This is a genomic window from Ensifer sp. 22460, from assembly GCF_052044935.1.
Classification (GTDB): Bacteria; Pseudomonadota; Alphaproteobacteria; order Rhizobiales; family Rhizobiaceae; genus Ensifer.
Genome location: NZ_JBQENZ010000009.1, coordinates 1 through 55,309 on the forward strand (window position 1 = coordinate 1; position 55,309 = coordinate 55,309).

The window sequence follows — 55,309 nt, forward strand, 5'->3', positions numbered from 1 at the left end:
AGCGGTTCCGTTCTGACCTGTTCGGCAGCCAATGTCATAAGACAAGCAATTCCAGCCAAAGTGTGAAACGGTTTTCCGTCCGGAATTGCGCAATTTCAAACAGTTGGAGCAATTCGCTGTTTTAATGAAACAGTGAAATGCTCTAGCCGTGCATGTTTTCTTTGGCCGTAGCCGGTCAAAGGACAAAACCATGCAGCACTTCAAAGTGCCTTTGCGTGTCTGACAGGACGCGCGGCGCTGTAGGCCTCAGGGGCATAGTCGTACGGGCTTGGACCTCAATCCGAGGCACTGCCCTGTGTTCGAACATCGAGGTCTGGCGCAGCAGCGAAGGCCGGAGCCTTCAGCAGCATATGCGCCTTGGTGCCGTGCTTACTCGGAAACGATCTTGACCTTGTCGCCCGGCTTCACTGTCGAGGTGACCTGCATCGCATTGATCACCCGGAACAGGTCCAGCTTGCGATCCGTCCCCATCATGCGGGCGGAAAGCGTTGCGATCGTCTCGCCGGGCCTTACCGTTACGACGCGGATGCGCAGAGGCTTCAGCGATTGGGCCTCGCCCTGCGTCATGCGGCGGAACGAGCTGCGCAGCTGGTTCGCTGTCGGCTCGAGCGCGTTCGAACCCTTGGGAACGGCGGTCAGGAAGCGGTAGATGCGGGTGTCGATGCGGATGACCGTGACATCGAAATCCCAGCGATCGGCCGAGGCACGCGCGGTCGCGGCTTCCAGACCGTTGATGTTGATCGGCCTGATCGTGTCGGGCTGCAGGCCGGTGACCCAGCCGCTGGCGATATAGTCGGTCAGGCTGCGACCGCCCGTATCCGCCACGCCGTCGAAGCGCACAGCGATGTCACCGGGTCCGGTCGCAAGGACCGCTTCTGCCTTGTTGTCGATCTGGAAGCCGGTCGGCACGTCGAAACGGATTCCGAGCTGGCCGTGCAGGAAGGTCTGGCCGCGGACATAGCCTTCCTGGGGGCTGTCGCCGTAGAGCAGGCCGTCGATACCGGCGAGGTAATAGTCCCGGCCGCGATCGCCGCTGGTGCCTTCCGGCCCGAAGGCGCGGGCATGCCTGCGCGCAAGGTCCACACGCTGCGGTGCATTCGGGTGGCTCGACAGGAAGTCGAGGCTCTGGTCGGATTCCGGATCGACGGCGGTGAAGCGGCTATAGGCTGCCATCGAGTCCAGGAAGCGTGCGGCGGCGTAAGGATCGTAGCCGGCTTCGCCGAGCATGCGCACACCGATGACGTCGGCCTGGAGCTCCTGGTTGCGCGAGAAGGCCGCAAGCCGCAGTTTGCCGCGGGCGAGCGCCTGCTTGCCGGCGAGATCGGACGACAGCACCTCGGAGACCACGCGGCTGGCGATGACTTCCGCTTCCTCGCGTTGCTGACGTTCGATGCCGTGGTTGGCGGTGACGTGCGCCATCTCGTGCGAGAGCACGGCGGCGACTTCGGAGGCATCATTGGCAAGGGCCAGCAGGCCGCGGGTGACATAGAGATAGCCGCCCGGCAGCGCAAAGGCGTTGATCGCCGGCGAATTGAGGATGGTGATGCGGTAGGACTGTTGCGGGTTCTCCGAGACGGCGGTCAGCGCTCCGGCGATGCGGGCGACCAGCCGTTCGGTCTTCGCGTCCTTGTATTCGCCGCCGTAGCTTGCGACGATGCGCGGATGTTCGCGTGCGCCCATCTTCGCGCGCGGATCGTTCTTCTGGACCTCGTCGACAATCTGCGGATTGGACGAGGGCGAAACTGTCGGCTCGTAGGATTGCTCGATCACCGACTGGCATGCGGAGAGAAGCGCGGTCGCGATCAGTGCAACCACGGCGCGTGCACGCAGCCGTCCGCGTTTCGGCGGGAACCGGTCGTGTGTGACTGTATGCCTCTCCATGCCTCAGCCCGTTTCCCGTCTGTCGCGCCACCCGCATGCAGCGGGGCAATGGAACGACAGCGTTGAAAGTCCTACTTTTTCAGTCCGGCAGCGTTGCTCCGCCGCGACCGTTCAGCCCTGGTCTTGCTGTATCTGATTTCAGCGCCACCTGCCTAGTTTGTCTCGGTAGAAATAGTTGCCCCGTGGTATCACGGCAACGGATGCGCGAATATTCGCGCTCCCGGCCGGATATTTCGCGCGTCGCACGGCGCCGCGGTCAAATTGTGGCGATCGGCTGAGGGCGAGGAGAAACCGGCCCCACCGTCACGCGTTGCCAAGAAAGCGGTCGATTGCCGCATTGTCGCGCCGCTCCAGGAAGCGGTCGAGCGTATCGTGTGCAATGATACGCCCCTGGTCGAGAAAAAGCACGCTATCGGCCAACGCCTTCACGTCTTCGGGATGGTGCGTGATCATCAGAATGGTGTTGCCTTCTTCCGCGTGCAGTTCGCCAAGAAGCGTGCGCATGCCGGTGCGCATCCCGGGGTCGAGGGCAGCAAATGGTTCATCCAGCAACAGGAGGGGGCGGTGCCGCACAAGTGCGCGGGCAAGCGCGACCCGCTGGCGTTCGCCGCCGGAAAGCGTAGGCGGCAGCCTTCGTCCGAAGCCTTCAAGCCCAACGCGGCGAAGCGCGTCCTCGATCCTCTTCCGATCTTCGTCCGTCAGGCGAAGTGCCGGGTCGATACCGAGGCCGACATTGGTCGCGACATCGAGATGGGCGAAGAGATTGTTGTCCTGGAAGATCATCGAGACCGGACGCTCCGAAGGTGCCTGGTTGGCAGCGTTCTGGCCGAGGACACGGATCTCGCCGTGGTCGGCATCTTCAAAGCCTGCGATGAGGTGAAAGAGCGTCGACTTGCCGGAACCGGAGGCGCCGGCAACGGCGACGATGCCGCCGGCAGCGATAGTGCAATCGAAGTGCAGCGTGGTCGTTTCGAAACGAATCTCGACATTGCGCAGTTCTATGGCAGCGTTGGGCTCGGTCATGCTTTGCGTCCTTCCCGCCGGCGGACGTCTTCCGCTGTGCCGAGGATGGTGAAGATCAGGCAGAGAAGCCCGAGGAAGAGGGCGAGGCCGGCCGCATCGGCGGTGCGGTAGCTGCCCATGCGGCTATAGAGCAGCCAGGGAAGCGTCACCATGTCCTGCGAGCCGAACAGGGCGACGGCGCCGAGATCGCCGAGCGATAGCGCCATGGCGAAGGAGAGCGCCATCAGCAGTGGCCTTCGGAGCGCCGGAAGGTCGATCCATCGCAGGCGATGAAAACCGCGGATGCCGAGGCTCGCTGTCAGCCGCTCGGAACGCGCCGCGTGCGTCGCCATGGCCGGCGCCAGGATGCGGTGGACGAAAGGAAGCGCCATCAGGGCGTTGATTGCCACGACGATGGCAGGCGCAAAGCGCGCGACATCGCCGAAGGGGCGAAGGAGCAGAAACCAGCCGGCGCCGAGCACGACAGGCGGCACCAGCAGGATCAGCGAGGTACTGGCGCCGATCGCACCGGCAAGGCCGTGTGCCGGCGCGCCCGCATGGCGTGGCGCGGTGACCGTCGCCGCGGCGCGGATCATCACGGCCGCCATGGCGACGGAGGCGAGTGCCGAGGCGAGCGCGATCGCCGCACTCGTCATCAGTGCCCGGTGCACGCTCGGATCGCGCGCGAGCTTCAGAAGATCGGCCTGCAGGCCGGAGACGACCACCGCAATCAACGGGACGATGAGGAAGAGCAATGCCAGGATGATCCAGGCGCCATCGTTGAACAGCGCCGCTGTCGTTGTGCCATCGAAGCGTCGAACGGTTCGGCCGCCGGTCATGCCCTCTTCCGGATCCGTTGCCAGACGTCTGAGGATGAGAAGCAGGACGCCGGTCATGGCGATCTGCAGGCCGGACAGCGCGATGGCGCGTGGCGGATCGAAATCGAAGCGCAGCGCCTGATAGATCGCGACCTCGATGGTGCTGGCAGCGGGCCCGCCGCCAAGCGTCAGCACGAGCGTGAAGCTGGTGGCGCAGAGCATGAAGACGAGGCCGGCCGCGCCCGGCAACAGGCCGCGCAGGACGGGCCATTCGATGAAGCGGAAGAGCGCTCGGGAGGGCATGCCGAGATTGGCAGCGCTGCGCCAGTATTCGGCGGGAATGCGCTCGAGGCCGGCCAGGAACAGGCGCGCCGCAAGCGGCATGTTGAAGAAGACATGGGCAAGCAGGATGCCGAACAGGCCATAGATGCTGATCGGTTGCTCGAGGCCGAGCCAGCGCAGGCCGGAATTGAGGAAGCCCTGGCGTCCCCAGATCTCGATCAGCCCGAGTGCGCCGACGAGAACGGGCAGGCCGAGCGGCAGCGCCATCAGCCGCAACAGCCAGATCCGGCCGAAGAAACGCGGCCGCCGCGCCAGCGCCCGCGCCACCGGTATCGCGAAGAGCACGGACAGCAGAGTGGAAAGGCTTGCCTGCAGCAGCGTGAAGCGGGTGACGCGCCAGATATAGGCGTCGAACAGAGTGCCTTCGTCCGTGCCGCCGGTTTGGGCGAGCAAGGCGGCGATCGCCAGGCCGACGAAGAGCAGGAAGGCGCCGAGGCAAATCGCCCCGGCGACAACAGTCATGCGGTTTTCGCGAAGTGCGAACAATCCGGCCTCAGTTCTTGCTCATGGCAGCAAGCCACTCGTCGATCCAGGCCTTGCGGTTCTTCGCGACCTCTTCCGATGGCAGCAGGAAGGTCTTCTCCGGGTTGACCAGCTTGTTGAAGGCGTCCGGCAGCGGCTCCTTGGTTGCTGCGACCGGCATCATCCAGTTGGTTGTCGGAATGATCGACTGGAATTCCGGACCGGTCATGAACGCGAGGAACTGCTTTGCCAGTTCCGGCTCCTTGGCACTCTTGGTCATGCCGGCGACTTCGATCTGGATGTAGTGACCTTCCGAGAAGGTGGCCGCCTGGTAGCGCTCGGTGTTCTCAGCGACCATGTGGTAGGCGGGCGAGGTGGTGTAGGAGAGCACCATCGGCGCTTCGCCCTTGGTGAAGAGGCCATAGGCTTCCGACCAGCCGGGGGTGACGGTCAGAACACGGTCCTTGAGCTTCGCCCAGGCAGCACCCGCCTCGTCGCCATAGACCGCCTTGACCCAAAGCAGCAATCCGAGGCCCGGCGTCGAGGTGCGCGGGTCCTCGATGACGATCTTCTGCGACGCGTCGCCTTCGACCAGTTCCTTGAGGCTCTTCGGCGGTGTCTTCAGGGTCTCGGTGTCGTAGACGACGGCGAAATGGCCGTAGTCATAGGGCAGGAAGGTGTCGTCGGAGAAGTTGCCGGGCACCTTCAGGTCTTTCGCTTCGATGCCATGCGGTGCGAAGAAGCCCGTTGCCTTTGCTTCCGCCACAAGGTTGGTGTCGAGACCGAGCACGATGTCGGCCTTCGAGGCAGCACCCTCGAGCTTTAGGCGCGTCAAGAGTTCGACGCCATCGGCAACACCGACATAGTTGACCTTGCATTCGCAGGTCTTTTCGAAGGCTTCCGCCACCTTGGCGCCCGGCCCCCATTCGGTGATGAAGCTTTCATAGGTGTAGACGGTCAGCGTCTTGTCGGCAGCGGCGGCATAACCGGTGAAAACAAGGCTTGCGCTTGCGGCCAGCGCTAGCCGGCTAAGTATTTTGAGCTGTGATGAATTGAACATGCGAAGCACCTCTCCCAAAGTTCGTTGTTGCACGGGAAAAGGGCGTATCGGTGCGATCGCGTCTAATCCCTCCGCCGGTATGAGCCGGATCAGGTTCCGCGGGTTGGCGTTTTGACGCCTCTCAGCCTCCGGCCGCCATGCGGTCGGGAGGCACCCCGTTAGAGCGGCAAGAGATTTACCGCTGCGGCGGCTCCATGGCAAGCGGTGTTTGGAATGGGCGACGCATGGGGCGAGCCCATTTTCTGTCGGGCGTTTTCGCCAACCGGCAACTGCGCTATGACACCATCACGCTTGGCCGCAAGGAGGAAATCCCATGCCAGATATGCTAGTTCGACTTTATGCCCTTCCGGCAGAGCCCCAGTCGCGGCTTGGTTCAGGCATCAGCATCCGTCGCGCCATGGCGCCGGAACGCCGTCTGGTGGTCTCCTGGATCGAAAAGACGTTTGGCGCCGGCTGGGCAGGCGAAGCGGAAGCTGCCTTCTCCTCGACCCCGACACGCATGCACGTCGCGGTGCACGACGAAAAGATCGTCGGCTTTGCCTGCCACGACGTGACAGCGCTCGGCTTCTTCGGCCCAACCGGCGTCGATGAAGGTATGCGTGGGCAGGGCATCGGCGAGGCGCTGCTGCTTGCAAGCCTGACGGCGATGCGCGAGGCGGGCTACGGCTATGCGGTCATCGGTGGCGTCGGTCCGGCGAAGTTCTACGAGCGCGTGGCCGGCGCGATCGAAATTCCCGATTCAACACCCGGGATCTATGCCGGCATGCTATTCCCGGAACCGGTGCCGGAAGGACACTGACGGCTTCGGCAAATTGCTGCGATCGCAGCGGTTTGCGGTTTTCTTCGTTTTCCTTCCGCGATCCTTTGCGCTATGGGCATTGCCATGGCTCGATCGACCTTCACCATATTGCTTGGCGGCGCCCTCTCGGTGACCAGCCGGCTGACAGAGCAGCTCAGCGGCAGCCGCTTCGTTGCCGCTGACGGCGGCATGCGCCATGCCCGCTTGCTCGGCGTCGTGCCGGATGTCTGGGTCGGCGATTTCGATTCGACCGAAGACGCCCTGCTGTCCGAGTTCGCCTCCGTTCCACGCGAGCCCTACCCGGCGGCAAAGGCTGCGACGGATGGCGAGATCGCGGTCGAGGCTGCGTTGTCCCGCGGCGCTGATCGGCTGATCTTTGCCGGCGCGCTTGGCGGCAGCCGCAGCGACCATGCCTTCCTGCACCTGCTGCAGGCCGCAGCGCTTGCCGAGCGCGGGCTTTCGGTGCTGATGACCTCGGGCGAGGAAGAAGCCTACCCGCTGCTGGCAGGCACGCTCGATCTCGACCTGCCGAAAGGTTGTCTCTTTTCCGTGCTGGGATTGACCGAGCTGACCGGCCTTTCGATCGTCAATGCGCGCTATCCGCTTGACGATTTCACCCTGCCGTTCGGATCGTCCCGAACCGTATCCAACGTCGCGGAGGGTCCCCTTCGCTTCAGCCTCAAGAGCGGACGCGCCATCGTGCTTGCCCGCCCCTATGATCTTTCCGGAGCCTGAGCCTTGGCGCCCCCAATTCTGAAACTCGACGATATCTTCTTGACCTTCGGCGGCGCGCCGCTGCTTGCCGGTGCCAATCTGCAAGTGGAACCGGGCGATCGCATCTGCCTTGTCGGGCGCAATGGCTCGGGCAAGTCGACCTTGATGAAGATCGCCGCGGGCCTTTCAGAGGCACAGTCGGGCGAGGTGTTCCGCCATCCCTCAGCGACCATCCGCTATCTCCACCAGGCGCCGGATTTCGACGGCTACGACACGGTGCAGGCCTATGCCGAAGCCGGCCTCGGACCGAGCGACGATCCCTATCGCGTCGCCTACCTGCTGCAGCATCTGGGCCTGACCGGCGAAGAAGACCCGACGCGCCTTTCGGGCGGTGAGGCGCGCCGTGCCGCACTGGCGCGCGTCATGGCGCCGGAACCTGACATCTTGCTGCTTGACGAACCGACCAACCATCTCGACCTGCCGACGATCGAATGGCTGGAAGAGGAGCTTACCCGCAGCCGTTCGGCGCTGGTGTTGATCTCGCACGACCGGCGCTTCCTGGAGAAGGTCTCGACGGCGACCGTTTGGCTCGACCGTGGCCAGTCGCGCCGGCTCGATCGCGGCTTTGGCCATTTCGAAGCCTGGCGCGACGAGGTGCTGGAGGCCGAGGAACTGGAGCAGCACAAGCTCGGCAAGGCGATCGAGCGCGAGGAGCACTGGCTGCGCTACGGCGTGACGGCGCGGCGCAAGCGCAACATGCGGCGCCTCGGCGAGTTGCAGACCATGCGCGCGGTCTATCGCGGCCACAAGGGGCCTCAAGGCACCGTGCAGGCAACGGCAACTGACGCCAAGGAGTCCGGCAAGCTGGTGATCGAGGCCGAAAAGGTCAGCAAGGCCTATGGTGACCGCACCATCGTCGCGCCCTTCTCGATCCGCGTCCATCGCGGTGACCGCATCGGTCTCGTCGGTCCGAACGGTGCCGGCAAGACGACGCTCCTCAAGATGTTGACCGGTCAGATCGAGCCGGACGCTGGCACGGTCAAGCTCGGCACCAACCTCGAAATGGCGACGCTCGACCAGAAGCGCGAAGACCTCAACCTGGACGATACGCTGGCCCATTACCTGACCGACGGGCGCGGCGACAACCTGCTTGTCAACGGTGAGCAGCGCCACGTTACCGGCTACATGAAGGATTTCCTGTTCCAGCCGGAACAGGCGCGCACGCCGATCCGCGAGCTCTCGGGTGGCGAGCGCGCTCGGCTGATGCTGGCGCGCATCCTTTCGCGGGCGACCAATCTTCTGATCCTCGACGAGCCGACCAACGACCTCGACATCGAGACGCTGGACCTCTTGCAGGAGATCGTCGCCGGCTTTGCCGGAACGGTCATCCTCGTCAGCCACGACCGCGACTTTCTCGATCGTACGGTCACCTCGACGATAGCGCCGGCAAACCCGGAGGAGCCGGATGGCCGCTGGATCGAGTATGCCGGCGGCTATTCCGACATGATGGCGCAGCGCAAGGGCGCGATTGAAGAGAAGCGCAAGGCAGAGAAGGCGGAAAAGGCCAAAGCCGACGCCGCTGCACCCGCCGCCGATGCGCCGAAGGCCGCCAAGGGCAAGCTTTCCTACAAGCAGAAATTCGCGCTCGAAAACCTGCCGAAGGAGATCGCCAAGGCAGAGGCCGATGCCGCCAAGCGCGAAGAAAAGATGGCTGATCCCAAGCTTTTCACAAAAGATCCAAACGCCTTTGCGAAGCTCGCGCAGGAACTGGAGAAGCTTCGTGCGGATCTCGCCCGCATGGAGGAGGAATGGCTGGAGCTCGAAATGCTGCGCGAGGAGCTCGAAGGCTAGCCGCAACCAGGGGCGTGTTGAACGGCGTCAGGGGATATGATAAGAAAAGCTTATTATATCATTTGTGAACGATCCTGATGCCCTTCAAACTTGAATCCGAAACCATCGGAATGCTGCTCACGGATGTCTCGCGCCTTTTGCGCGGGGCTTTCGACCGCAAGGTCAATGCCATGGATCTGGGCATCACGCCCGGCGAAGCGCGCACATTGATCCAGGTGGTGCTGAAAGAGGGTATCAAACAGGCCGAAATCGCCACCCGCATGGGCATCGAGCCGATGACGCTTTCGGCCTATCTCGACCGGCTGGAGGCGATGGGCCTTGTTGCCCGCGTGCCGGATCCGGCGGATCGCCGCGCCAAGAACGTCGTCATCACCGAGAAGGCCGGTCCGCTGCTCACCGAGCTGATGACGGGGCTCAGGGAGATGATGAACGCCTATACTGCCGGGCTCGACGAGGCGACGCGCGAGGTTCTCTGCGCCAATCTGCGCATCCTGCGCGACAACTTGCGTGAGCTTGATCCGTGTCTCGCCGGCAAGGAAACTGGCGAGAAGTCCGAGGACAAGTCCGGAGCCTCGCAATGACGCGTCGCATGAGCGAGCGGCGCACCAGCATCATCGGGGCGTTCCTGGTGGCGCTCGGGCCTGTTTCCATGGCTCTGTATACGCCGGCCATGCCGGAGTTGGTGCGGGCGTTTTCGTCGAGCGAAGCGGCGATCAAGATGACGCTGTCGCTCTATTTCGCCGGCTTCGCCTTTGCCCAGCTCGTTTCCGGCACGCTGTCCGACGTCATCGGGCGCCGCCGCGCGACGCTGATCTTCATGGCGATTTATCTCGTCGGCAGCCTGATGGCTGCCTTTGCGCCGTCGGTCGCGGTGCTGCTTGCCGGACGCCTGGTACAGGGCATCGGTGCTTCCGTCGGCATGACGGTGGCGCGCGCGATTGTGCGCGACCAGTTCACCGGCACCGAAGCGGCGCGCATCATGAACATGATCGGCATGATGCTGGCGCTCGGGCCCGCGGTGTCGCCGACCCTCGGCGGCCTGGCGCTCGGCCTTTTCGGCTGGCAGTCGATCTTTTTCCTGATGGTCGGCTTTGCCGCCATGGCCTGCCTCACCGTGCAGTTCTTCATGGCCGAGACCGTGACACCCGACCCGGCCAAGGGCCACCTGAAGCCGATCCTTGCGGCCTATCGGCGATTGGTGAGCGACAGCCGCTTCGTCACCTCGACGCTCGTCATCGGCGGAGCGGTCGGCGCGCTCTACGCCTGGGCGACGATGTTGCCTTTCGTGCTCATCAACGAAGTCGGCCTGACGCCCACCGAGTTCGGCGTCGGCATGCTGATGCAGTCAGGCCTGTTCTTCTCGGGAACGGTGGTTGTGCGACTCTTGATGCGTCGTTTCACACCGCAGGCGCTGGTACCGGCCGGCCTCGTCTTCATCGGTCTCGCCAGCCTGATCCTTGCTTACAGCATGCATGCACTTGCGCCGAGTTTCCTCTCGGTCATGCTGCCGATTGGCATCTATGCCTTCGGCATCGCCTTCGTCATGCCCTACATGATGACGGCGGCGATGGCGCCCTTTCCCGATATCGCCGGCACGGCATCCGCGATGATGGGCTTCGTCCAGATGGGCTCAGGCCTGCTCGGTGGCGCGATCGCCGCTGCGGTGGGGGTCCCGGTGCTGGCACTCGGCACGATCATTCCGAGCTTCGGCCTCGTCTCTATCCTCAGCTATGTCTGGTATCGCCGGACGGTTCGGCTGAAGCCGCTGGCGGCGGCCGTTGACCGCGAGGATCCGCTGCTGGAGGCGGCGGAGTAGCGGAAACAAAAAAGCCTCCGCGAACGGATCGCGGAGGCTTTGTCTTTCAGCGCTTACCGACTTAGCGGTTGCGCGCAGCCAGCGTGCGCAGGCGCAGCGCGTTGAGCTTGATGAAGCCGGCGGCATCCTTTTGGTCGTAGGCGCCCTGGTCGTCCTCGAAGGTGACGAGTTTGTCGGAATAGAGCGACTTGTCGCTTTCGCGGCCGATGGTCATAACGTTGCCCTTGTAGAGCTTCAGCGTCACTTCGCCCTCGACATGCTCCTGGCTCTTGTCGATCGCTGCCTGCAGCATTTCGCGCTCCGGCGAGAACCAGAAGCCGTAGTAGATCAGCTCGGCGTAACGCGGCATCAGCTCGTCCTTGAGGTGTGCGGCACCCCGGTCGAGCGTGATCGATTCGATCGCGCGGTGCGCGGCGAGCAGGATCGTGCCGCCGGGGGTCTCATAGACGCCGCGCGACTTCATGCCGACGAAGCGGTTCTCGACGAGATCGAGACGGCCGATGCCGTTGTCGCGGCCGTACTCGTTAAGCTTGGCAAGCAGAGAGGCGGGCGACAGGCGCACGCCGTTGATCGAGACGGCGTCACCACGCTCGAAGCCGATCTTGATGACGGTCGCCTGGTCCGGAGCGGCTTCCGGCGAGATCGTGCGCATATGCACGTATTCCGGGGCTTCCTGGGCCGGATCTTCGAGAACCTTGCCCTCGGAGGAGGAGTGCAGCAGGTTGGCGTCGACGGAGAACGGCGCCTCGCCCTTCTTGTCCTTGGCAACCGGGATCTGGTGCTTCTCGGCGAATTCGAGCAGGTCGGTGCGGCTTTTGAACGACCAGTCGCGCCAGGGAGCGATGATCTTGATATCCGGGTTCAGAGCATAGGCCGAAAGCTCGAAGCGAACCTGGTCATTGCCCTTGCCGGTGGCGCCATGGGCGATGGCGTCGGCACCGGTCTTCTTGGCGATGTCGATTAGGTGCTTGGAAATCAGCGGGCGTGCGATCGAGGTGCCGAGCAGGTAGACGCCTTCATAGACGGCATTTGCGCGGAACATCGGGAAGACGAAATCCTTGACGAATTCCTCGCGGACGTCCTCGATGTAGATCTCCTTGATGCCGAGCATTTCGGCCTTCTTGCGCGCCGGCTCGAGCTCTTCGCCTTGGCCGAGGTCAGCGGTGAAGGTGACGACTTCCGCGCCGAGTTCGGTCTGCAGCCACTTCAGGATAATCGAGGTGTCGAGACCGCCCGAATAGGCGAGAACGACCTTTTTCACGTCTTTATGCGATGCCATGGTTTCCGTCCGTCTGGTCTTGGGGAGGGCGGCGATGCCGCGTGCAAATCTGCGGCACTTTAGCCAGAACCTGCGGCGATACAAGCGCTAGAACGCGCCATGGCGCGAATCCGCTGGCAAAAGCGAAGGCGTGGCGTTAGAGGGGGCGATCTTGCCCCGAGGTGACTGACGATGGACTTCATTCCTGGCCTGCCGACCCTCGCCACCTTCGCCGCCGCAACGCTGCTTCTGGCGGCGACGCCCGGCCCGGACATGACGCTTTCGATCAGCCGGGCTCTGGCTCAGGGCAAGAAGGCGGCACTCTTCGTGGTGCTCGGCACCAGCTTCGGCATCGTCGTGCATACGCTTCTCGTCGCCTTCGGCATTTCGGCGCTGATCACCGCTTCGCCCACCGCCTTCACCATCCTCAAGACCGGTGGTGCCGCCTATCTTCTGTGGCTTGCGGTGCAGGCGATCCGCTTTGGTTCGAGCATTTCCGTTCAGAAGGTCGAGGTCACGGAGGGCACCGCGCTTGCCAACATTTCGGCCGGCTTCTGGGTGAACCTGCTCAATCCCAAGGTCATCATCTTCTTCATGGCCTTCCTGCCGCTTCTTCATGACCTTCCTGCCGCAGTTCGTCAGCGCCGACGATCCTTCGGTCACCGGCAAGCTTTTGTTCCTCGGCCTGCTGTTCATCCTGATCGGCATGCCGGTCAATATGCTGGTGGTGTTCACCGCCGATTGGCTGGCCTCCTGGCTGCAGCGCAACAGGGGCGTGATGCGAGCGCTCGATTACAGCTTCGCCGGGGTCTTTTCGGTGTTTGCGGTCAAGATCTTCATGACGACGGCGCGGTAAGCGGACAGTTTCGCCCCTCATCTGCCTGCCGGCATCTTCTCCCCGCTTGCGGGGAGAAGAACACGTGCCGCACTGTTCGGCGGAAACGGTGATTGTTGGGGGTGCTTTCAGGCGAAGTGTGAAGCGGTCATAGGTTGCAACCCACGCCATCTGCCGAAAAAGGACTGAGAGACTGCCACTTGTCTCTTCTCCCCGTGGCAACGGGGAGAAGATGCCGGCAGGCAGATGAGGGGCCGGCTGTGACCGCGAGACAGGCAGACCGGATCAGCCGATCAGCAGGGCGTCGTCGTCGAGCGTCTGGCCGCGGATGCGGCGGAACATGGCGATCAGGTCCTCGACCTGCAATTCCTTGCGGCTGTCGCCGGCGACGTCGAGTACGATCTCGCCGCCGTGCAGCATGATGGTGCGGTGGCCGTAATCGAGCGCCTGGCGCATCGAATGGGTGACCATCATCGTCGTCAGCTTGCGCTCCGAGACGATCTTCTGGGTGAGGTTCATCACGAACTCGGCCATGCCCGGGTCGAGCGCTGCGGTGTGCTCATCGAGCAGCAGCACTTCGGAACCCGCGAGCGTCGCCATGACCAGCGAAACCGCCTGGCGCTGGCCGCCGGAGAGCAGATCCATGCGATCGCCCATGCGGTTTTCAAGGCCGAGGTTGAGTTCGGCGATGCGCTCGCGGAAATGCTCGCGGCGCTTGGGGCCGAGCGCGGCAGTCAGGCCGCGCGCCTCGCCGCGCTTGGCGGCGAGTGCCAGGTTCTCCTCGATGGAGAGCGCGCCGCAGCTGCCGGTCAGCGGATCCTGGAAGACACGGGCGACGAGGCCGGCGCGGGCGGCGGTGCCCTTGCGGCTGACATCGGTCTTGCCGATCATCACCTGGCCTTCGCTCGGCAGCACATCGCCGGCGAGCACGCCGAGAAGTGTCGATTTGCCGGCGCCATTGGAGCCGATGACGGTGACGAAGGAGCCTTGTTCGATCGTCAGGCTAACGCCATTCAGCGCCTGCTTCTGCAGCGGCGTACCCTTGCCGAAGACGACCTGGATGTTGTTGACGCTGATCATGCCGCACCTCCACGACGCAGGCGGGGAAGGACGAGGGCGAAGGTGACGAGCGCGGCGGTGACGAAGTTAAGGTCGGAGGCCTGCAGCCCGAGCATGTCGGTCGACAGCGCCAACTGAATGGCGATGCGGTAGAGGATCGAGCCGAGCACGCAGCCGATCAGTGCGATCAGGATGCCGCGCGCGCCGAGCAGCGTCTCGCCGATAATGACGGCGGCAAGGCCGACGACGATGGTTCCGACGCCCGAGGTGACATCGGCGAAACCGTTGGTCTGGGCAAAGAGCGCACCGCCGAAGGCGACGAGCGCATTGGAGATCGCCATGCCCAGGTAGATCTGGCGGTTGGTGTCGACGCCTTGTGCGCGAGCCATGCGGGCATTGGCGCCAGTGGCACGCATCGCAAGACCGGCATCGCTTTCAAGGAAACGCCAGACCACGATGACGGCGATGACGACGAGCACGCCGATGAACAGCGGCCGGACGTAGAAATCACGAAGACCGAGACCGTAGAAGGGCGACAGCATCGTGTCGGCATTGATCAGCGCGACGTTCGGCTTGCCCATGACGCGAAGGTTGACCGAGAACAGCGCGATCATCGTCAGGATCGAGGCGAGCAGGTTGAGGATCTTGAAGCGCACATTGAGCATCGCTGTGACGATGCCGGCGGCAGCCCCCGCGACCATCGCCACGCAGGCGGCAAGCCATGGGTTGACGCCGGCAATGATCAGCACGGCGGTGACGGCGGCGCCCAGCGGAAACGATCCGTCGACGGTCAGGTCGGGGAAATCGAGTACCCGGAATGCAAGAAAGACGCCGACGGCAACAAAGGCGTAGACCAGCCCCAGTTCCACGGCTCCCCAGAAAGCGATTAGACTCAACCCCAGACCCTCTTTTCTACGTGTCGCGCGTGGTTGTCCTTATGGGCGCGACGCTCCCGCCTGGCACATGGGGCCATCTGTGGCCGGGCGCATGTGCGGCTTAGAACTTCGGAGCGGCCCCTCAATCCCAAGGATGCAGGCCCCTCATAGCGAACCGCCCCCGTATGGAACGGAGGCGGGCAAAACGCAACAAACTTGAACCTGAAAAGGCCGAAAGCCTTATTCAACGACGCGCGTTGCGCGCTTTACGACACTTTCCGGAAGGGTGACGCCCATTTTCTCGGCGGCCTTCTTGTTGATCACCAGGTCGGAACCGGCGGCGACCTTCACGGCGATGTCGCCGGGGTTTTCGCCCTTGAGGATGCGCACGACGACTTCGCCGGTCTGCTTGCCGACGTCGTAGTAGTTGAAGCCGAGGGCTGCGAGCGAGCCGCGGGCAACCGAATCCGTGTCGGCGGTGAAGAGCGGCAGCTTGGCTTCTTCAGCGACAGCGACGGCGCCTTCCAGCGCGGAGATGATCGTGTTGTCGGTGGGCACGTAGATCGCATCGGCGCGACCGACGAGGGCGCGGGCCGCACCCTGGACTTCAGCCGACTTGGTGGCGGCGGATTCGACGACGGTCAGGCCGGCCTTTTCGGCTTCGGTCTTGAGAACTGCAAGCAGCGAAACGGAGTTGGCTTCACCGGAATTGTAGAGATAGCCGATCGACTTGGCGTTCGGCAGGATCTCCTTGATCAGCGCCACGTGTTCGGCAACCGGCGACATGTCCGAGAGGCCGGTGACGTTGCCGCCGGGCTTTTCCATGTCCTTGACGAGCTGGGCGCCGAGCGGGTCGGAAACGGCGGTGAAGACGACCGGGATGTCGCGGGTCGAGGAAACGACCGCCTGGGCGGACGGCGTCGAGATCGGCACGATCACGTTCGGTGCCTCGCCGGCGAACTGGCGGGCGATCTGCGCAGCGGTTGCCGGGTTGCCCTGGGCCGACTCGTAGATGAACTTGAGGTTCTCGCCTTCCTTGTAGCCGGCGGAGGCCAGCGCATCCTTCACGCCGTCGCGGGCGGCATCGAGCGCCGGATGCTCGACGATCGCGGTTACGGCGACGGTCACCTCATCGGCACGGGCGGGCAGGGTGAATGCCACCGTGGCGGCAAGGGCGATGAGAAGTGAGCGCATGGGTTGTCCTCCAATTGATTTCCCGCTTTCTTAGGAAACCGGTGACATGAAATCAATCGATAGGAACTGCATCACCCATCAAAGTTCTTCATCGATCCCGGTGTGCCGGGATCGCAGAACTGCAGCGATGCAGGCGGTTCGTCTCAGTCCTCGCCGTGATTGGCAATCATCATTGCTTCGAAGGCGAGGCGGTCGACCTTGCGCATGCGCTCCGATTCCGACTTCAGCTGGCCGCAGGCGGCAAGGATGTCGCGACCGCGCGGGGTGCGGATCGGTGAGGCGTAGCCGGCCTGGTTGATGAAGTCGGCAAATTTCTCGATGTGCTCCCAGTCGGAACACTGGTAGTTGGTGCCCGGCCATGGGTTGAAGGGGATAAGGTTGATCTTTGCCGGCACGCCCTTCAAGAGCTTCACCAGTTGCTTGGCGTCTTCGAGGCTGTCGTTGACGTCCTTCAGCATCACATATTCGAAGGTGATGCGGCGGGCGTTGGAAAGCCCCGGATAGGCGCGGCAGGCGTCCATCAGTTCCTTCAACGGGTACTTCTTGTTGATCGGCACCAGCATGTCGCGCAGGTCGTCGCGCACCGCATGCAGCGAGATCGCCAGCATGACGCCGATTTCCTCACCGGTGCGATAGATCTCCGGCACGATACCGGAGGTCGAAAGAGTGATGCGGCGCTTGGAGAGCGACAGGCCCTCGCCATCAGAGGCGATCAGCAGCGCGGTTTTCACCTGTTCGAAATTGTAGAGCGGCTCGCCCATGCCCATCATGACGATGTTGGTGATCTTGCGGCCTTCGGCCGGAACGATCGCACCCTGCGGCGTGTCGCGTTCCGGGAAGTCGCCGAGCCGGTCGCGGGCGAGCAGCAGCTGCGCGAGGATTTCCTCGGCGGTCAGGTTGCGCACCAGCTTCTGCGTGCCGGTATGACAGAAGGAACAGGTGAGCGTGCAGCCGACCTGGCTTGAAATGCAGAGCGTGCCGCGGCCTTCCTCGGGAATGTAGACGGTCTCGATCTCGACCGGGCGGCCGGCGCCGCGAGCCGGGAAGCGCAACAGCCACTTGCGGGTGCCGTCGCCGGAGATCTGTTCCTCGACGATTTCGGGCCGGGCAATGGTGAAATGCTGCTTCAGCATCTCGCGCATGTCCTTCGACACGTTCGTCATGTGGTCGAAGTCGGAGACGCCGCGCACATAGAGCCAGTGCCAGAGTTGGCTGACACGCATCTTGACCTGGCGCTCGGGGATGCCCTTCTCGACCAGCGCCTTGGCCATGTCCTCGCGCAGAAGGCCGATCAGCGACGGCTTCTCCGCCTGCGGTGCCGTGCGCACCTGCGGCGCCTTAGCGATCTCCACCCGGTTCAGAATTTCAGTGGCTGCCATGCTCGTGATGTCCTGTCGTACGGGCGTGAGGCCGTCCGGAGAGCGGGTCCGGAGTTCGTCCTGATGCGCGAATTGAAATCGGTCGAGCCATCGAAAGCGGCCAATCAGGGCGCGGAGGCTCTCAAGTTGGGCCGCGCTTTAGCATTGTTTTGGCCAGGAGTCACGAGGCAGACCCTTTGAACGCAAAAGGCCGGCTTCGCAGCCGGCCCAATGTCTGGTTCTTCGCCATGGCTTTCACGCCTGTTGTGCCGCAAGACCGCTGCACACTGCGTGACATGCCTGGACTACTTGCAGGCTTCGATCTGCTTGAGCGCAGCCGAGATGCCCGAGAGCGAATAGGAGTAGGAGGTGGCCGTGCCTTTGCGCGACTTGGCGTTGACCGACATCGCCTTGCCGGTCTTCATCGCGGCGACGAGCGCCGGTTCTTCGGCCGCGTTTTCCACCCAGGCGGAGTTGCCCTTGGTGAACATCACGAAGGTGCGGCCGTCGATGACGACGTTGACCTTGGAGTTTTCCTGAAGGGGGTAGCCCATCATCGCCTGCGGCTCATAGCTGATGTTCTGGCCCGGGCGCTGGGATACGAGGAAGAAGATGTCGCCGTGGTCGACGCCGGCCGGGCTCTTTTCCTTCGGAACCGAGAGGACGTAGCAGACCTTGCCGCCGCCGGCGTTGTAGGAATAGGCGCCCCAGGCGTTGAACTGCTGGATGCGCGTCGGAGACTGAGCGGCAGCCATGCTGGCGGTTGCCAGAACGAGTGCGATTGCGGTTGCGATCTTTCTTACAAACATGAGGTCCTGCCGCTTTTCTTGCTTTTCGATCACCCGAAACAGGTCAGACGGGCGACGCGTAGTCATGATTTGATTTGTTTTGACTTAATTCAGGTTACCAAACCGTCAACGAAGGCTGAAAACCGCGGGTTTAGCCCCGAAATGGGGCGGTTTGCCCCATCTGCCCCAGCGTCTTTCACCCGATGATTCGCGGTGAGCGAACCAAGGGTCGATGCCGGATGCGCGTCGCCTCGGAATGCTGTTCCAGAAGGTTTCCTGCCCCAAGCCATTACATGGCGCCAGCCGCGCCTAACCGTGCGACCAGCGTCATTTGCAAGTCTATGCCACAAAGATTCGGGCAAGAGTTTGACTTTCGGGCAGGAATGGGGCGCCACAACCTGGCGGCCGGCTTTCAACATCAGCCCTCGGGCGTGTCGGCCAGCGTCTCGTCGGCCTTGGTATAGTGCGTTTCCTTGATCTGTCCGCTGATGGCGGCGAAGGCCGCGGTCAGCACCGCCACGTCGTCGGAGAAACCGACCACTGCCAGCACGTCGGGCAGGAAGTCGAGCGGCAGCACGAAATAAGCGAGCGCTGCGAGCAGAATGCCGCGGGTGCGTGTCGGCGTCTTCGGGTCAATCGCGCAGTAATAGGCGGCGACGAGATCGCGGCTGAACGGGATCTGCCGGGCAGCGCGCCGAAAGGTCGGCCAGAAGCGCCGCTTCACGCGCTTTTCCCGGCGCTCCTGCTCGGATTCTTCGCCTGGCAAGAGAATTTCACCGATCTTGATGTCGTCCATCGTCCCGCTTCCGGCGCTCTAGCATTTTGATTCCAGAGCATCTTATCCGCTTTCCGCTTGAAAGCGGGATGCTCTGGCGTTTCTCAATATGGGGATCGGCCGCGCTATTTCAAATGATCCGGCATCCGGCCGGCCGCCGCCTTGTCCATGCGCGCCGCCAATTTGAAGTCGAGTTCCGTCAGCCCACCGGCATCATGGGTGGTCAGGGTTACGTCGACGCGATTGTAGACGTTGAACCATTCGGGATGATGGTTGAATTTTTCGGCGACGATCGCGCACTCGGTCATGAAACCGAAGGCTTCGACGAAGTTCTTGAAGCGGAACGCCTTCCAGATCGAGTTGCCGTCTTCGGCTCGCACCCAGCCTTCCATCTTGTGCAGGTTTTCGGCAATCGTTGCCTCGTCGAGCTTTTCCGCAGTCATCGTCTCTCTCCCACACATCGACCTGTTCGAAGGCCGAGCTGCTGCGTATAAATGCGCATCAATCTCCAGTCCTGTCGAAATTGAATAGCATGAAACCGGTCAGAGTTCTTTTCGTTTGTCTCGGCAATATCTGCCGGTCGCCGCTGGCCGAGGGTGTGCTGCGCGCATTGGCCGAGCAAAAGGGATTGGCACCAGCGCTGCAGGTGGATTCGGCCGGAACCGGTGCCTGGCACATCGGCGATCCGCCCGACAACCGCTCGATCCAGGCGGCGCGGCGGCGCGGGATCGACATCTCTGCGCTGCGCGGGCGCCAGGTTCGGCCGGACGATTTCCGGGATTTCGACCTGATCCTCGGCATGGACGAAAACAATGTCCGCACGCTCAAGCGCTTGGCGCCCGCCGATGCGGCCGAGAAGGTGCATCTCTTCCTCGACTATGCGTCCGCCCGCAATCAGGATGTCCCGGACCCCTATTACGAAGGGCCAGAAGCCTTCGAGGCGCTCTACCAGATGCTCGAAGCCGGGTGCTCGTCGTTGCTCGAAAGGTTCGGTGACCGCGCCTCGTGAAGCGGGAAGACCTCTTCCGTGAGGTATGGCCCGCCACCGACCGAGTCGCGCGATGACAGAAGCACGAAGCGCGAGACGGTGAAGAGCGAAGTCATGAAATTACCGCGTCCGGAGAGGTACTCGACCACATCCTCGACGCGGCTTGAGCGCAGCCGGGCGAGCGTCACATGCGGCGTGAATTTTCGCGGATCCGGCCCGAGCCCGAGCCGCTGGCAGATGCGCTCGATCTCGGCCTGAAGGGCGTACATTTCCGGGTGGTTGCTGACGCCGGCCCAGACGGAATGCGGCTTCTTCGAGCCGAAAGCGCCGGTGCCGGTCAGCTGCAGTTGGAATTCCGGTCTTTCGATCCGATCGAGCTTGTCGATGATCTCGTCGGCGGTGCGCCAGTCGACGTCACCGATGAAGCGCAAGGTGATGTGGTAGTTCTCCACATCTATCCAGCGAGCTCCGGGAAGTCCTCCGCGCAGCAACGAAAGACTCATTGCTGCATTGCGCGGAATTTCGAGGGCGGTGAATAGTCTCGGCATGGCGAGCTCCCCGAATCTCTTGCAGATGTCTCAGCGAATCACGCATCGAGTCTGCACGCAACTAGTATTTGACACTTACGAATATTAACGTTCCCTTAACTGTGGACGATGTCATCACTCCGTCTTATTCAAGGTTGCCAGAAAGCGTTCGACGATAGGCAGTGCCTTCTCGACCATTACGCCGACGCCGTCGCCATTGGGATGCATGCCGTCTTCCAGCTTGAGCTTCGCCTCGGTCACTACGCCGTCGAGGAAGAACGGGTAGAGTTCCAGCCCATATTTTTCGGCAAGCTCCGGAAAGATCGGGTTGAAGCGGGCGGCATAGTCGGCGCCCATGTTCGGCGGTGCCATCATGCCCGCGAGCAGCACCGGGATGCCGCGGTCCTTGAGACGTGTAATCATCGCCTCGATGTTCTTGCGGGTCTCTTCCGGCGGGATACCACGCAGCGCATCGTTGGCGCCAAGCTCGAGGATCACGCCCTTCGTGCCATCGGGCACGGACCAGTCGATGCGGGCAAGACCGCCGGATGAGGTGTCGCCGGAAACGCCGGCGTTCGCGATCGTCACGTCCAGGCCCTTTTCCTTGAGCGCCTTTTCGAGCCGAGCGGGGAAGGCGTCCTGCGGCGGGAGCTGATAGCCCGCCATCAGGCTGTCGCCGAACCCCACGAGGCTGATCGTCTCGGCGCGTGCTGCCGATGATAACGCAATTGTCATCGTCAGTGCCAAGAAAACCCGTTGAAATCCTTTTAATGCCATGGGCCTGTTCCTAAATCCCGAATGCCGTTTCTGTTCCCCATTTCGTTCATATAGGGTTGTTTCGCTTGGCCAGCACCATCATCGAACTCAAAAACGCGGATCTGACGCTCGGGGAGGCGGCGGCCTCGGTGCACGTGCTGAAGGGCATGAGCCTCACGATCGATGCCGGCGAGTCCGTCGGGATCGTTGGTCCGTCGGGTTCGGGGAAGTCGACGTTGCTGATGGTGCTTGCCGGGCTCGAGCGGCTGGATAGCGGTGAGATCGTCATCGACGGTACGCCGTTGCATCGGCTTGACGAGGACCGGGTGGCGGACTTCCGCGGGCGCAACATCGGCATCGTCTTCCAGTCCTTCCACCTCATCCCCAACATGACCGCGCTCGAAAACGTCGCGGTGCCGCTCGAACTCGCCAATGTGGCCGGCGCCTTCGAGATCGCGCGCAAGGAACTCGTCGCCGTCGGTCTCGGCGAGCGGCTCAGCCACTATCCCGGCCAGCTTTCCGGCGGCGAACAGCAGCGCGTGGCGATCGCTCGCGCCTTGGCGCCTTCGCCGAAACTGCTAATCGCCGACGAGCCGACGGGCAACCTCGACGCCGAAACCGGACGCCAGATCGCCGATCTGCTTTTCGCCGAACAGCGTGACCGCGGCATGACACTCGTTCTCGTGACGCATGATGCGGCTCTTGCCGCACGTTGCGTGCGGCAAGTCCGCGTCCGCTCCGGCGAGATTGTCGCCGGCGGCGAGGCGGGGCCGCTTGCGGTGACGCCGCGCCAGGAGGCGGCCTCGGCATGAGCGGCGCGTCATCGGTTCGGCTGCGGCCGCTGCTTGCCCTTCGCCTGGCACTGCGCGAAATGCGCGGCGGGCTTAGAGGTTTCTACATTTTCCTCGCCTGCATCGCGCTCGGGACCGCGGCGATTGCCGGCGTCAATTCGCTGTCGCAATCGATCACCGCGACGATCGCGACGCAGGGGCAGGAACTGCTCGCCGGCGACATCCGCTTCGAGCTCAACAATCGCGTGGCGACCGCGGACGAGCGCGCCTATCTCGACAGTCTCGGAACCGTCGCGGTTTCCGCCGGCTTGCGGTCGATGGCGCGGTTGCCCGACGGATCCAACCAGGCGCTGGTCGAACTGAAGGCGATCGATGCCGCCTACCCGCTCTACGGCGCGCTGGAAAGCGAGCCGAGCCGTCCGCTGCATGAGCTTTTGGCGCGCGATGGCGAGACCTTTGGCGCCGTCGTGGCGCCGCTGCTGCTCGACCGTCTTGGCGTGCAGGTGGGAGATGAGATCCTTCTCGGCAACGCCAGGATCCGGATCTCCGGCACGATCGTGCGCGAGCCGGACGCCTTGTCCGACGGCTTCGGCTTTGCCCCCCGCCTGATGGTCTCGGCCGAGGCGCTGGCCGTGAGCGGCCTGGTGCAGACAGGAAGCCTTGTCGAGCACAGCTACAAGGTAAAGGTCGCGGGCCCGGCGCAGCTCGCGGCCATTCGCACCGACGCCGAGAAGCGCTTTCCGGCGGCCGGCTGGTCGATCCGCACCAGCGCCAACGCCGCGCCGTCATTGACGGCGAACATCACCCGCTTCTCGCAGTTCCTGACGCTTGTCGGGCTGACGGCGCTCATCGTCGGCGGTGTCGGCGTTGCCAACGCGGTGCGCGCCTATCTCGACCAGAAGCGCAGCGTGATCGCCACCTTCAAATGCCTGGGCGCTCCTGCCTCGCTGGTGGCGATGATCTATCTCGCGCAGATCCTGATGATCGCCTTGATCGGCATCGTGATCGGCCTCGCCCTCGGCATGCTGATCCCCTTCATCGCAGCGCAGTTCCTGGCAGATTTATTGCCGATCTCGACGGAGTTTCATCTCTATCCGGGGGCGCTCGGTCTTGCCGCGCTCTTCGGCGTGCTGACGGCGCTGACTTTTGCCATCCTGCCGCTCGGGCGGGCACGGGCCATTCCGGCAACCGCGCTCTTCCGCCAGCAGGGCTTCGACCCCTCCGGCTTTCCGGCATGGCCCTATTTGCTCGGCGCCGTCGCTTGTCTTGCCGCGCTCGCGGGGCTCGCGATCTGGACGGCCTACGACCGCTATATTTCGCTGGTGTTCCTGGGCGCGATCGCCTTTGCCTTCATTGTCCTGCGCGTCGTCGCGCTCGCGATCGCCTGGCTTGCGCGCCGCAGCCCGCGGGTCAACTCGCCGGCCCTCAGGCTGGCGATCGGCAACATCCATCGCCCCGGCGCACTCACGTCCTCGGTCGTGTTGTCGCTGGGTCTTGGGCTGGCGCTGCTTGTAACGTTGGCTCTGATCGACGGCAATCTGCGCCGCGAGCTTACCGGCAGCATGGCGGAGCGGGCGCCGAACTTCTTCTTCGTCGATATCCAGGGCAACGAGATCGAAGGCTTCCGCTCGGTGCTCAACCGGACGATCCCGAAGGGCAAGGTCATCGAGGTGCCGATGCTGCGTGGCCGGATCATTGCCTTCAACGGTGAGGACGTGAACAGCCGCAACGTGCCGCCCGGCGGCCAATGGGTGCTGCGCGGCGACCGCGGCATCACCTATGCCAAGAACAAGCCGGAGAACGCGACGCTTTCCGCGGGCACGTGGTGGCCGGCCGACTATAGTAGCGAGCCCTTGGTTTCCTTCTCGGCGGAAGAGGCCGGCGAACTCGGCCTGAAGATCGGCGACACCGTGACCGTCAACGTGCTTGGTCGCAACATCACCGCCAAGATCGCCAATTTCCGCAACGTCGAGTGGGAATCGCTTTCGATCAACTTCGTCATGGTGTTTTCGCCGAACACCTTTGCCGGTGCGCCGCATGCGTGGTTGGCAACGGTCATCGATCCGGCAGCGACGCCGGAAGAGGAGGCGGCGGTGCTGAAGGCCGTCACCAACGCCTATCCGACGATCACAAGCGTGCGGGTGAAGGATGCTCTCGACATCGTGAACGGGCTGCTTGGACAGTTGGTAACCGCCATCCGGGCAGCCGCCGCGGTGGCGCTCGTCGCCTCCGTCCTGGTGCTTGCCGGTGCGCTCGCCGCTGGCAACCGGGCGCGCGTCCATGATGCCGTGGTGCTGAAAACGCTGGGTGCGACGCGCGCGACCCTCATCCGGGCGTTCAGCTACGAATATGCCATTCTCGGCCTCGCAACTGCGGTTTTCGCGCTGTTTGCCGGCGGAGTTGCCGCTTGGTTCGTCGTCAGCCGCATCATGAAGTTGCCGTCAGACTTCCTGCCGGATGTCGCCATCCTGACCGTCGTCGGGGCGCTGGTGATGACCGTCGGCATCGGTCTTGCCGGTACCTGGCGTATTCTGGGGCAGAAGGCGGCGCCGGTCCTGCGGGAGCTTTGAGCGGTGAAGTTAACCGTAAATCCCTGTCGTGCATGCCGGAAACGGCCGGATGCGTTCGAATCCAGCGGCTTCGGGTCTTGTACGCAACGGGTTTCGGCATCATATTTATCCACAGGCATGCTGGAGCTCCGCAGCGGCGCCTGGGCGTGGAAGCCAGCCTTCCAAAGCGAGACTGTTCGCCGCCCGACACCGTAACTTCCACCGGAGCTTAAATGAGGAAACAATGGCTGATCTGAGAAACTACCAAACCCGAATGTCGCCCGCCGGCGCTCAGGCGGGTGCCGTGATCGATGAGGGCCTTCGCGCGTACATGCTGAAGGTCTACAACCTGATGGCCCTGGGCTTGGCGATCACCGGCGTGGCAGCTTACGGAACCTATGCGCTTGCCGCCTCCAATCCGGCATTCGCCCAGCTCATCTACGCTTCGCCCCTGAAGTGGGTCGTGATGCTGGCGCCGCTGGCGATGGTCTTCTTCATGAGCTTCCGCATTAATTCGATGAGCGTCTCCGCAGCACAGACGACGTTCTGGATCTACGCCGCCCTGATGGGCCTGTCGCTGTCGTCGATCTTCCTGGTTTTCACCGGCCAGAGCATCGTGCAGACGTTCTTCGTCACGGCCGCTTCGTTCGGCGCTCTGTCGCTCTACGGCTACACGACCAAGAAGGACCTGTCTGGCTTCGGCACGTTCCTGATCATGGGCCTCTTCGGCCTGATCATTGCGTCGATCGTCAATATCTTCCTTGCTTCGTCGGCCCTCGGCTTCGCGATCTCCGTGATCGGTGTTCTGATCTTCGCTGGCCTCACCGCCTACGACACGCAGAAGATCAAGGAAATGTACTACGAAGCCGATGACAGCACCGTTGCCGGCCGCAAGGCGATCATGGGCGCGCTGACGCTCTACCTCGACTTCATCAACCTGTTCATGTTCCTGCTGCAGTTCATGGGCAACCGGAACAACTAAGCTTGAAACGAATAGCGGAAAAGGCGGCTTCGGCCGCCTTTTTTGTTGCCGGAAACAGTTGATCGCGTCCCGGCCCCCATGGGAGTGAAGGACGACGAAACCTCGAGATGCAGTTTACCGCCATGTCCCTGAGTCTGCGTGACGCCACCTTGGCCGACCTTCCTGCCATCGCCGCGATCTACCGCGAATCCGTTCTGAACGGCGTCGCCACCTATGAGATCGAACCTCCTTCCGAAGCGGAGATGCGAAACCGCTTCGAGACGATCATCGGCAACGGCTACCCCTATGTGGTCGCATGCGATGGCAGCGGATCGATCGTCGGCTATGCCTATGCGTCCGCCTTCCGGACGCGCACGGCCTATCGCTTTCTGGTCGAGGATTCGATCTACCTGGCGCCGGAAGCGCGCGGCAAGGGTGCTGGCAAGGCGCTGCTCGTCGAACTGATTCGTCGTTGCACCGAGCTCGGCTTCCGGCAGATGGTTGCGGTGATCGGCGGTGCCCACCCGGCATCGATCGCCGTACACAGCTCGCTCGGCTTCGAGCATCAGGGCACTATGAAAGCGACCGGCTTCAAACATGGCCGTTGGCTCGACACGGCGATCATGCAGCTCGCGCTTGGCGAGGGCCAGACGAGCGATCCGCCGGAAGACGTCTATCCAGACACGCTCTATCAGAACTGATCGCCGCCTCATGGGCGCCCGACATGCGCTGATTGCAGTCGTCCGTCCCGGGGCAGGTCAAAGCCCTGGGTCGGAAGAGGTCGCCGCGCATCTCACCGGGACCGCCGGTGCGGATCAGGTCTTAAGGCGCTTCGCGATCTTTCAGGTCCGCTCCCGGCGCTTCAAGTTTCTGATATTTCGCATGTCGTTATCGCAAAACCGCTGCACACCTTTGCGCGGCATGCTTCAGGTTTCCACCAGCTTCAGGACCTTGTCGAACACCTTGAGCACCTGGGCGAGCTCGTGGCCGCGTTTCAGGATCGTGCCGTGAATGTTCAGCACGCTATAGGCGCCCTGTTTCGTCGACAGCTTTGGGTTCTTCTCGATCCGGTAGAGCGGCATTTCTCCCGAACGCTTGAACACCGAGAAGACCGCGCGGTCCTTCAGGTGGTCGATGGCGTAGTCCCGCCACTCGCCTTCGCCGACCATTCGACCATACACCCAAAGGATCTGGTCCAGTTCGCGGCGATGGAAAGTGATGGGGGGAGGGTTCTTGGCGTTCTTGTATTCGTGAAGATGGACGACCACTTCGGAAGTGGTCTCGCGCTGATGGCGCGCCTCGCCTTGCGGCAAATCCGGCTCATCGGTCATCGGCAATCCGGCCTTCTGTTGTGACAGAACGATAACAGTGTGCCTGACGTGAGCCGAAAAGCAAGCCGGAAGCCGTTGGACGAAGAGGGCATTTCTTACCTCTGCCCCATTTCAGTCAAATCGCCGCCCCAATTCACCGCAAAACTCGCGAGCGCTGACGGACAGAGTCGTTGCCACCGTATGTCCGGTCAGGTCGTCATGCTGCGGGAGTTCACCGAACGCAGCCATGGCCGGTTCGGTCCGGTAACTTCGAACCCTCAGCCCCAGCCCCTCGATGCTGCCGGGCCGAACCACCCCCTTGCGCCGCGCCCGCTTACAATTTGCCTTGCGGGCCGGCGAGCACGGTCGTGGCGCCGATGATCGCGCCCGGCGTTTCCTTGTCCTTCATCGATTGCAAGAGAACGGCACAGCCGCTGTTGCCGGGGCGCTCGGTCAGAACCGTTGCGGGAAGGGTGAAGGTTGCCGGCTTTCCGTCCCACATGCCGATCGTCTGAATGTCGCGCACGGCATGCCAGTAGGGGATTTCCTTGCCGCTGTTCTCCCCCTTCTCCATCTTCACCACTTTCGCGCGGTCGAAATAGACGACGACGACGTTCGCCTTGCCGATGCCGCTACCGACGTTGATCTGGATTTCTTCGCCCTCAATCTTCGCCTCGACGGGAACGGCAAGCCCCTTGCCTTCGGCCTTCATTGTCTCCAGCCGCGTTTTGATCGCCTGAAGATTGCCGCCGTTGACATGGTCGCGCCCGTTCAGGATCGCCTGGGGCGTATAGACGCCATTGCGACCGAGCATCCGGGCATAGGCATATTGCCGTTCGGTATTTTCCTTGGAGGCCAGTGTGTCGGCCCAACCGAGATAGTTCCAGTAGTCGACATGGTAGGCGAGCGCCACGACATCACCGCCATCGACAAGCGCCTTCAGCGCCGCATCAGCCGGCGGGCAGGAGGAACAGCCCTGGCTGGTGAATAGTTCCACGACGCCTTTGATCACCTGTCCGTCCTGTGCCCCGGCCGGTGCACCAGCGGCTGCGAACAGCCCGAAAGCCAGTGCAAAAGGGCGAATGAAAGAACGGTCTGCGGATGTCATGGCGTCACTTCGTTGGGGGCCGTCGGCCTACTCCTTATGGGGGAGTTCATTACATACGCCGGCCACGCATCAACGGGAAGTCACGTTGGAGTGAGGTGGCGGGTGAGCACAGACTTGTGTTGGGACGTTTTGGGATTTGACAACCAAAGAAAGAGCCGGGTCGCCTCTCGGCGTCCCGACTCCAATGCTTCGCGATGGTCTGGCGATCAGGCGGCGAGGTCGCGCAGAACCGTCTGCAGAATGCCGCCGTTGTTGACGTAGGTCACTTCGTCCAGCGTATCGATCCGGCAGATCAGCGGAATTTCCTTCACGCTGCCGTCGCCATAGGTGACCTTGGCAACGCGCTTTTCGCGCGGCTGGACATTGGCGAGGTTGTCGATGGTGACGATTTCATCGCCCTTGAGGCCCAGCGATTCCCAGGTCGTGCCCTCTTCGAAGACGAAGGGGATGACGCCCATGCCGACCAGGTTCGAGCGGTGGATACGCTCGAAGGACTGCGCGACGACGGCCTTGACGCCGAGCAGGTTGGTGCCCTTCGCAGCCCAGTCGCGCGACGAACCGTTGCCGTACTCGACGCCGGCGAAGATGACGAGCGGAACGCCCTCTTCCTTGTACTGCATGGCGGCGTCGTAGATCGACATCTCTTCCTTCGACGGATAGTGGATGGTGTAGCCACCTTCCTTGCCGTTCGGGCCGAGCATGTGGTTGCGGATGCGGATGTTGGCAAAGGTGCCGCGCATCATCACCTCATGGTTGCCGCGACGCGTACCGTACTGGTTGAAGTCGGCAACGCCGACGCCATGACCGATGAGGTAGGCACCAGCCGGCGAGGCTGCCTTGATCGAACCGGCCGGCGAGATGTGGTCGGTGGTGATCTTGTCGCCGAACAGGCCGAGGACGCGCGCGCCCTTGATGTCGGAGATGCCGGAGCCGGACTTGCCCATGCCGACGAAGTAGGGCGGGTTCTGCACGTAGGTCGAACCATCGTCCCAGGCGTAGGTCTGGCCCGGAGGAACCTGAACGGCCTGCCAGTTTTCGTCGCCCTTGAAGACGTCGGCATACTTGGTCGCGTAGAGTTCACGGGTGACGTACTTGAAGATGAACTCCTGGATTTCCTTGGAGGTCGGCCAGATGTCCTTGAGGAACACCGGGTTGCCGTCCTTGTCTTCGCCGAGCGGTTCGTTGGTCAGGTCCTTCTGGACCGTACCGGCGAGTGCATAGGCAACGACGAGCGGCGGCGAGGCGAGGTAGTTCGCCTGAACGTCCGGCGAGATACGGCCTTCGAAGTTGCGGTTGCCGGAGAGAACGCCGGCAGCAATCAGGCCCTTGTCGTTGATCGTCTTCGAGATCGGGGCCGGCAGCGGACCGGAGTTGCCGATGCAGGTGGTGCAGCCGAAGCCGACGAGGTTGAAGCCGAGCGCGTCGAGGTCCTTCTGCAGGCCCGACTTGGCGAGGTATTCACCGACGACCTGCGATCCCGGTGCCAGCGAGGTCTTGACCCACGGCTTGGACTTCAGGCCCTTGGCAACCGCGTTGCGGGCGAGCAGGCCGGCTGCAATCAGCACCGACGGGTTGGAGGTGTTGGTGCACGACGTGATCGCAGCGATGGCAACGTCGCCATGGCCGAGATCGAAGTCGGTGCCATCGACGGCGTAGCGGTTCGAAAGCTGGCCCGGCTTCTTGTAGTCGCCTTCGAGCGCGGTTGCGAAACCGGATGCGATGCTTTCGAGCGGGATGCGGCCTTCTGGACGCTTCGGACCAGCCATAGCGGGAACGACGTCGCCGAGGTCGAGTTCCAGCGTGTCGGTAAAGACAAGCTCCGAGCCGTCACCGTCGCGCCACATGCCCTGGGCCTTGGAATAGGCTTCGACGAGCGAAATGCGCTGCTCTTCGCGGCCGGACATGGTGAGGTAGTTGATGGTTTCGCTGTCGACCGGGAAGAAGCCGCAGGTCGCGCCGTATTCCGGACCCATGTTGCCGATGGTCGCACGGTCAGCGAGCGTCATGTTGTCGAGGCCCGGGCCGAAGAATTCGACGAACTTCGAAACCACGCCCTTCTTGCGCAGCATCTGAACGACCATGAGCACGAGGTCGGTCGCGGTGACGCCCTCTTTCAGCTTGCCCGTCAGCTTGAAGCCGATGACCTCAGGCAGAAGCATGGAGACCGGCTGGCCGAGCATCGCGGCTTCAGCTTCGATACCGCCAACGCCCCAGCCGAGAACGCCAAGGCCGTTGATCATGGTGGTGTGGCTGTCGGTGCCGACGCAGGTATCCGGGTAGGCGGTGATTTCGCCGTCTTCTTCACGGGTCCAGACGGTCTGGCCCAGATATTCTAGATTGACCTGGTGACAGATGCCGGTGCCGGGCGGCACGACGCGGAAGTTCTTGAACGCCTGCTGGCCCCACTTCAGGAAGCGGTAGCGCTCGCCGTTGCGCTGGTATTCCAGCTCTACGTTGCGGGCAAAGGCGTTCGGCGTGCCGAATTCGTCGACGATGACGGAGTGGTCGATGACGAGGTCGACGGGAACGAGCGGGTTGATCTTCTCGGGGTCGCCGCCGAGCGAGACCATGGCGTCGCGCATTGCAGCGAGGTCGACCACGGCGGGAACGCCGGTGAAGTCCTGCATCAGCACGCGGGCCGGGCGGTAGGCGATTTCGTTTTCAGCCGTGCCCTTGTCGTTGAGCCAGGCGGCAACGTTCTCGATGTCCTTCTTGGTGACGGAGCGGCCGTCTTCATTGCGCAGCAGGTTCTCGAGCAGAACCTTCATCGAGTAGGGCAGCTTGGAAACGCCGGCGAGACCGTTCGCCTCCGCCTTCGGCAGGCTGTAATAGACGTAGTCCACACCGTTGACGGTGAGCGTGGAGCGACAATTGAAGCTGTCTAGGGATTTGGACACTGGATAATACCCCGTTCCGTCTGATCGCCAAAAACTGACGTACGAACGCCCGAGCGCAATGAAGCGCGAATTGGGATGCGGGTGCGGCCATTTCCGCTGTCCGTACGTGGAAATTCATTCCATGTTCGGCGCTAGGATGAAATTCACGCCGACCGCTGGCGTGTTGGCCGCCTTATAGATAATTTCTCCAAAACGTGCCAGAGCAACGAAGGTCCAATTGGAACTTTTTTTGCTCTGCGGAAGACACGCGAAGGGAAGTCTAATATTCATGCGCCTGCTGGCTGAAGGTTTGAGTGCGAAGCGCGGCGAGGATCTGATTTTTAACGATATTTCCTTTGCGCTCGATACCGGTGAGGCCCTTGTGGTGACGGGTCCGAACGGCTCGGGAAAGTCGACTTTGCTGCGGGTTCTGGCCGGGTTGCTGAGCCCCGAAAGCGGACATTTGAAACTTGAGAACGCCCCCCCAGAAATAGCTCACCCATCGGAGCTCAGCCACTATCTCGGGCATCGCAACGCGATGAAGCGCGAATTGACCGTCGCAGAAAATCTTTCCTTCTGGCAGCGTTTCATGGGCGATTCGCCCGGCGGCGTCGGAATCGCTCTTACCGAGGCGGTCGAAGCGGTCGGCCTGCCTGATATCGCGCATCTGCCCTTCGGATATCTCTCGGCCGGTCAGCAACGCCGCATGGCGATGGCGAAGCTGCTCGTCGCCCATCGCCCGATCTGGATTCTCGACGAGCCGACCGCGGCACTCGACGCCGGCGCCGATCGGCTGTTTGCCGACCTGGTAAAGGCGCATCTCGGAAAGGGCGGCATCGTGATCGCAGCGACGCATCAACCGCTGGGGCTCGATCAAACGAGGGAATTGCACATGAAGGGCTTCGAGCATTTCGCGGGAGGGCTCTGGCATGATGCGTAAAAGCGCGTCCGTGCTCGCTGCCAGGAGAGTGCCGGCATGATCGCGCTCTTCTTCCGCGATCTGAAGCTGTCGATACGCGCCGGCGGCGGCGCGATGATCGGCGTGCTCTTCTTCATGACCGTGGTCGCGGTCATTCCCTTCGGCGTCGGCCCGGATCTGAACCTGCTTTCGCGCATCGGCCCGGCGATCCTCTGGATCGGCGCGCTGCTCGCCTCGCTACTCGGTCTCGACCGCCTGTTCCAGGCGGAGCGGGACGACGGTTCGCTCGACCTGATGCTGATGCAGGAGACGCCGCTGCTTTTCACCGTCTTCGTCAAATGCGCGGCCCATTGGGCAGCGACCGGCCTGCCGCTGGTGATCGCCTCGCCCTTGCTCGGTCTCTTCATGAACATGAGCGAGATCGCGATCGGCGCCACCATGCTGACGCTTCTGATCGGCACGCCGGCGATCACCTTCATCGGTGCGGTCGGCGCTGCCGTCGCCGTGTCGCTGCCACGCGGCGGGCTGCTGGTGTCGATCCTGGTGCTGCCGCTTGCGATCCCGGTGCTGATCTTCGGCGTCAGCGCCGTCTATGCGGCGATCGAGGACCCGGCGCCGTTCCTGCCGCCCCTGATGATCCTCGCGGCGATCACCCTGTTCTTTGCCGTCATCGGGCCGGTTGCCGCCGCCGCAGCACTTCGGCACGCGTCCGATTGACGCAATAGGAGCGGAACGGCTGAAACAGTTTGCGGTTTTCCGTCGCAGCCGTCGCTAAGTCCTTCAGATCGATCACGTTTATGATTGAAGGCCCCAACTGATCGTGATCGGTCGATTGACGCGGATCAATTGCAGCAGGGGGACTTAAGCGTTAAAGAGCCATCATGAGCGAAAACAGCCTGGCCATCCGCAAATTCAGCGACCTCGCCAACCCGACACGGTTCCTGGCGCTGGCCGACCGTCTGCTGCCGTGGCTTGCCGGCCTGACCGCGCTGTTCTTCGCCGTCGGCCTCTGGCTGTCCTTCGCCACAGAAGGCGACTACCAGCAGGGCGAGACGGTGCGCATCATGTATGTGCATGTTCCGGCCGCCTGGCTGTCGATGATGTGCTATTCGGTGATGGCGCTGGCAGCGCTTGGCACGCTCGTTTGGCGCCATCCGCTGGCAGATGTTTCTTCGCGCGCGGCAGCACCGATCGGCGCCTGTTTCACCTTCCTGGCGCTCGTCACCGGCTCGCTCTGGGGCAAGCCGATGTGGGGCACCTGGTGGGTCTGGGACGCGCGGCTGACCTCGGTCTTTGTGCTGTTCCTCATGTATCTGGGACTGATGGCGCTCAACCGCGCGATCGACGATCCTGCGCGGTCTTCCAAGGTTTCCGCGGTGCTGGTGCTCGTCGGTTTCGTCAATATCCCGATCATCAAGTTCTCGGTCGAATGGTGGAACACGCTGCATCAGCCGGCGAGCGTCATGCGGCTCGATGGGCCGACGATCGATCCGGAGTTCCTGTGGCCGCTGATCGTGATGGCGGTTGCCTTCACGCTACTGTTCTTCACGCTGCACATCGCCGCCATGCGCAACGAAATCCTGCGCCGGCGCGTCACGGCGCTGCGCCGTCTGGCGGCGCGTAGCGCCGGCCGGGGAGGCCGCACGAAATGATGAGCCACGCCGCCTACGTCTTTACCAGCTATGGAATAGCGACGCTGACGGTTCTAGGCCTGATCGCCTGGGTGGTTCTGGATGGGCGCGCGCGTCGGCGTGAGCTTGCCGAACTCGAAGCCTCGGGCATTCGCAGGCGCTCCGCCGAACCGGCATCGGGAGAGACACGATGACCAGCACTCCTGCGCCCGGCAGCGACGAGCGCAAACCGGGGCCGATGCGTTTCGTGCTCGCGGCACTGCCGCTCATCATTTTCGCCGGGCTTGCGGCGATCTTCTGGAGCCAACTCAATTCCGGCAAGGACGTGAGCGAGATCCCGTCCGCACTGATCGGCACGAAGGCGCCGAAACTCGACCTTCCTGCACTCGAAGGGGCGACCCGCGATGGCCAGCCGATGCCGGCGCTGACCGACGTGGCGATCAAAGGCAAGCTGACGCTCGTCAACGTCTGGGCCTCCTGGTGCGTGCCCTGCCGTCAGGAGCATCCCTTCATTCTGGAACTGTCGAAGGACCCGCGGCTCACCGTCGTCGGCATCAATTACAAGGACCAGAACGAAAACGCGCTGCGTTTCCTCGGCGAGCTCGGCAATCCATTTTCCGCCGTCGGCGTCGATCCCCGCGGCAAGGCGGCGATCGATTGGGGTGTCTACGGTATTCCGGAATCCTATCTGGTCGGCGCCGATGGCACGATCCTCTACAAGCGTGTCGGCCCGTTCGACGAGAACAGCGTCAAGAATGGACTGCTGCCGGCCATCGAGAAGGCCGTTGCGGGCTCGTGAGTGGTAGTTTGGAAATGCTGCCAACGGCTTAGTGGTTTCCGGGCGGATCACCTACCTTGCCTCATTCCTGTGCTTGTCACAGGAAACCAGCCGCACCGCGTCGGCGGCGCGTGGGGCTTTCTCTTTCCGGTTACCGGAAGCTAGCGCGGTTAAGTCTTCCGCCGCGCGGACGCGCGGCTGCTGGATCCCTGTGATATCCGAGCAAAAGCTTGATGAGACTGCATTGCCCATATGCGCTGGGCAAGCTGTGCAAGCCGGATTCGACGGGCGCGCCGGAGACGAGCCCGACTAAATCCCAGCCTGCCAGTCCCTGACGGCATCGAGCGGCCAGACCAGCATCAGCACGTTCAAAGTGAGATTGTCGCGGATCAGCCAGCCGGTGAAAAGCTCGAAGACGATGGCGATCGTGACCGTCAGCCAGACGGGCATGCGGGCCGCGAACATAAAGCCCGCGACCATCGCCAGGGTGTCCATGGTCGAATTCAGGATGCTGTCGCCGAAATAGTCGAGCGAGATCGTCGCCGATCGGTAGCGGTTGATCACCATGGGGGTGTTTTCGGCGATTTCCCAGGCGGATTCGATCGCCATCGCCAGGAAGAGCTTTGCCGTCAGCGGCTTGCGGCGCAAAAGCAGGTGGCCGAGGCCGTAGAACAGGAAGCCGTGGATGATGTGGGAAGGTGTGTACCAGTCGGCGATGTGCTGCGAGTTGCCGCTGGATTTGACGACGGGTTCGAAGAGTTTGACGTAGCCGCAGTCGCAGATCCAGATGCGACCCATCAGATGCTGGGTGACGATCTGTATCAGCAGAACCGCGAAACAGGCGGCGAGCCAGAGGAGTGCGTGCCGGTTGCGGCTGTCATTCTCCTCAAGCGCGGTGCTCACTCGGCGTTCTCCTGGTCAAGCGAATGTTTCATGATCAAGGGCATCTGGGCGAGCGTGAAGAGGATGGTGATCGGCATCGTGCCCCAGACCTTGAAGGCGACCCAGAAATCGGTCGAGAACGAACGCCAGACCACTTCGTTGAGCACGGCCAGGAACAGGAAGAACAGGCCCCAGCGCAGCGTGAGCTTGCGCCAGCCGTCCTCGTCGAGCTTGAAGGCGGAGTGAAAGACGTAGCCGAGCAGCGACTTGCCGAAGAGAAGACCGCCGAGCAGGATCGCGCCGAACAGCGTGTTGACGATCGTCGGCTTCATCTTGATGAAGGTGTCGTTCTGCAGCCACAGCGTCAGCGCGCCGAAGACGAAGACGACGATGCCTGAGATCAGCGGCATCATCGGCAGGGTGCGGGTCAGCATCCAGGAGACGGCGAGCGCGATCGCGGTCGCGGCCATGAACAGGCCGGTGGCGATGAAGATCGGGCCGCCGAGCTCGGTGAGCGCCGGAAAATGCCCGGCCAGCCATTCGCCGCGCGAATTGGCGAAGAAGAAGACCATCAGCGGTCCAAGCTCCAGCACCATCTTGAGCAAGGGGCTCACTTCCTTCTGCGGCTTGGTAGCCTCGATCGACGACATTTCCGGGTCCTGTTTCTGCATGTGCCTGCTGCTCATAACACCAGCTTTGCGGCAAAACCATATCAAGGCAACGGGCCCGCGCAAATGCGCGGGCGCAGAACTGCCTCGTCAGGCGGCAACGCCGGCGATCGCTTCGGCAAAATCCTTGGCCTCGAAGGGCTCCAGATCGTCGATGCCTTCGCCGACGCCGATGAAGTAGACCGGCAGCTTGTGCTTGGCGGAAATGGCGACGAGGATGCCGCCGCGCGCCGTGCCGTCGAGCTTGGTCATGATCAGGCCGCTGACGCCGGCGACGTTGCGGAAGATCTCGACCTGCTGCAGCGCGTTCTGTCCCGTCGTGGCATCAAGCGTCTGCAGCACCGTGTGCGGTGCATCCGGATCGAGCTTGCCGAGCACGCGCACGATCTTCTCAAGTTCGGCCATCAGCTCCGCCTTGTTCTGCAGGCGGCCGGCGGTGTCGATGATCAGCACGTCGGCCTTCTTCTCGCGCGCCTGCTGGAACGCCTCGTAGGCAAGACCGGCGGCATCGGCGCCGAGCTTGGAGGAGACGATGTCGGACTTGGTGCGCTCCGCCCAGATCTTCAGTTGCTCGATCGCCGCGGCGCGGAAGGTGTCGCCGGCGGCAAGCATGACCTTGAGGCCCGCGCCCGAAAGCTTGGCGGCGAGCTTGCCGATCGTCGTGGTCTTGCCGGTGCCGTTGACGCCGACCACCAGAATGACATGCGGCTTGTGGCTGAGGTCGAGCTCCAGCGGCTTGGCGACGGGCGAAAGCACCTTGGTGATCTCGCCGGCCATGATGCGCGAGACGTCCTCGCCGGAGACATCCTTGCCATAGCGCTCGGAGGCGAGCGTATCGGTGATGCGCATCGCGGTTTCGACGCCGAGATCGGCCTGGATCAGCAGATCCTCGAGATCCTGGAGCGTCGCTTCGTCGAGCTTGCGTTTGGTGAAGAGGCTGGCGATCTGGCCGGTCAGTTGCGACGAGGTGCGGGCAAGGCCGCGGCGCAGGCGCTGGTACCAGGTGAGCTTTTCCTTCGGCGCGGCGAGGGGCTCGTCCTTGGGCTTGTTGTCGGTGGTTGCGAAGCCCTTGGGAAGGGCAGGGGCTGCGGCAGCTACATCCGCTTCGTAAGCCTCGATTTGTGAGATGTCGGCCGCTGCTTCTGTGGGGTCGGTCTCTGCGGTCTCGAGGTTTTCACGGAGGGCTGCGGTTGCGGCTTCACCCCCCTCTGCCCTGCCGGGCATCTCCCCCACAGGGGGGGAGATCGCGCTGGGGTCGCCCACGGCGTCAGCCACGGGCGTTTCGGCTGTCGTGATGTCGCGTGGTTCGGCTTCGGCATCGTCCGCAGTTGGCAAGGCTTCTGCGGTGCCCTCGATGGTCTCGGCCTCGTGGGAGGTTACGATGATCTCAATGGAATCCGCTGGGGAATCCGCTGGCTTCTCGTCGGCAACAGCTTCCGCGGTCTCGGTGGTTAGAGACGCATCGTCGATGGCTGCCTCAGCCTCCGTCTGATCTCCCTCCTCTTGGGGGAGATGTCCCGAGGGGACAGAGGGGGGCATCGCAACGCTGTCCTCAAACGGTGTGGCCCCGGCCTCGTCACGCGTCAGCTCTTCGGCATCGTCGGAAGCCGGACCGCCCGCAGTCTCGATCTCGGCTTCGAGCACCGGATCGTCCTCGGAGAGCGGCAGCGTCTCGATATCGACAGGCGGCTCGAAGGCGGCGTCCGGGGTCTCTTCGGCAATTTCAGCCGCGGCGACAGGCGCAGACGGTTCCACCGCCTTGGCACTTGGCTCCGCCTCGGGCGAAGAGACAATCGTCTCCTCGGGCACACCTTCCGGCGGCTTCGTCTCCTCCACCGCGCCCTTGCCGAAGGTGAAGATCCTCTTGATGAAACCCATTGCCATTCAGGAATTCCGCATAAATCAGGCCGCAGCCATCTGTTTTACCTGCATCGTCAGATGCTTGCCATTGTGGCCGGTGATTAAGACCGGGACAAGCGCGCGGGCTTTCAGGCCGGCGGCATCGACGAGCGTGAAGTTTTGTGTGTGGGCGAGCCCGTTGTTCTCGACCAGGATCGTCTGCTCGCTGCCGACCATGCCTTCGAGGTGGCGGGCGTAGAGTGTCGCGCCGACTGCCCGCAAGCGCGCGGCGCGATCCTTGACGAGCGCCCGGTCGAGCTGCGGCATGCGCGCCGCCGGCGTGCCGGGACGCGGGCTATAGGGGAAGACGTGCAGATGGGCGATGCCGCAGTCCTCGGCGAGCTTCGCGGCATTCTCGAACATCTCCTCGGTCTCCGTCGGGAAACCGGCGATCATGTCGGCGCCAAGACTGATCTCGGGCCGCAGCCGCCGGACTTCATCGGCGAAGGCGCGGGCGTCGGCGCTCAAGTGGCGGCGTTTCATGCGCTTCAGGATCAGGTCGTCGCCGTGCTGCAGCGACAGGTGCAGATGCGGCATGAAGCGCGCTTCATCGGCGATCAGGTCGAAGAGGTGTTTGTCGGCCTCGATGCCGTCGATCGAGGAAAGGCGCAGGCGGCGGATCTCCGGCACCTGCTTCAAAAGCGTCTTGGCAAGCAGGCCGAGCGTCGGGGCACCCGGCAGGTCGGCGCCGTAGCTGGTTGCGTCGACGCCGGTAAGCACGATCTCGCAGTAGCCTGTTTCAACGAGCTTGCGCGCCTGGTCGACCACTGCACCCATCGGCACGGAGCGGGAATTGCCGCGGCCATAGGGAATGATGCAGAAGGTGCAGCGATGATCGCAGCCGTTCTGGACCTGGATGAAGGCGCGCACGTGGCCGTCGATGTGCTTGACCATCTGCGGTGCCGTCGCACGCACGCTCATGATATCGTTGACGCGCAGCTTCTCTTCCGCCGAAACGCCGAAATCGGGCAGCGAGCGATAGGATGCGCTTTTCAGCTTCTCCTCGTTGCCGAGCACGGCGTCGACCTCGGCCATTTCGGCAAAGGTCTCTTTTTCCGTCTGCGCGGCGCAGCCGGTGACGATGATGCGCGCATGCGGATTGTCGCGACGGGCACGACGGATTGCCTGGCGCGCCTGGCGCACCGCCTCGCCGGTGACGGCGCAGGTGTTGACGAGGATGGCGTTGTTCAGCCCCGCCTTCTCGGCTTCGGCCCGCATCACTTCGGATTCGTAGGTATTGAGACGGCAGCCGAAGGTTATGACCTCGACGCCGCTCAAAGCGCCCGCGCTCCGCTGCCCGCGCTCTCCGCCTCGTCGCGCTGCCAGGTGCCGGTGGTCGGGTTCAGCGTGCCGGACCATTCCCATTCGGCCGGGCCGGTCATGATCACGTGATCGTCGCGCTCGCGCCATTCGATCGTCAGCGGCCCGCCAGGCACGTTGACGATGACGTTGCGGTCGGTGCGCTCGGTGCGGGCGGCGCTGACGGCAGCGGCACAGGCGGCAGAGCCGCAGGCGAGCGTCAGGCCGGCGCCACGCTCCCACGTTCTCAGATCAAGCTCGCCACGCGAAAGGACACGCGCAATCGAGATGTTGGCGCGCTCAGGGAAGATCGGATGGTTCTCGAGCAACGGGCCGAAGCGCTCGAGATCGTAGGACCAGACGTCGTTGTCGACCCAGAAGATCGCGTGCGGATTACCCATCGAGGCGACCGACGGCGAATGCAGCACGGGATTGTCGATCGGGCCGATCTGCAGCTCGATGCGGCGCGTGTCGTGGAATTCCTCGGAAAGCGGGATTTCGTTCCAGGCAAAGCGCGGGGTTCCCATGTCGACGGATATGGTGCCGTCGTCGTGTTCCTTGGCTTCGAGCAGGCCGGCGACCGTATGAAAGAGGAAGGCCTTCTTGCCGGTTTCGGCGGCGAGCGCCTGGACGACGCAGCGCGTGCCGTTGCCACAGGCCTGGGCCATGGAGCCATCGGAATTGACGATGTCGATCCAGGCATCGGTGCCGGTGGCCTTCGGGTCGTGGATCGCCATGATCTGGTCGAAGGCAGTTGCTGCGTCGGCATTGAGCGCGATCGCGGCTGCCGGCGTCACCCGGTCTTTCCGACCGCGCATGTCGACGACGAGGATCTTGTTTCCAAGCCCGTTCATTCTGGCGAATTGCACGTTGTCGGTCATGTGGCGATGGTCCAAACCGGCCCGCGTCAAGCAGGGCACCCTTCATTCGCGCTGTATATGGCGGAAAAGCCCGGAAATTACCAGTGCCGCCTTCATTCCGCGGCCGACGCAACGGCAGGCACGTCGAAGATCTCGCCGGGGCGCAGCGGCCGGAAGCGGGCGCGGGCGATGCCGGCCGCATCAAGCGCCCGTTCCAGCGCCAGCCGCGGCTCGTCGACGCCCTCGTCTGTCAGGCGGAACGTGCCCCAGTGGTGGCCGGCGACATGAGTGGCGGCGCAATCGATCATGCCGCGCACTGCCTCTTCCGGATTCTGGTGCTGGTCCTGCATGAACCAGCGCGGTTCGTAGGAACCGAACGGCAGGTTGGCGAGGCGGAACGACCCATGTTTTTCGCGGGCGGCCCGATAGTTTATGCCGTCATGAAAGCCGGTATCGCCGACATGGTAGATCTTGCCTGCCGGAGTCTCCAGAACGAAGGCGGCCCAGAGCGCCATGCGGCGGTCGCGCGAGCCGCGGGCCGACCAGTGATGGCACGGCTCCGCATGGATCACGATGTCATCACCGCAATCGACCCGGTCGTTCCAGTCGACCACGGTTATCTCGGCATCGGGAACGGCGTGGCGGATGATCGTGTCGTTACCGAGCGGGGTGATGATCCGGGGCGCGTGCTCCTCCTGCAGTGCGGCCAGCGTTTCTACATCGAGATGGTCGTAGTGGTTGTGGGTGACGAGCACGATGTCGATCGGCGGCAGATCGTCGAGCTCGATGCCGGGGGCGTTGTAGCGCTGCGGTCGGCAAAGGCGAAAGGGCTGGCGCGACGCGCCCAGACGGGGTCGGTGAGAATGTTCACGCCGTGCACCTGGATGAGCAACGTCGCGTGGCCGACCATCGTCACGCGCAGGCGTTCGCCTTCGACGCTGAGTTCGGGTTTCACTTGCTCGAAGGGACTTGGATTGTGCGCCGGCCAGCGTGCCTTGCCACCAGCGAACTGCCAGCGCAGCAAATCAGCCATGCCCTTGGGCGGCCTGCCGCCGGGATTGAAGAAGCGCGTCCCGTCGAAATGGTCGGAGACGGGGCCTCGATAGTATGGATTGTGCGATTTCTTCATCCCGAGCCTTTCGGCATGTCTTGTGATTGCATGAGATGGTGCGCCGGCGCATCCGATGGAAGATCGGGCTTTAACAAATTCTTGAAAACAGCAACTGGATTGCTATCGTGCTTTCATGCTCGTTCGATTCGACCCGCATGAACGCCTCTACAAGACCCTTCGGCTGGTCCGCTCCGTCCATCTCAATATGCAGCGAGCGTCGGAGCATATGCTCGATGGCGCGGGTATATCCGTGGCGGAGCGCGCGGTTCTCGAACTTTTTTACGAAGTGCAGCTGACTGTGCCGGACGCGGCGCGACGCCTGTCGATGAAACGGCAGTTCGTGCTGCGCATCGTCACCGGGCTGATGGACAAGCAATTGCTGGAACGGCAGCCGAATCCGGAGCACCGACGCGCCTATCTTTGTGTCCCGACCGCCGCCGGACGCGATCTGTTCGAGGAAATCCATCGCCGCGAAGTCGAGATGCTGCACGCCTTGCTCGGCGATATCAATCAGACCGAAGTGGTGGCTACGCTCCGGGTGATGACGCGGGTGGCGACGGCCTTTGAGCAGCTGGCGGGCGAACTGGATGCAGCCGTCGAGGGCGAGGCGCTCTGAGCCAAAAAAGCCGTCATTGCCCTGCCGTCCTTGACTTTTGCCGCGCTTTCCTGTTTATCCGCCGCAATTCCTTCGCAAGCTCAAGTCTTCGAAGCCGCCGACCGGGTCCCGTAAAGGTGTAAAGAGAACCCGGAGGTCAACATCCGACAGCGCGTTGCGCCCTCGGGTGGTTTTTGGCTTTGCGCCTTGTTTTCTGCGCGAAGGAACCCACGTTTCCGGCGAGTTGATCGCCACCGGAAACCAGAAGGAAGTGAGAATGTTCGAGAGCCTCCAGGACCGCCTTGGTTCCATATTGAATGGACTGACCGGCCGCGGCGCATTGTCGGAAGCCGATGTTTCCGCTGCGCTTCGCGAGGTTCGCCGTGCGCTGCTCGAAGCCGACGTCGCGCTCGATGTCGTGCGCTCCTTCACTGAAAAGGTTCGCGAAAAGGCCGTCGGCGCCGAGATCCTGAAATCGATCAAGCCTGGCCAGATGGTCGTCAAGATCGTCCATGATCAGCTGATCGAGATGCTCGGCTCCGAGGGAGTCACCATCGACCTCAACGCTCCGGCGCCTGTTGTCATCATGATGGTCGGTCTGCAGGGCTCGGGTAAGACGACCACCACCGGCAAGATCGCCAGCCGGATGAAGATCAGGGACAAGAAAAAGGTCCTGATGGCTTCGCTCGACACGCGCCGCCCGGCTGCCCAGGAGCAGCTGCGTCAGCTCGGCGTGCAGACCGGCGTCGATACGCTGCCTGTTATTACCGGCCAGTCGCCGACCGATATCGCCGCGCGCGCGGTCCAGGCCGCCAAGCTCGGCGGTCATGACGTCGTCATCCTCGACACCGCCGGCCGTACCCATATCGACGAGCCGCTGATGATCGAGATGGCGGAGATCAAGCGGAAGTCCAATCCGCATGAAATCCTGCTCGTCGCCGATGCGCTGACCGGTCAGGACGCCGTCAATCTTGCCCGCAACTTCGACGAACGCGTCGGCATCACCGGCCTGGTGCTCACCCGTATGGACGGTGACGGCCGAGGCGGTGCAGCGCTCTCGATGCGTGCCGTCACCGGCAAGCCGATCAAGCTCATCGGCGTCGGCGAAAAGATGGGCGAACTCGAAGAGTTCCATCCGCGCCGCGTCGCCGACCGCATTCTCGGCATGGGCGACATTGTCTCGCTGGTCGAAAAGGCGGCCGAGAACATCGACGCCGAGAAAGCGGCCGCCATGGCCGCGAAGATGGCCAAGGGCAAGTTCGACCTGAACGACCTCGCGGACCAGCTTGGCCAGATGCAGAAGATGGGCGGCATGGGCGGCATCATGGGCCTGATGCCCGGCATGTCCGGCATGAAGGACAAGATGGCCGCCGCCGGTCTCGACGATAAGCTGTTCGGACGCCAGATCGCCATCATCTCCTCGATGACCAAGGCGGAGCGCGCCAACCCGGACCTGCTCAAGCATTCGCGCAAGAAGCGCATTGCCGCCGGTTCCGGCACCGATGCCGCCGACATCAACAAGCTTCTGAAGATGCACCGCCAGATGGCGGACATGATGAAGATGATGGGTGGCAAGGGCAAAGGCGGCATGATGAAGCAGATGATGGGCGGCCTTGCCAACAAGATGGGGCTTGGTGGCCTCGGCGGCGGCGGTGTGCCCGACCTGTCGAAGCTCGACCCGAAGCAGCTCGAGGCCCTGCAGAAGCAGGCGGAAGCAGCCGGCCTCAAGCCGGGCGGCATGCCGGGTCTTGGCGGCGGTGGCCTGCCGGGTCTGGGCGGCGCCAAGCTTCCGGGCCTCGGTGGCGGTTTCCCCGGCCTTCCCGGCCTGCCGAAGAAGAAGTGAGGATCGGTGAGAGATGATTGATCCCGAAATCAAACAGGAATTGGCGGGTTACCGGCAGTCGATCGACAACATCGATGCCGCACTCGTCCACATGCTGGCCGAACGCTTCCGCTGCACCCAGGCAGTCGGCGTTCTCAAGGCCAAGCATGATCTGCCGCCGGCCGACCCGGCGCGCGAAGAATACCAGATCGAACGCCTGCGCCGCCTGGCCAAGGATGCCAATCTGGATCCGGATTTCGCCGAGAAGTTCCTGAACTTCATCATCAAGGAAGTCATCCGGCATCATGAAGCCATCGCCGCCGATCGCTCGCATTCCGCGGGTAACGCCGGCACAAACCATTCCGCTTGAACGAAGCGGTCAAGAAAGCCTGCAAGGAGTAACTGAAATGGCACTGAAAATTCGTCTCGCCCGTGGCGGTTCCAAGAAGCGTCCGTACTACCAGATCGTCGTTGCTGACGCCCGCAGCCCGCGTGACGGCCGCTTCCTCGAGAAGATCGGCTCCTGGAACCCGATGCTCGGCAAGGACGACGAAAAGCGCGTCGAGCTCGACGCCGAGCGCATCGCTCACTGGATCGCCCAGGGCGCCCAGCCGACCGACCGCGTTCTGCGCTTCCTCGACCAGGCTGGCCTCGCAAAGCGTCCGGCTCGCAGCAACCCGACCAAGGCCGTTCCGGGCAAGAAGGCTCAGGAGCGCGCTGCTGAAGCCAAGCAGAAGGCTGAAGACGCCGCTGCTGCCGCTGCAGAAGCTGCCGCAGAATAATAGCCGGCAAATGGTTTGAAGCAGGATGCACGGGCTTCCGTCCGCGTCCGCTTCCAACCTGTCGTGACTTTAAGGAAACGGGTGGCATTTCCATGCCGCCCGTTTTCCGTTATGTGCACCCTGAACTCCCGAAATGGACGCGGACGATGAGCAAACTCGAAAACCCGGTTCTGATGGCGACGATCGGCGCGGCGCAAGGCTTGCGCGGCGAGGTCAGGGTCAAATCCTTTACCGACGACCCGACGGCGCTCGGCGACTACGGCAATTTGCACAGCGCCGACGGACGTGTTTTCGAGGTGCTGGAAATCCGCGAGGCGAAGAACGTCGTCATCGTGCGCTTCCGTGGTGTCAACGATCGCAACGCCGCCGAGGCGCTCAATGGTCTTGAGCTGTTCATCGAGCGGGACAACCTGCCCGACGACGACCTCGACGAGGACGAGTTCTTCTATGCCGATCTCGAAGGGCTGGAAGCGATCGACGGCAATGGCACCAGCTATGGCAAGGTCAGCGGCGTTTACGATTTCGGCGCCGGCGATCTTCTGGAGCTGAAGGGTCCTGGCCGGCGCCCGGTGCTGATCCCCTTCACCGAATGGTCGGTTCTGGAGATCGATCTGGAAGCGGGCAAGCTGCTGGTCGATCCGGTCGCGGCAGGCCTTTCCGAGGACAAGGACCAGGATTCGGGCAATCCGTTTTCCGCCAAGCGCAAGTGAGCGATGCGGCGATGACTTTTCGCGCGACTGTCCTGACGCTCTATCCCGAAATGTTTCCGGGCCATCTCGGCGCGTCCCTTTCGGGTAAGGCGCTGGAGCGCGGCCAATGGTCGATCGAGCCGGTGCAGATCCGCGATTTCGCCGAGGACAAGCACCGCACCGTCGACGACACGCCGGCCGGCGGCGGAGCCGGCATGGTGCTGAAGCCGGACGTGCTCGCCCGCGCGATCGACCATGTCTCTGAGGGCGACGACCGTCCACGCCTGTTGATGAGCCCGCGCGGTCGGCCGCTGACGCAAGAGCGGGTGCGTGAGCTCGCGGCCGGGCCTGGCGTCGTCATCGTCTGCGGACGCTTCGAAGGCGTCGACCAGCGGGTGATCGATGCCCGCGGCCTCGAAGAGGTTTCCATAGGCGACTATATTCTTTCGGGCGGCGAGCCGGCAGCGCTGACGCTTCTCGATGCCGTGGTGCGCATCCTGCCGGGTGTCATGGGCAACGAGCTTTCAGGCGTGCATGAAAGCTTCGAAGGCGGTCTGCTCGAACATCCGCACTATACCCGCCCTCAGATCTTCGAGGGCCGCGAGATCCCGCCGGTGCTGACCTCGGGCAATCACGGCGCCATTGCCAAATGGCGCGAGGCAGAGGCGCGGCGTCTGACGGCCGAGCGCAGGCCCGACCTTCTCGATCAGCCCGTGAAGAAATAATAGGCGGCAAGCAGCAGGCCGACGGCGACCACCAGCGCGCGGATGACGGCCTGCGGTACCCTCCGGGCCGCCCAGACGCCGCTGTAGCCGCCAAGTGCCGCCCCCGGCACCATGATTGCCGCATGCAGCCAGGAGACGACGCCGCCGGCGGCGAAGACGACGATGGCGATGGCCGCAATCACGATCGAGATGAAGTTCTTGAGCGCGTTCAGCCGGTGATAGCCGCCACCGGTCGCCAGCCCCAGTACCGCCAGCATCATGATGCCCATGCCGGCGCCGAAGAAGCCGCCATAGATTGATGTGACGAACTGGGCGCCGATGCCGGCCGGGTTGATCGCGTGCTCATCGACGCGAGCCCTGGGCTTCAGGAGCGGCCCGGCGGCGAAGATCGCCGTCGCCGCCAGCAGCAACCAGGGCACCAGCGCGCGGAAGGAGGCGTTGGAAAGCGAGATGAGAAGCAGTGCGCCGGCAAGCCCGCCGAGCGCCGAAATCACGCCGAGCAGGATGGCATAGCGCCGGTCGGCGCGGATCTCCTTGGCATAGGCGAGCGCCGAGGTGATGTAGCCCGGGAACTGGATGATCGACGAGGTCGCGTTGGCAACGATCGGCGAGAGCCCGCCAAGCGTCATCGCCCCGAAGGTCAGGAACGTTCCGCCGCCGGCGATGGCGTTGACGACGCCGGACAGGAAGCCGGCCGCAAACAGCATGAGCACTTCAAAGATATGCATGGTCTCCCCCGACCCACCACGCTCGGGATAGCCGGTGGCAGGGATGGCCGCAAGCCCGTCCGCTCGGACAATCGAGCATGCATCCATCCGGGTTTTCTGATAGAAAGGCGTTTCTTGCCGCGGATCGCCGAGAAAATATGGCTTCCGGGGATGACAAGGCGGATCGATTGGTGTATGTACCGGCCCGGTTCGGGTTCTGTGCCCGTCGACCAAAACAAAGAATGGCGAATCCGCTCCTGCCGGTTTCCGGCAAGACCTGAAGGCAAGCCCGACAGGTTCATCGAGAGCGCTCTGGCTGTTTCAGAAGAACTTGAAAGGTTAGACCGATGAACATCATCCAGCAGCTGGAAGCCGAACAGGCCGCCAAGATTGCCGCCAAGCGCACGCTCCCCGAATTCTCCGCCGGCGACACGCTGCGCGTCAACGTCCGCGTTGTCGAAGGCAGCCGTACCCGCGTTCAGGCCTATGAAGGCGTCTGCATCGCTCGTTCGGGCGGCGGCATCAACGAAAGCTTCACCGTTCGCAAGATCTCCTACGGCGAAGGCGTCGAGCGCGTATTCCCGGTTTACTCTCCGCTCGTCGAAAGCGTCGAAGTTGTTCGCCGCGGTAAGGTCCGTCGCGCCAAGCTCTACTACCTGCGCGATCGTCGCGGCAAGTCGGCTCGTATCGTCGAGAACACCGGTACGCGCGCCCGCAAGCTGAACGACGCCGAGCGCCAGGCCGTTGCCGAGGAAAAGGCACGCATCGAAGCTGAAAAGATCGCAGCAGCTCAGGCTCTCGCCGCCGAAAAGGCAGCAGCCGAAGCAGCAGAAGCCAAGGCCGCTGCAGAAGCCGCCGAAGCCAAGGCAGCAGAAGCTGCAGCGGAATAAGATTTCAATCCATTCGGATTGTTGGAAAGGCGGCCTCGGGCCGCCTTTCTTTTTTGGTACTATGCGCTTGTCTTTCCGACGGAATTTGTGACATTTTCCGCTGCCACACTTTTCGGGAGCCCTCCAATGACAATCCGTCGCCACGTGCTTGCGGGCATCGCAGCTGCACTTGCCGTTCCTTTCGCATTTTCTGCACCGGCTGTTGCCAGCGATCTGCCCGATCTCGGCGGCAAGACGGTTGTCGTCGTCACGGAGAACGCTTACCCGCCGCTGCAGTTCGTCGACCCCAAGACCGGCGAGGCCAAAGGCTGGGAATACGACGCCATGAACGAGATCGCCAAGCGGTTGAATTTCAAGGTCGAATACCAGAACACCAGCTGGGACGCGATGATCCAGGCAGTGCATGACGGCCAGTACCAGATCGGCATGACCGGCATCACCATCAAGGACGACCGCAAGGAGAAGGTCGACTTCTCGGACCCCTACATGCGCTCGCAGCAGTTCATGCTGGTGCGCAGCGATGAAAACCGTTTCAACGACGGCAAGAGCTTCGGCGCCTTTGCCGACGGTCTCGTCGGCGCACAGCCGGGCACCTCGCCGTTCTACACCGCCGTCTACGAAATGCTCGACGGCAACGAGCAGAACCCACGCATCAAGCTGTTCGAGACCTTCGGTGCGACTGTCCAGGCGCTGAAGGCCGGCGACGTCGACGTGGTTCTGACCGACAGCGTCGCCGCCAAGGGTTATGTCGATTCCTCCGAAGGCAAGCTCAAGGTCGTCGGCGGTCCGCTCGGCACCGAGGATTTCGGCTTCATCTTCCCGAAGGGCTCGGACCTCGTCGCTCCGGTCAACGCCGCGATCAAGGCGCTGAAGGAAGACGGCACCTTCGATGCCCTCGATAAGAAGTGGTTCCTCGAATACAAAATGGGCGGCTGATCCGAGGTTATGGCCGCTCCGCAATCTCCTGACATGTCCGGCAAGGGCGACTATCCCTGGTGGTTGGTCGCCCTTCTTGTGATCGCGGTGGCGCTTGCCGCCGTGATCGTCAGCAATGACATCTTCTCCGAGGTCTTCACCGTCGTCTTCAAAGGCCTTGGCGTCACCGTCTTCGTAACGCTCATGGGCTTTGTGCTGGCGACGACGCTTGGCCTCGGTATTGCGCTAATGGCGCTGTCCGAGCACTCGTCGCTCCGGCAGATCGCGCGCTTCTACACGGAGATCATTCGCGGTGTGCCGATCCTTGTGCTTCTCTTCTATATCGCCTTCGTCGGGGCGCCGGCGCTTGTCGTCGCCGCCAATTTCATCTGCGCGCCGTTGATCGGCGCCGGCTGGATCGAGCCCTTCGTCGTTCGCGACATATCGCTGATGTGGCGGGCGATCATCGCCTTGATGATCGGCTATTCCGCCTTCATTGCCGAAGTGTTCCGGGCCGGCATCCTCTCGGTCGACAAGGGACAGATCGAGGCGGCCAAGGCGCTCGGGCTCTCGCGCTACCAGCGCTTTCGCCTGGTCGTCTTTCCGCAGGCAATCCGGGTGATCCTGCCGCCTCTTGGCAACGACTTCATCGCCATGGTCAAGGATTCCTCGCTCGTCTCGGTGCTCGGCGTCGCCGACATTACGCAGATGGGCAAGGTCTATGCTTCCGGTTCCTTTCGCTTCTTCGAGACCTATTCGATCGTCGCCTATGTCTATCTGGTGCTGACTATTGGTCTGTCGCTGGGATTGCGGGGTCTGGAGCGGCGGCTGCGGCGCGCGGAGGCCCGCTGAGCGCGATCACGCCAATTGCCGACCTGTCAAAAAATTGATATGAACGCGCTCATGGAATCCAAATTCGGATGTCGCGAACAGAAAATCGTCGTGCTGCAGGATCACAAGCGCCTGCCGGCACGCTTCTTTGCGCGCGTCCACGGGGCGCTCACAAGCCGCCTATCCTGATCTGCTGATCAGTGTTTCCGGCCGCCCTGCCGCCGGCTTTCCCTACCTTTTGAAAAACTCGATGGATATACCGCCATGAGCGCACCGCGTACCCTCTATGACAAAATCTGGGACGACCACCTGGTCAACGAACAGGAAGACGGCACCTGTCTTCTCTACATCGACCGTCACCTCGTTCACGAAGTGACGAGCCCGCAGGCCTTCGAAGGCCTGCGCATGGCCGGCCGCCAGGTCCGCGCCCCGGAAAAGACGCTTGCCGTCGTCGACCACAACGTTCCGACCTCGCCTGACCGCCACCTCGGCATCAAGAACGAGGAAAGCCGCATCCAGGTCGAGGCGCTGGCCAAGAACGCCGCCGAGTTCGGCGTCGAATACTACTCCGAGAACGACAAGCGCCAGGGCATCGTGCACATCGTCGGCCCGGAGCAGGGCTTCACCCTGCCGGGCATGACCATCGTCTGCGGTGACAGCCACACTTCGACGCACGGCGCCTTCGGTTCGCTGGCCCATGGCATCGGCACGTCCGAGGTCGAGCACGTGCTCGCCACCCAGACGCTGATCCAGAAGAAGGCGAAGAACATGCTGGTGCGCGTCGACGGCCAGCTGCCGCCCGGCGTCACCGCCAAGGACATCATCCTCGCCATCATCGGCGAGATCGGCACGGCCGGCGGTACCGGCCACGTCATCGAATTTGCCGGCGAGGCGATCCGCTCGCTGTCGATGGAAGGCCGCATGACCATCTGCAACATGACGATCGAAGGCGGCGCCCGCGCCGGCCTGATCGCGCCGGACGAGACGACGTTTGCCTATATCAAGGACAAGCCGCGCGCTCCGAAGGGCAAGGCCTGGGACATGGCGCTCGACTACTGGAAGACGCTGCACACGGACGAGGGCGCCCATTATGATCGCGTCGTCGTGCTCGACGCTGCCAACCTGCCGCCGATCGTTTCCTGGGGTTCCTCTCCGGAAGACGTGATTTCGGTTCAGGGTATCGTTCCCAACCCGGACGAGATCCAGGAAGAGACCAAGCGCGCCTCCAAGTGGCGTGCGCTCGACTATATGGGCCTGAAGCCGGGTACCAAGATCACCGACATCGGTATCGACCGCGTCTTCATCGGCTCCTGCACCAACGGCCGCATCGAGGACCTGCGTGAAGTTGCCAAGGTGGTGGAAGGCCGCAAGGTTGCTTCGACGGTTTCGGCAATGATCGTTCCGGGCTCGGGCCTCGTCAAGGAACAGGCGGAAGCCGAAGGCCTCGACAAGATCTTCAAGGAAGCCGGCTTCGACTGGCGCGAGCCGGGCTGCTCCATGTGTCTGGCGATGAACGACGACCGGCTGAAGCCGGGCGAGCGTTGCGCGTCCACGTCGAACCGCAACTTCGAGGGACGTCAGGGCTTCAAGGGGCGCACGCATCTGGTCTCGCCGGCAATGGCGGCGGCCGCTGCGGTTTCGGGTCACTTCGTCGACATCCGCGAATGGAAATAAGCCGGATTTGAGCTTTTCCGGCGCAAATTGCCGCCCTTCGGGGCGGCCTTTTTTGTTTGTCCGCACGTCAGCGCTCCGCGCGGATCGGCGAATTGCGCTAAGCTGCCTGCTCACAAGTCTACAGCGCCGGGCGTCTTATCAGACGCGCAAAGGTCGCTGTAGCACTTTGAATTGCTGCATGTTTTTGTCCTTAAATCGGCTACGATTGAAGGAAACATGCAGTAGGAACGGTTGGCCGAAGGGCGTTTGGGAGGACGACGGATGAGCGACGATCTGCCTGTACAAAGCTACTGCCTGATGCTGTTGCGCCATGCCAAGTCCGCCTGGCCGGATGGTGTTGCCGACATCAATCGTCCGCTCGGCGAGCGCGGCCGCAAGGCGGCGCCGCTGATGGGAAAGTACATAGCCCGGCATAAGCTCGTGCCGGATCTTGCACTGGTTTCGACCGCCAAGCGCGCGCAAGAGACCTGGCAATTGGTGGCGTCCGCCCTGTCGTCCGAGGTCGCGGTCGAGAATACCCGTGCGATCTACGAGGTGGGCGCCTCGCAGATCCTGAGCGTTCTGCGCGCGACGGATCCGGCTGTCAGGACTTTGCTGATCGTCGGCCATAATCCCGGCATGGAAGATCTGGCGCACGAACTCGTCGGCTCCGGCGATGCGGATCTGCGCATACGCATGGCGGACAAGTTTCCGACGGCCGCCCTTGCGGTGCTCGAGTTCGAAGCTGTGGGCTGGCGTGAGCTTATGCCCGGCGGCGCCAAACTCGCGCGTTTTGTGACCCCGCGCTCGCTCGACTGAGTTGTTTGCAGGCCTGGATCAAAGCACCCGCACGACGGTGCCGCGCCGCATATGAGGCATCAGCCGCGACATGGCGGGCAGGCTGACCGCGACGCAGCCCTGCGTCGGTTCATAACCCGGCCGGATCAGGTGGAAGAAGATCGCCGAACCGGCATTTCGACGGCGTGCGAGGAGGTTCCAGTCCATCACCAGGCAGATGTCGTAGAGCCCGTCTTCGCGCATCATCTCTTCGTGGCTCGGTGAGAAAGGTGCCATGACCGGACGGTTGTATTGGGCGTGACCTGGGGCGTCGCACCAGAGCATGTCCTTGCGCGTCGCTCGCATCGGCAGTGGTGTCGGCGGCAGAAAGAGACGATCGCGCCTGACATAGCCGCCGATCAGCTTCATGGCGGCACGTGGCGTGGCGCCGTCGCCTTCACGCTTCAGGCTGGTAATGCCGCTTCGTCCGATCGCCGCCTGCTCGACGCGGCCATCGAAACACACCAGGGCCCGCTTTCGATCGCGCGGCGCCGGGCGGACTGTGATGATGGACTTGGCTGGTCTTTTTCCCGACGTTTTCTTGCGCATCATTCTCACGGATTTTTGCTTTGCCCGTGATTTGGGCGGCACCATAAGCACGGTTGCAGGTATAAGGACTTACCGACGCTGGCTCGCTTGCCAACACGGGCATTTGAGCTAGTTTGAAAACGGAAGCAAACAGGAATTGTCCCATGGCGACCCGTACCATTCTTCTTGTCGATGACGACAATGACCTGCGCGAGACATTGGTCGAGCAGCTCTCACTCTATGAAGAGTTCGATCTCATCCAGGAAGCGACCGCCGGCAAGGGCATCCAGACCGCGCGGGCGCAGCAGGTGGACCTCTTGATCATGGATGTCGGCTTGCCCGACATGGATGGCCGCGAGGCGGTGAAGCTTCTGCGCAAGGGCGGCTTCAAGGCGCCGATCATCATGCTGACCGGGCACGACACCGATTCGGATACGATCCTCGGTCTCGAGGCCGGCGCCAACGACTATGTCACGAAGCCGTTCCGCTTCGCCGTGCTGCTTGCCCGTATCCGTGCGCAGTTGCGCCAGCATGAACAGAGCGAGGATGCGACCTTCAGCGTCGGGCCCTATACGTTCAAGCCCAGCCAGAAGCTGCTGACGCTGGAAAACGGCCAGAAGATCCGCCTCACCGAGAAGGAAGCGGCGATCATCCGCTACCTCTACCGCGCCGACCAGAAAGTGGTGACGCGCGACGTGCTGCTCGAAGAGGTCTGGGGCTACAATTCCGGCGTCACGACACACACGCTCGAAACCCACGTCTACCGGCTGCGCCAGAAAATCGAGCGGGACCCTTCCAATGCCGAGATTTTGGTGACAGAGAACGGCGGCTACAAGATCGTACCGTAGCCGGGGTGGGGAAGGTGCGAAGCGGTTTGCCGCCCGAATCCTGCTCCATGTCATCTAGACTGATCGTGCGCGATCCGGCTCGCTTGGGGTCGGGTGCCGTGATTTCGGGAGGTTAGCCGTTTGGCGCTCAACGACGATATCGTGCTTCTGTCCAACGTCCCGCTGTTTGCCGATATCAGCGAGGACAAGCTGCGGCTGATCGCCTTTGGAGCGGAGCGACGTCGCATCTTCAAGGGGCAGGAACTGTTTCGCGAAGGGGCGCCGGCGGATTGCGCCTTTGCCATTGCCAGCGGCAGCCTGTCCTTGTCGAAAGTTGGCGTCGATGGTTCCGAGGCGACGGTTTCGACGGTCGGCCGCGGGGCGCTGCTGTCGGAACTGGCGCTGATCTCGATGGTCGAACGCAAGTTCACGGCGACCGCCGAGGAAGACAGCGAGGTCATCCGCATCAACCGGCCGCTCTTCCGCCGCATGCTGGAAGAGTACCCGGAAGTGGCAGAGCTCGTCGAAGCCCGCATCCGCGAGAACCTGCAGGCGATGATCCGCCGGGCCGGCGCGCTCGCCGGCCGCTTTGTTTGAAGTAAGTAACGGCTTCCGGCTGCTACCACCGATATTTCAGCGAACCGAGTACCGTGCGGCCCTGGCCGAAATAGCAATAGCCATCGGTGCAGACCTCTTCGCGGCGATCGCCGAGATTGGTGGCGCTGACGGCGAGCGACAGCCCGTCGAGGTCGGGGTTCTTGACGCTGAAGTCGTAGGCGATCGAGGCGTCGAAATAGACGGCACCACCGTTCCTGGCGGTATTGGCATCGGATGTGTAGGAGCTTGATGCCAGGCGCACGCCGCCGCCGAGGCTCAGGCCCGCAAGCTGCGTGTCGTCGGGCAGCAGATAATTGACCCACAGCGATGCGACATGGCGCGGCTTCGTCGACGGCACGTTGCCGATCAGCGACGGGTCGACATTCCCGGTGATTTCGGCGTCGTTGTAGGTGTAGGCGGCGATGACGCTCAGGCCGTTGTCGAACTCCCGGCGTCCTTCCAGTTCGAAACCGTTGGTCGTCACCTCGCCTGCCGACTTGTAGTAATAGCCGACGGGAAGCGATGCGTCCGATACGTATTGCGCAGCACCGGTTTCGACGATCCGGTAGTAGGCCGCACTCAGCGAATAGGCCCCGCCTTCCGGCTGGTGTTTCACGCCAAGCTCGATCTGCTCGCCGGTCGTCGGATCAAGCACTCTGCCGTCGGCCGAAAGTTCGGTGCGCGGCACGAAGGAGGTGCTGTAGCTGGCATAGGGTGCGATGCCACTGTCGAAGAGATAGAGAAGACCAGCCTGGCCGGTGAGTTCGCCATCGTCCTTGCGGTCGACGACGCCGATGTTCTTGTCGGTGCTCGTCTGGTCGACCCAGTCATAACGAAGGCCGCCGACGGCGCGCCAGTTGCCGAACTCCGCCTGGTCCTGGATGTAGATGCCGGTCTGCCGAAGATCCCGCCCGCTGAAGCTGGTGAGCGCAGGCGTCGGGCCGCTGATCCCAAAGGTGGGGTTGTTGAGATCGAAACGATAGGCCGGATCGACGGCTCCGAAGCCGAGACCGAAATCGGAGGTGATCCAGGTATAGTCGAGGCCGGTCAGGAGCGTGTGCGAGACTGCGCCGGTATCGAAGATGGCCTCGAGCTGATTGTCGATCTGGTAGGCGCGCTGGTCGTCCTTGATGGCGACGGGCGAGCGATCGAAGACGTCGGGTGCCACCTCGGTCCCGAACTGCAGGTAACGGGCCTTCAGGTCGAGATCGCTGACGCGGCCGTGCTGGCGGAAGGTCAGGCCGTTGTCGAACTCGTGCTCGAATTTGTAGCCGGCCTGATACTGCCGGACCTTCTGGTAGTCGTAGTCCGGGTCGCTGTAGCGCAGCAGCCGGCCGTCATGTTCGAGCACCCGCGGGCTGGCATCGCTCTCGCCTTTCTGCCCGAGGCCATAGACGGTCAGCGACGTGCCCTCGTCAGGCTTCCAGGTAAAGGAGGGCTGCAGCAGGTAGCGGTCGTCGGCGATGTCGTCGTTGGTCTCGCCGTTCCTGAGGAGCCCGACGATGCGATAAAGGAAATCGCCATCGGCCATTGCCGGCCCGCCGATGTCGAAGGCGGCCTGGGTGCGTCCGATCGTGCCATATTGCAGCTCGACCTCGCGGTGCGTCTCCTCCTCGGGCATCTTCGATATGCGATTGACGATGCCGCCGACGCCGGCCGCACCGTACATGACCGAGACCGGGCCCTTGAGGATCTCGATCCGCTCGAGGCCGTAGACCTCCGTTGGGAAGGTGCCGTAGTTCATGTAGGGCTGGCGCAGGCCATCGCGGAAGTCGCCGGTCGTCGTCGTCTCGAAGCCGCGGATGTAGATCTGGTCGAAGCGCGGATCGAAGCCGAAGGCGCCGGTGGTGACGCCGGCGGCGTAACGCGTCGCCTGGATCATGTCCTGCACGCCGCGCTCTTCGAGTTCCTTGCGCGTGACCACCGAGACGGAGCGGGGCGTTTCGATCAGCGGCGTGTCGGTCTTCAGCGCCGAGACGTTGCGCGTCGGCACGATTGTGTCGTTATCCTCAGCGATCGTCGCGGCTGTCTTGCCGGCGGTCACCTCGATTTTTTCCAGCCGTGTCGTCTTCTGGCTTTCGGCCGACTGCGCGTAGGCCGCAGTCGGCGAA

53 protein-coding genes, 2 pseudogenes and 1 riboswitch (1 of these 56 cut by a window edge) are annotated in these 55,309 nt (G+C 63.0%); of the genes and pseudogenes, 29 read left to right on the forward strand and 26 right to left on the reverse strand.

Annotation, left to right across the window (positions count from 1 at the left end; all coding sequences use genetic code 11):
* Positions 1-369: 369 nt before the first annotated feature.
* From ACTJKM_RS13120 to thiB, 4 genes are all read right to left on the reverse strand, one after another.
* On the reverse strand, positions 370-1,881 hold the full coding sequence (locus tag ACTJKM_RS13120) for a M48 family metalloprotease (protein ID WP_057254890.1): 1,512 nt from the start codon (positions 1,879-1,881) through the stop codon (positions 370-372).
* Positions 1,882-2,184: 303 nt separating this feature from the next.
* Complete coding sequence (gene thiQ / locus ACTJKM_RS13125; RefSeq protein ID WP_057254891.1) at positions 2,185-2,904, reverse strand: thiamine ABC transporter ATP-binding protein; 720 nt, start codon at positions 2,902-2,904, stop codon at positions 2,185-2,187.
* Positions 2,901-4,505, reverse strand: a complete 1,605-nt coding sequence (gene thiP / locus ACTJKM_RS13130; RefSeq protein WP_058325753.1) for a thiamine/thiamine pyrophosphate ABC transporter permease ThiP — start codon at positions 4,503-4,505, stop codon at positions 2,901-2,903. Before thiP ends, thiQ begins: the two co-directional genes overlap by 4 nt.
* Before the next feature lie 31 nt (positions 4,506-4,536).
* On the reverse strand, positions 4,537-5,565 hold the full coding sequence (thiB, locus tag ACTJKM_RS13135) for a thiamine ABC transporter substrate binding subunit (protein WP_057254892.1): 1,029 nt from the start codon (positions 5,563-5,565) through the stop codon (positions 4,537-4,539).
* A 49-nt stretch (positions 5,566-5,614) separates the two neighbouring features.
* Positions 5,615-5,733: riboswitch (TPP riboswitch) on the reverse strand.
* A 145-nt stretch (positions 5,734-5,878) separates the two neighbouring features.
* Here thiB and ACTJKM_RS13140 point away from each other — a divergent pair.
* From ACTJKM_RS13140 to ACTJKM_RS13160, 5 genes are all read left to right on the forward strand, one after another.
* Complete coding sequence (locus ACTJKM_RS13140) at positions 5,879-6,364, forward strand: GNAT family N-acetyltransferase (RefSeq protein ID WP_057254893.1); 486 nt, start codon at positions 5,879-5,881, stop codon at positions 6,362-6,364.
* Positions 6,365-6,448: 84 nt separating this feature from the next.
* Complete coding sequence (locus tag ACTJKM_RS13145) at positions 6,449-7,099, forward strand: thiamine diphosphokinase (protein WP_057255087.1); 651 nt, start codon at positions 6,449-6,451, stop codon at positions 7,097-7,099.
* A 3-nt stretch (positions 7,100-7,102) separates the two neighbouring features.
* Complete coding sequence (locus tag ACTJKM_RS13150; protein WP_440660461.1) at positions 7,103-8,929, forward strand: ABC-F family ATP-binding cassette domain-containing protein; 1,827 nt, start codon at positions 7,103-7,105, stop codon at positions 8,927-8,929.
* A 77-nt stretch (positions 8,930-9,006) separates the two neighbouring features.
* Positions 9,007-9,510 (forward strand): MarR family winged helix-turn-helix transcriptional regulator, encoded by a 504-nt coding sequence (locus ACTJKM_RS13155; protein ID WP_058325745.1) that lies wholly within the window; start codon positions 9,007-9,009, stop codon positions 9,508-9,510.
* Complete coding sequence (locus ACTJKM_RS13160) at positions 9,507-10,745, forward strand: multidrug effflux MFS transporter (protein WP_058325744.1); 1,239 nt, start codon at positions 9,507-9,509, stop codon at positions 10,743-10,745. The genes ACTJKM_RS13155 and ACTJKM_RS13160 overlap by 4 nt, the downstream gene beginning before the upstream one ends.
* A gap of 61 nt (positions 10,746-10,806) precedes the next feature.
* Here the strand turns inward: ACTJKM_RS13160 and ACTJKM_RS13165 are convergent, their stop codons facing one another.
* Positions 10,807-12,024 (reverse strand): argininosuccinate synthase, encoded by a 1,218-nt coding sequence (locus tag ACTJKM_RS13165; protein WP_057254897.1) that lies wholly within the window; start codon positions 12,022-12,024, stop codon positions 10,807-10,809.
* 171 nt (positions 12,025-12,195) lie between these two features.
* On the opposite strand from ACTJKM_RS13165, the pseudogene ACTJKM_RS13170 reads away from it, so the two are divergent.
* Positions 12,196-12,859, forward strand: a pseudogene (locus ACTJKM_RS13170) (LysE family translocator).
* A 264-nt stretch (positions 12,860-13,123) separates the two neighbouring features.
* Here the strand turns inward: ACTJKM_RS13170 and ACTJKM_RS13175 are convergent.
* The 7 genes from ACTJKM_RS13175 to ACTJKM_RS13205 form a co-directional block, all read right to left on the reverse strand.
* The gene (locus tag ACTJKM_RS13175) at positions 13,124-13,918 is read right to left on the reverse strand and encodes an ABC transporter ATP-binding protein (RefSeq protein WP_058321678.1); all 795 of its coding nucleotides are present in this window, start codon (positions 13,916-13,918) and stop codon (positions 13,124-13,126) included.
* Positions 13,915-14,793, reverse strand: coding sequence for an ABC transporter permease (locus ACTJKM_RS13180; protein WP_057254900.1), 879 nt, complete (start codon positions 14,791-14,793; stop codon positions 13,915-13,917). The genes ACTJKM_RS13175 and ACTJKM_RS13180 overlap by 4 nt, the downstream gene beginning before the upstream one ends.
* A gap of 219 nt (positions 14,794-15,012) precedes the next feature.
* A complete protein-coding gene (locus ACTJKM_RS13185) occupies positions 15,013-15,966 on the reverse strand; it encodes an ABC transporter substrate-binding protein (RefSeq protein WP_058325743.1) in 954 nt (317 codons plus the stop codon).
* A 143-nt stretch (positions 15,967-16,109) separates the two neighbouring features.
* Positions 16,110-17,345, reverse strand: a complete 1,236-nt coding sequence (gene rlmN, locus ACTJKM_RS13190; RefSeq protein ID WP_113514185.1) for a 23S rRNA (adenine(2503)-C(2))-methyltransferase RlmN — start codon at positions 17,343-17,345, stop codon at positions 16,110-16,112.
* Between the two features lie 284 nt (positions 17,346-17,629).
* Complete coding sequence (locus ACTJKM_RS13195; protein ID WP_057255088.1) at positions 17,630-18,133, reverse strand: invasion associated locus B family protein; 504 nt, start codon at positions 18,131-18,133, stop codon at positions 17,630-17,632.
* A 397-nt stretch (positions 18,134-18,530) separates the two neighbouring features.
* Positions 18,531-18,908 carry a YkvA family protein gene (locus ACTJKM_RS13200; protein WP_057254903.1) on the reverse strand — a complete coding sequence of 126 codons (378 nt, stop codon included), beginning with the start codon at positions 18,906-18,908 and terminating at the stop codon, positions 18,531-18,533.
* Between the two features lie 104 nt (positions 18,909-19,012).
* Positions 19,013-19,330: a 4a-hydroxytetrahydrobiopterin dehydratase gene (locus ACTJKM_RS13205; protein WP_057254904.1), complete on the reverse strand. Its 318-nt coding sequence runs from the start codon at positions 19,328-19,330 to the stop codon at positions 19,013-19,015.
* Between the two features lie 89 nt (positions 19,331-19,419).
* On the opposite strand from ACTJKM_RS13205, the gene ACTJKM_RS13210 reads away from it, so the two are divergent.
* A complete protein-coding gene (locus ACTJKM_RS13210) occupies positions 19,420-19,896 on the forward strand; it encodes a low molecular weight protein-tyrosine-phosphatase (RefSeq protein ID WP_057254905.1) in 477 nt (158 codons plus the stop codon).
* On the opposite strand, the gene thpR is transcribed toward ACTJKM_RS13210, so the two are convergent.
* Complete coding sequence (gene thpR / locus ACTJKM_RS13215; RefSeq protein ID WP_057254906.1) at positions 19,833-20,423, reverse strand: RNA 2',3'-cyclic phosphodiesterase; 591 nt, start codon at positions 20,421-20,423, stop codon at positions 19,833-19,835. The two genes, ACTJKM_RS13210 and thpR, sit on opposite strands and share 64 nt — an antisense overlap.
* A gap of 114 nt (positions 20,424-20,537) precedes the next feature.
* Positions 20,538-21,179, reverse strand: a complete 642-nt coding sequence (locus tag ACTJKM_RS13220; RefSeq protein ID WP_057254907.1) for an arylesterase — start codon at positions 21,177-21,179, stop codon at positions 20,538-20,540.
* Positions 21,180-21,244: 65 nt separating this feature from the next.
* Here ACTJKM_RS13220 and ACTJKM_RS13225 point away from each other — a divergent pair, with 65 nt between their 5' ends.
* The 4 genes from ACTJKM_RS13225 (at position 21,245) to ACTJKM_RS13240 (ending at position 26,160) form a co-directional block, all read left to right on the forward strand.
* Entirely contained in the window at positions 21,245-21,970 is a 726-nt protein-coding gene (locus tag ACTJKM_RS13225; RefSeq protein ID WP_057255089.1) for an ABC transporter ATP-binding protein, read from the forward strand.
* Complete coding sequence (locus ACTJKM_RS13230; protein WP_440660463.1) at positions 21,967-24,519, forward strand: ABC transporter permease; 2,553 nt, start codon at positions 21,967-21,969, stop codon at positions 24,517-24,519. Before ACTJKM_RS13225 ends, ACTJKM_RS13230 begins: the two co-directional genes overlap by 4 nt.
* A gap of 223 nt (positions 24,520-24,742) precedes the next feature.
* Positions 24,743-25,480 carry a Bax inhibitor-1/YccA family protein gene (locus ACTJKM_RS13235; protein ID WP_057254909.1) on the forward strand — a complete coding sequence of 246 codons (738 nt, stop codon included), beginning with the start codon at positions 24,743-24,745 and terminating at the stop codon, positions 25,478-25,480.
* A gap of 122 nt (positions 25,481-25,602) precedes the next feature.
* Positions 25,603-26,160 carry an N-acetyltransferase family protein gene (locus ACTJKM_RS13240; protein WP_440636624.1) on the forward strand — a complete coding sequence of 186 codons (558 nt, stop codon included), beginning with the start codon at positions 25,603-25,605 and terminating at the stop codon, positions 26,158-26,160.
* Positions 26,161-26,385: 225 nt separating this feature from the next.
* Here the strand turns inward: ACTJKM_RS13240 and ACTJKM_RS13245 are convergent, their stop codons facing one another.
* The 3 genes from ACTJKM_RS13245 to acnA all read right to left on the reverse strand — a co-directional run bounded on the left by ACTJKM_RS13245 (position 26,386) and on the right by acnA (position 30,774).
* On the reverse strand, positions 26,386-26,790 hold the full coding sequence (locus ACTJKM_RS13245; protein ID WP_058325742.1) for a DUF2794 domain-containing protein: 405 nt from the start codon (positions 26,788-26,790) through the stop codon (positions 26,386-26,388).
* Positions 26,791-27,103: 313 nt separating this feature from the next.
* Complete coding sequence (locus ACTJKM_RS13250; RefSeq protein ID WP_440636622.1) at positions 27,104-27,877, reverse strand: DUF1223 domain-containing protein; 774 nt, start codon at positions 27,875-27,877, stop codon at positions 27,104-27,106.
* A gap of 206 nt (positions 27,878-28,083) precedes the next feature.
* Positions 28,084-30,774, reverse strand: a complete 2,691-nt coding sequence (acnA, locus tag ACTJKM_RS13255) for an aconitate hydratase AcnA (RefSeq protein ID WP_440660465.1) — start codon at positions 30,772-30,774, stop codon at positions 28,084-28,086.
* Between the two features lie 268 nt (positions 30,775-31,042).
* Between acnA and ccmA the strand changes: the two genes are divergently transcribed.
* The 5 genes from ccmA to ACTJKM_RS13280 all read left to right on the forward strand — a co-directional run bounded on the left by ccmA (position 31,043) and on the right by ACTJKM_RS13280 (position 34,102).
* Positions 31,043-31,693: a heme ABC exporter ATP-binding protein CcmA gene (gene ccmA / locus ACTJKM_RS13260; RefSeq protein ID WP_057254912.1), complete on the forward strand. Its 651-nt coding sequence runs from the start codon at positions 31,043-31,045 to the stop codon at positions 31,691-31,693.
* A gap of 36 nt (positions 31,694-31,729) precedes the next feature.
* Entirely contained in the window at positions 31,730-32,389 is a 660-nt protein-coding gene (ccmB, locus tag ACTJKM_RS13265) for a heme exporter protein CcmB (protein WP_034802831.1), read from the forward strand.
* Positions 32,390-32,553: 164 nt separating this feature from the next.
* A complete protein-coding gene (locus ACTJKM_RS13270) occupies positions 32,554-33,324 on the forward strand; it encodes a heme ABC transporter permease (protein ID WP_058325741.1) in 771 nt (256 codons plus the stop codon).
* Positions 33,321-33,497, forward strand: coding sequence for a heme exporter protein CcmD (ccmD, locus tag ACTJKM_RS13275; RefSeq protein ID WP_082640735.1), 177 nt, complete (start codon positions 33,321-33,323; stop codon positions 33,495-33,497). Before ACTJKM_RS13270 ends, ccmD begins: the two co-directional genes overlap by 4 nt.
* Positions 33,494-34,102 (forward strand): DsbE family thiol:disulfide interchange protein, encoded by a 609-nt coding sequence (locus ACTJKM_RS13280; protein WP_058321685.1) that lies wholly within the window; start codon positions 33,494-33,496, stop codon positions 34,100-34,102. Before ccmD ends, ACTJKM_RS13280 begins: the two co-directional genes overlap by 4 nt.
* Positions 34,103-34,390: 288 nt before the next feature.
* Here ACTJKM_RS13280 and ACTJKM_RS13285 read toward each other — a convergent pair whose 3' ends face one another.
* The 6 genes and pseudogenes from ACTJKM_RS13285 to ACTJKM_RS13310 form a co-directional block, all read right to left on the reverse strand.
* Positions 34,391-34,984: a DUF2585 domain-containing protein gene (locus ACTJKM_RS13285; protein ID WP_057254915.1), complete on the reverse strand. Its 594-nt coding sequence runs from the start codon at positions 34,982-34,984 to the stop codon at positions 34,391-34,393.
* A complete protein-coding gene (locus tag ACTJKM_RS13290; protein ID WP_113514187.1) occupies positions 34,981-35,613 on the reverse strand; it encodes a septation protein A in 633 nt (210 codons plus the stop codon). Before ACTJKM_RS13290 ends, ACTJKM_RS13285 begins: the two co-directional genes overlap by 4 nt.
* Positions 35,614-35,721: 108 nt before the next feature.
* The gene (ftsY, locus tag ACTJKM_RS13295; RefSeq protein WP_440660467.1) at positions 35,722-37,515 is read right to left on the reverse strand and encodes a signal recognition particle-docking protein FtsY; all 1,794 of its coding nucleotides are present in this window, start codon (positions 37,513-37,515) and stop codon (positions 35,722-35,724) included.
* A gap of 18 nt (positions 37,516-37,533) precedes the next feature.
* On the reverse strand, positions 37,534-38,808 hold the full coding sequence (mtaB, locus tag ACTJKM_RS13300; protein ID WP_058321687.1) for a tRNA (N(6)-L-threonylcarbamoyladenosine(37)-C(2))-methylthiotransferase MtaB: 1,275 nt from the start codon (positions 38,806-38,808) through the stop codon (positions 37,534-37,536).
* Positions 38,805-39,710, reverse strand: coding sequence for a diaminopimelate epimerase (dapF, locus tag ACTJKM_RS13305; protein ID WP_058321794.1), 906 nt, complete (start codon positions 39,708-39,710; stop codon positions 38,805-38,807). The genes mtaB and dapF overlap by 4 nt, the downstream gene beginning before the upstream one ends.
* 92 nt (positions 39,711-39,802) lie before the next feature.
* Positions 39,803-40,818: pseudogene (locus ACTJKM_RS13310) on the reverse strand (MBL fold metallo-hydrolase).
* A 208-nt stretch (positions 40,819-41,026) separates the two neighbouring features.
* On the opposite strand from ACTJKM_RS13310, the gene ACTJKM_RS13315 reads away from it, so the two are divergent.
* The 6 genes from ACTJKM_RS13315 (at position 41,027) to trmD (ending at position 45,413) form a co-directional block, all read left to right on the forward strand.
* Complete coding sequence (locus ACTJKM_RS13315) at positions 41,027-41,416, forward strand: MarR family winged helix-turn-helix transcriptional regulator (RefSeq protein WP_245295995.1); 390 nt, start codon at positions 41,027-41,029, stop codon at positions 41,414-41,416.
* Between the two features lie 256 nt (positions 41,417-41,672).
* The gene (gene ffh, locus ACTJKM_RS13320; RefSeq protein WP_440660469.1) at positions 41,673-43,238 is read left to right on the forward strand and encodes a signal recognition particle protein; all 1,566 of its coding nucleotides are present in this window, start codon (positions 41,673-41,675) and stop codon (positions 43,236-43,238) included.
* 13 nt (positions 43,239-43,251) lie between these two features.
* Complete coding sequence (locus ACTJKM_RS13325) at positions 43,252-43,587, forward strand: chorismate mutase (RefSeq protein WP_057254921.1); 336 nt, start codon at positions 43,252-43,254, stop codon at positions 43,585-43,587.
* A 37-nt stretch (positions 43,588-43,624) separates the two neighbouring features.
* The gene (rpsP, locus tag ACTJKM_RS13330; protein WP_057254922.1) at positions 43,625-43,999 is read left to right on the forward strand and encodes a 30S ribosomal protein S16; all 375 of its coding nucleotides are present in this window, start codon (positions 43,625-43,627) and stop codon (positions 43,997-43,999) included.
* Between the two features lie 146 nt (positions 44,000-44,145).
* Complete coding sequence (gene rimM / locus ACTJKM_RS13335) at positions 44,146-44,709, forward strand: ribosome maturation factor RimM (protein WP_057254923.1); 564 nt, start codon at positions 44,146-44,148, stop codon at positions 44,707-44,709.
* Positions 44,710-44,720: 11 nt separating this feature from the next.
* A complete protein-coding gene (trmD, locus tag ACTJKM_RS13340; RefSeq protein ID WP_110878746.1) occupies positions 44,721-45,413 on the forward strand; it encodes a tRNA (guanosine(37)-N1)-methyltransferase TrmD in 693 nt (230 codons plus the stop codon).
* On the opposite strand, the gene ACTJKM_RS13345 is transcribed toward trmD, so the two are convergent.
* The gene (locus tag ACTJKM_RS13345) at positions 45,395-46,141 is read right to left on the reverse strand and encodes a sulfite exporter TauE/SafE family protein (RefSeq protein WP_110878747.1); all 747 of its coding nucleotides are present in this window, start codon (positions 46,139-46,141) and stop codon (positions 45,395-45,397) included. The genes trmD and ACTJKM_RS13345 overlap by 19 nt on opposite strands.
* A 326-nt stretch (positions 46,142-46,467) precedes the next feature.
* On the opposite strand from ACTJKM_RS13345, the gene rplS reads away from it, so the two are divergent.
* From rplS to ACTJKM_RS13370, 5 genes are all read left to right on the forward strand, one after another.
* The gene (gene rplS, locus ACTJKM_RS13350) at positions 46,468-47,010 is read left to right on the forward strand and encodes a 50S ribosomal protein L19 (protein ID WP_057254924.1); all 543 of its coding nucleotides are present in this window, start codon (positions 46,468-46,470) and stop codon (positions 47,008-47,010) included.
* A gap of 126 nt (positions 47,011-47,136) precedes the next feature.
* Positions 47,137-47,946, forward strand: coding sequence for a basic amino acid ABC transporter substrate-binding protein (locus ACTJKM_RS13355; protein WP_057254925.1), 810 nt, complete (start codon positions 47,137-47,139; stop codon positions 47,944-47,946).
* Positions 47,947-47,955: 9 nt separating this feature from the next.
* Positions 47,956-48,777, forward strand: coding sequence for an amino acid ABC transporter permease (locus ACTJKM_RS13360; protein WP_057254926.1), 822 nt, complete (start codon positions 47,956-47,958; stop codon positions 48,775-48,777).
* A gap of 243 nt (positions 48,778-49,020) precedes the next feature.
* Positions 49,021-50,430, forward strand: a complete 1,410-nt coding sequence (leuC, locus tag ACTJKM_RS13365; protein ID WP_057254927.1) for a 3-isopropylmalate dehydratase large subunit — start codon at positions 49,021-49,023, stop codon at positions 50,428-50,430.
* A gap of 261 nt (positions 50,431-50,691) precedes the next feature.
* On the forward strand, positions 50,692-51,228 hold the full coding sequence (locus ACTJKM_RS13370) for a SixA phosphatase family protein (RefSeq protein WP_057254928.1): 537 nt from the start codon (positions 50,692-50,694) through the stop codon (positions 51,226-51,228).
* Positions 51,229-51,246: 18 nt separating this feature from the next.
* Here the strand turns inward: ACTJKM_RS13370 and ACTJKM_RS13375 are convergent, their stop codons facing one another.
* Positions 51,247-51,795, reverse strand: a complete 549-nt coding sequence (locus tag ACTJKM_RS13375; RefSeq protein WP_440660471.1) for a L,D-transpeptidase family protein — start codon at positions 51,793-51,795, stop codon at positions 51,247-51,249.
* A gap of 143 nt (positions 51,796-51,938) precedes the next feature.
* Here ACTJKM_RS13375 and ACTJKM_RS13380 point away from each other — a divergent pair, with 143 nt between their 5' ends.
* Both ACTJKM_RS13380 and ACTJKM_RS13385 read left to right on the forward strand, forming a co-directional pair.
* Positions 51,939-52,622 carry a response regulator transcription factor gene (locus ACTJKM_RS13380; protein WP_034802783.1) on the forward strand — a complete coding sequence of 228 codons (684 nt, stop codon included), beginning with the start codon at positions 51,939-51,941 and terminating at the stop codon, positions 52,620-52,622.
* A gap of 120 nt (positions 52,623-52,742) precedes the next feature.
* The gene (locus tag ACTJKM_RS13385) at positions 52,743-53,198 is read left to right on the forward strand and encodes a cyclic nucleotide-binding domain-containing protein (protein ID WP_058325735.1); all 456 of its coding nucleotides are present in this window, start codon (positions 52,743-52,745) and stop codon (positions 53,196-53,198) included.
* 22 nt (positions 53,199-53,220) lie between these two features.
* On the opposite strand, the gene ACTJKM_RS13390 is transcribed toward ACTJKM_RS13385, so the two are convergent.
* Positions 53,221-55,309 carry the 3' portion of a TonB-dependent siderophore receptor gene (locus tag ACTJKM_RS13390; protein WP_440660473.1) on the reverse strand. The gene runs 95 nt beyond the window's last position, so 2,089 of the gene's 2,184 nt are visible here — the last part of the coding sequence; its start codon lies beyond the right edge, outside the window; it ends in the stop codon at positions 53,221-53,223.

What these genes read in the sequence shown, in the direction of transcription:
- ACTJKM_RS13120 (WP_057254890.1), bottom strand. Translation starts at nt 1,881, where the DNA reads ATGGAGAGGCATACAGTCACACACGACCGGTTCCCGCCGAAACGCGGA.
- thiQ (WP_057254891.1), bottom strand. Translation starts at nt 2,904, where the DNA reads ATGACCGAGCCCAACGCTGCCATAGAACTGCGCAATGTCGAGATTCGT.
- thiP (WP_058325753.1), bottom strand. Translation starts at nt 4,505, where the DNA reads ATGACTGTTGTCGCCGGGGCGATTTGCCTCGGCGCCTTCCTGCTCTTC.
- thiB (WP_057254892.1), bottom strand. Translation starts at nt 5,565, where the DNA reads ATGTTCAATTCATCACAGCTCAAAATACTTAGCCGGCTAGCGCTGGCC.
- ACTJKM_RS13140 (WP_057254893.1), top strand. Translation starts at nt 5,879, where the DNA reads ATGCCAGATATGCTAGTTCGACTTTATGCCCTTCCGGCAGAGCCCCAG.
- ACTJKM_RS13145 (WP_057255087.1), top strand. Translation starts at nt 6,449, where the DNA reads ATGGCTCGATCGACCTTCACCATATTGCTTGGCGGCGCCCTCTCGGTG.
- ACTJKM_RS13155 (WP_058325745.1), top strand. Translation starts at nt 9,007, where the DNA reads ATGCCCTTCAAACTTGAATCCGAAACCATCGGAATGCTGCTCACGGAT.
- ACTJKM_RS13160 (WP_058325744.1), top strand. Translation starts at nt 9,507, where the DNA reads ATGACGCGTCGCATGAGCGAGCGGCGCACCAGCATCATCGGGGCGTTC.
- ACTJKM_RS13165 (WP_057254897.1), bottom strand. Translation starts at nt 12,024, where the DNA reads ATGGCATCGCATAAAGACGTGAAAAAGGTCGTTCTCGCCTATTCGGGC.
- ACTJKM_RS13175 (WP_058321678.1), bottom strand. Translation starts at nt 13,918, where the DNA reads ATGATCAGCGTCAACAACATCCAGGTCGTCTTCGGCAAGGGTACGCCG.
- ACTJKM_RS13185 (WP_058325743.1), bottom strand. Translation starts at nt 15,966, where the DNA reads ATGCGCTCACTTCTCATCGCCCTTGCCGCCACGGTGGCATTCACCCTG.
- rlmN (WP_113514185.1), bottom strand. Translation starts at nt 17,345, where the DNA reads ATGGCAGCCACTGAAATTCTGAACCGGGTGGAGATCGCTAAGGCGCCG.
- ACTJKM_RS13195 (WP_057255088.1), bottom strand. Translation starts at nt 18,133, where the DNA reads ATGTTTGTAAGAAAGATCGCAACCGCAATCGCACTCGTTCTGGCAACC.
- ACTJKM_RS13200 (WP_057254903.1), bottom strand. Translation starts at nt 18,908, where the DNA reads ATGGACGACATCAAGATCGGTGAAATTCTCTTGCCAGGCGAAGAATCC.
- ACTJKM_RS13205 (WP_057254904.1), bottom strand. Translation starts at nt 19,330, where the DNA reads ATGACTGCGGAAAAGCTCGACGAGGCAACGATTGCCGAAAACCTGCAC.
- ACTJKM_RS13210 (WP_057254905.1), top strand. Translation starts at nt 19,420, where the DNA reads ATGAAACCGGTCAGAGTTCTTTTCGTTTGTCTCGGCAATATCTGCCGG.
- thpR (WP_057254906.1), bottom strand. Translation starts at nt 20,423, where the DNA reads ATGCCGAGACTATTCACCGCCCTCGAAATTCCGCGCAATGCAGCAATG.
- ACTJKM_RS13220 (WP_057254907.1), bottom strand. Translation starts at nt 21,179, where the DNA reads ATGGCATTAAAAGGATTTCAACGGGTTTTCTTGGCACTGACGATGACA.
- ACTJKM_RS13230 (WP_440660463.1), top strand. Translation starts at nt 21,967, where the DNA reads ATGAGCGGCGCGTCATCGGTTCGGCTGCGGCCGCTGCTTGCCCTTCGC.
- ACTJKM_RS13235 (WP_057254909.1), top strand. Translation starts at nt 24,743, where the DNA reads ATGGCTGATCTGAGAAACTACCAAACCCGAATGTCGCCCGCCGGCGCT.
- ACTJKM_RS13240 (WP_440636624.1), top strand. Translation starts at nt 25,603, where the DNA reads ATGTCCCTGAGTCTGCGTGACGCCACCTTGGCCGACCTTCCTGCCATC.
- ACTJKM_RS13245 (WP_058325742.1), bottom strand. Translation starts at nt 26,790, where the DNA reads ATGACCGATGAGCCGGATTTGCCGCAAGGCGAGGCGCGCCATCAGCGC.
- ACTJKM_RS13250 (WP_440636622.1), bottom strand. Translation starts at nt 27,877, where the DNA reads ATGACATCCGCAGACCGTTCTTTCATTCGCCCTTTTGCACTGGCTTTC.
- ccmA (WP_057254912.1), top strand. Translation starts at nt 31,043, where the DNA reads ATGCGCCTGCTGGCTGAAGGTTTGAGTGCGAAGCGCGGCGAGGATCTG.
- ccmB (WP_034802831.1), top strand. Translation starts at nt 31,730, where the DNA reads ATGATCGCGCTCTTCTTCCGCGATCTGAAGCTGTCGATACGCGCCGGC.
- ACTJKM_RS13270 (WP_058325741.1), top strand. Translation starts at nt 32,554, where the DNA reads ATGAGCGAAAACAGCCTGGCCATCCGCAAATTCAGCGACCTCGCCAAC.
- ccmD (WP_082640735.1), top strand. Translation starts at nt 33,321, where the DNA reads ATGATGAGCCACGCCGCCTACGTCTTTACCAGCTATGGAATAGCGACG.
- ACTJKM_RS13280 (WP_058321685.1), top strand. Translation starts at nt 33,494, where the DNA reads ATGACCAGCACTCCTGCGCCCGGCAGCGACGAGCGCAAACCGGGGCCG.
- ACTJKM_RS13290 (WP_113514187.1), bottom strand. Translation starts at nt 35,613, where the DNA reads ATGTCGTCGATCGAGGCTACCAAGCCGCAGAAGGAAGTGAGCCCCTTG.
- ftsY (WP_440660467.1), bottom strand. Translation starts at nt 37,515, where the DNA reads ATGGCAATGGGTTTCATCAAGAGGATCTTCACCTTCGGCAAGGGCGCG.
- dapF (WP_058321794.1), bottom strand. Translation starts at nt 39,710, where the DNA reads ATGACCGACAACGTGCAATTCGCCAGAATGAACGGGCTTGGAAACAAG.
- ACTJKM_RS13315 (WP_245295995.1), top strand. Translation starts at nt 41,027, where the DNA reads ATGCTCGATGGCGCGGGTATATCCGTGGCGGAGCGCGCGGTTCTCGAA.
- ffh (WP_440660469.1), top strand. Translation starts at nt 41,673, where the DNA reads ATGTTCGAGAGCCTCCAGGACCGCCTTGGTTCCATATTGAATGGACTG.
- ACTJKM_RS13325 (WP_057254921.1), top strand. Translation starts at nt 43,252, where the DNA reads ATGATTGATCCCGAAATCAAACAGGAATTGGCGGGTTACCGGCAGTCG.
- rpsP (WP_057254922.1), top strand. Translation starts at nt 43,625, where the DNA reads ATGGCACTGAAAATTCGTCTCGCCCGTGGCGGTTCCAAGAAGCGTCCG.
- rimM (WP_057254923.1), top strand. Translation starts at nt 44,146, where the DNA reads ATGAGCAAACTCGAAAACCCGGTTCTGATGGCGACGATCGGCGCGGCG.
- trmD (WP_110878746.1), top strand. Translation starts at nt 44,721, where the DNA reads ATGACTTTTCGCGCGACTGTCCTGACGCTCTATCCCGAAATGTTTCCG.
- ACTJKM_RS13345 (WP_110878747.1), bottom strand. Translation starts at nt 46,141, where the DNA reads ATGCATATCTTTGAAGTGCTCATGCTGTTTGCGGCCGGCTTCCTGTCC.
- rplS (WP_057254924.1), top strand. Translation starts at nt 46,468, where the DNA reads ATGAACATCATCCAGCAGCTGGAAGCCGAACAGGCCGCCAAGATTGCC.
- ACTJKM_RS13355 (WP_057254925.1), top strand. Translation starts at nt 47,137, where the DNA reads ATGACAATCCGTCGCCACGTGCTTGCGGGCATCGCAGCTGCACTTGCC.
- ACTJKM_RS13360 (WP_057254926.1), top strand. Translation starts at nt 47,956, where the DNA reads ATGGCCGCTCCGCAATCTCCTGACATGTCCGGCAAGGGCGACTATCCC.
- leuC (WP_057254927.1), top strand. Translation starts at nt 49,021, where the DNA reads ATGAGCGCACCGCGTACCCTCTATGACAAAATCTGGGACGACCACCTG.
- ACTJKM_RS13370 (WP_057254928.1), top strand. Translation starts at nt 50,692, where the DNA reads ATGAGCGACGATCTGCCTGTACAAAGCTACTGCCTGATGCTGTTGCGC.
- ACTJKM_RS13375 (WP_440660471.1), bottom strand. Translation starts at nt 51,795, where the DNA reads ATGCGCAAGAAAACGTCGGGAAAAAGACCAGCCAAGTCCATCATCACA.
- ACTJKM_RS13380 (WP_034802783.1), top strand. Translation starts at nt 51,939, where the DNA reads ATGGCGACCCGTACCATTCTTCTTGTCGATGACGACAATGACCTGCGC.